General features: G+C 43.4%; 45 protein-coding genes (2 of these 45 only partly in view). 18 read left to right on the top strand and 27 right to left on the bottom strand.

Features of this window, described 5'->3' with window-relative positions:
• The 3 genes from aroE to CVV44_04455 form a co-directional block, all read left to right on the top strand.
• A protein-coding gene (gene aroE / locus CVV44_04465) for a shikimate dehydrogenase (GenBank protein ID PKL40866.1) crosses the window boundary here: on the top strand, positions 1-795 show its 3' portion. 81 nt of this gene lie to the left of the window's left edge; only the last 795 of its 876 coding nucleotides appear in the window; its start codon lies beyond the left edge, outside the window; it ends in the stop codon at positions 793-795.
• A complete protein-coding gene (locus tag CVV44_04460) occupies positions 792-2,093 on the top strand; it encodes a bifunctional folylpolyglutamate synthase/dihydrofolate synthase (GenBank protein PKL40865.1) in 1,302 nt (433 codons plus the stop codon). The genes aroE and CVV44_04460 overlap by 4 nt, the downstream gene beginning before the upstream one ends.
• A gap of 66 nt (positions 2,094-2,159) precedes the next feature.
• Entirely contained in the window at positions 2,160-3,104 is a 945-nt protein-coding gene (locus tag CVV44_04455; GenBank protein ID PKL40864.1) for a hypothetical protein, read from the top strand.
• On the opposite strand, the gene CVV44_04450 is transcribed toward CVV44_04455, so the two are convergent.
• From CVV44_04450 to CVV44_04440, 3 genes are all read right to left on the bottom strand, one after another.
• The gene (locus CVV44_04450; protein PKL40863.1) at positions 3,096-5,438 is read right to left on the bottom strand and encodes a hypothetical protein; all 2,343 of its coding nucleotides are present in this window, start codon (positions 5,436-5,438) and stop codon (positions 3,096-3,098) included. The two genes, CVV44_04455 and CVV44_04450, sit on opposite strands and share 9 nt — an antisense overlap.
• A gap of 61 nt (positions 5,439-5,499) precedes the next feature.
• Positions 5,500-7,254, bottom strand: coding sequence for an RNA polymerase sigma factor RpoD (locus CVV44_04445; GenBank protein ID PKL40919.1), 1,755 nt, complete (start codon positions 7,252-7,254; stop codon positions 5,500-5,502).
• 99 nt (positions 7,255-7,353) lie between these two features.
• On the bottom strand, positions 7,354-9,141 hold the full coding sequence (locus CVV44_04440; GenBank protein ID PKL40862.1) for a DNA primase: 1,788 nt from the start codon (positions 9,139-9,141) through the stop codon (positions 7,354-7,356).
• Between the two features lie 346 nt (positions 9,142-9,487).
• On the opposite strand from CVV44_04440, the gene CVV44_04435 reads away from it, so the two are divergent.
• Entirely contained in the window at positions 9,488-10,507 is a 1,020-nt protein-coding gene (locus CVV44_04435; GenBank protein PKL40861.1) for a hypothetical protein, read from the top strand.
• Positions 10,508-10,689: 182 nt separating this feature from the next.
• Here the strand turns inward: CVV44_04435 and CVV44_04430 are convergent, their stop codons facing one another.
• Genes CVV44_04430 through CVV44_04420 form a run of 3 tightly spaced genes read right to left on the bottom strand, consistent with a single transcriptional unit; the run spans position 10,690 to position 15,965 of the window.
• Positions 10,690-11,115 (bottom strand): hypothetical protein, encoded by a 426-nt coding sequence (locus CVV44_04430; GenBank protein PKL40860.1) that lies wholly within the window; start codon positions 11,113-11,115, stop codon positions 10,690-10,692.
• Positions 11,116-11,156: 41 nt separating this feature from the next.
• Positions 11,157-12,713, bottom strand: a complete 1,557-nt coding sequence (locus tag CVV44_04425; GenBank protein ID PKL40859.1) for a hypothetical protein — start codon at positions 12,711-12,713, stop codon at positions 11,157-11,159.
• 30 nt (positions 12,714-12,743) lie between these two features.
• Positions 12,744-15,965, bottom strand: coding sequence for a DNA helicase UvrD (locus CVV44_04420; GenBank protein PKL40858.1), 3,222 nt, complete (start codon positions 15,963-15,965; stop codon positions 12,744-12,746).
• 155 nt (positions 15,966-16,120) lie between these two features.
• Here CVV44_04420 and CVV44_04415 point away from each other — a divergent pair, with 155 nt between their 5' ends.
• The 3 genes from CVV44_04415 to CVV44_04405 are packed head-to-tail and all read left to right on the top strand — an operon-like array spanning position 16,121 to position 19,605.
• The gene (locus CVV44_04415) at positions 16,121-17,587 is read left to right on the top strand and encodes a leucyl aminopeptidase (GenBank protein ID PKL40857.1); all 1,467 of its coding nucleotides are present in this window, start codon (positions 16,121-16,123) and stop codon (positions 17,585-17,587) included.
• A gap of 4 nt (positions 17,588-17,591) precedes the next feature.
• Entirely contained in the window at positions 17,592-18,839 is a 1,248-nt protein-coding gene (gene trpB / locus CVV44_04410) for a tryptophan synthase subunit beta (protein PKL40856.1), read from the top strand.
• Position 18,840: 1 nt separating this feature from the next.
• A complete protein-coding gene (locus CVV44_04405) occupies positions 18,841-19,605 on the top strand; it encodes a tryptophan synthase subunit alpha (protein ID PKL40855.1) in 765 nt (254 codons plus the stop codon).
• A gap of 20 nt (positions 19,606-19,625) precedes the next feature.
• Here CVV44_04405 and CVV44_04400 read toward each other — a convergent pair whose 3' ends face one another.
• From CVV44_04400 to CVV44_04385, 4 genes are all read right to left on the bottom strand, one after another.
• On the bottom strand, positions 19,626-20,546 hold the full coding sequence (locus CVV44_04400) for a hypothetical protein (GenBank protein PKL40854.1): 921 nt from the start codon (positions 20,544-20,546) through the stop codon (positions 19,626-19,628).
• 120 nt (positions 20,547-20,666) lie between these two features.
• Positions 20,667-22,163 (bottom strand): hypothetical protein, encoded by a 1,497-nt coding sequence (locus tag CVV44_04395; GenBank protein PKL40853.1) that lies wholly within the window; start codon positions 22,161-22,163, stop codon positions 20,667-20,669.
• A 755-nt stretch (positions 22,164-22,918) separates the two neighbouring features.
• Positions 22,919-23,812 (bottom strand): ATP phosphoribosyltransferase, encoded by an 894-nt coding sequence (locus CVV44_04390; protein ID PKL40852.1) that lies wholly within the window; start codon positions 23,810-23,812, stop codon positions 22,919-22,921.
• The gene (locus tag CVV44_04385) at positions 23,809-24,192 is read right to left on the bottom strand and encodes a phosphoribosyl-AMP cyclohydrolase (GenBank protein PKL40851.1); all 384 of its coding nucleotides are present in this window, start codon (positions 24,190-24,192) and stop codon (positions 23,809-23,811) included. Before CVV44_04385 ends, CVV44_04390 begins: the two co-directional genes overlap by 4 nt.
• A 403-nt stretch (positions 24,193-24,595) precedes the next feature.
• On the opposite strand from CVV44_04385, the gene CVV44_04380 reads away from it, so the two are divergent.
• A complete protein-coding gene (locus tag CVV44_04380) occupies positions 24,596-26,194 on the top strand; it encodes a hypothetical protein (GenBank protein PKL40850.1) in 1,599 nt (532 codons plus the stop codon).
• 29 nt (positions 26,195-26,223) lie between these two features.
• On the opposite strand, the gene CVV44_04375 is transcribed toward CVV44_04380, so the two are convergent.
• The 3 genes from CVV44_04375 to CVV44_04365 form a co-directional block, all read right to left on the bottom strand.
• Positions 26,224-27,291: a hypothetical protein gene (locus CVV44_04375; GenBank protein ID PKL40849.1), complete on the bottom strand. Its 1,068-nt coding sequence runs from the start codon at positions 27,289-27,291 to the stop codon at positions 26,224-26,226.
• Between the two features lie 125 nt (positions 27,292-27,416).
• Positions 27,417-27,875 (bottom strand): hypothetical protein, encoded by a 459-nt coding sequence (locus tag CVV44_04370; GenBank protein PKL40848.1) that lies wholly within the window; start codon positions 27,873-27,875, stop codon positions 27,417-27,419.
• A 71-nt stretch (positions 27,876-27,946) separates the two neighbouring features.
• Positions 27,947-28,288 (bottom strand): hypothetical protein, encoded by a 342-nt coding sequence (locus tag CVV44_04365; protein PKL40847.1) that lies wholly within the window; start codon positions 28,286-28,288, stop codon positions 27,947-27,949.
• 192 nt (positions 28,289-28,480) lie between these two features.
• Between CVV44_04365 and CVV44_04360 the strand changes: the two genes are divergently transcribed.
• The gene (locus tag CVV44_04360) at positions 28,481-31,441 is read left to right on the top strand and encodes a formate acetyltransferase (GenBank protein PKL40846.1); all 2,961 of its coding nucleotides are present in this window, start codon (positions 28,481-28,483) and stop codon (positions 31,439-31,441) included.
• 11 nt (positions 31,442-31,452) lie between these two features.
• On the opposite strand, the gene CVV44_04355 is transcribed toward CVV44_04360, so the two are convergent.
• The 3 genes from CVV44_04355 to CVV44_04345 all read right to left on the bottom strand — a co-directional run bounded on the left by CVV44_04355 (position 31,453) and on the right by CVV44_04345 (position 34,241).
• A complete protein-coding gene (locus CVV44_04355) occupies positions 31,453-32,358 on the bottom strand; it encodes a hypothetical protein (GenBank protein ID PKL40845.1) in 906 nt (301 codons plus the stop codon).
• A gap of 156 nt (positions 32,359-32,514) precedes the next feature.
• Complete coding sequence (locus tag CVV44_04350) at positions 32,515-32,736, bottom strand: hypothetical protein (GenBank protein ID PKL40844.1); 222 nt, start codon at positions 32,734-32,736, stop codon at positions 32,515-32,517.
• Positions 32,737-32,945: 209 nt separating this feature from the next.
• Positions 32,946-34,241, bottom strand: a complete 1,296-nt coding sequence (locus CVV44_04345; GenBank protein ID PKL40918.1) for a hypothetical protein — start codon at positions 34,239-34,241, stop codon at positions 32,946-32,948.
• A gap of 206 nt (positions 34,242-34,447) precedes the next feature.
• On the opposite strand from CVV44_04345, the gene CVV44_04340 reads away from it, so the two are divergent.
• The 3 genes from CVV44_04340 to CVV44_04330 all read left to right on the top strand — a co-directional run bounded on the left by CVV44_04340 (position 34,448) and on the right by CVV44_04330 (position 38,005).
• Positions 34,448-36,565: a hypothetical protein gene (locus CVV44_04340; GenBank protein PKL40843.1), complete on the top strand. Its 2,118-nt coding sequence runs from the start codon at positions 34,448-34,450 to the stop codon at positions 36,563-36,565.
• Between the two features lie 491 nt (positions 36,566-37,056).
• Positions 37,057-37,392: a hypothetical protein gene (locus tag CVV44_04335; protein PKL40842.1), complete on the top strand. Its 336-nt coding sequence runs from the start codon at positions 37,057-37,059 to the stop codon at positions 37,390-37,392.
• A 403-nt stretch (positions 37,393-37,795) separates the two neighbouring features.
• Positions 37,796-38,005, top strand: coding sequence for a hypothetical protein (locus CVV44_04330; protein PKL40841.1), 210 nt, complete (start codon positions 37,796-37,798; stop codon positions 38,003-38,005).
• A 48-nt stretch (positions 38,006-38,053) separates the two neighbouring features.
• Here CVV44_04330 and CVV44_04325 read toward each other — a convergent pair whose 3' ends face one another.
• The 3 genes from CVV44_04325 to CVV44_04315 all read right to left on the bottom strand — a co-directional run bounded on the left by CVV44_04325 (position 38,054) and on the right by CVV44_04315 (position 39,914).
• Positions 38,054-38,410: a hypothetical protein gene (locus CVV44_04325; GenBank protein PKL40840.1), complete on the bottom strand. Its 357-nt coding sequence runs from the start codon at positions 38,408-38,410 to the stop codon at positions 38,054-38,056.
• A complete protein-coding gene (locus CVV44_04320; protein ID PKL40839.1) occupies positions 38,388-38,798 on the bottom strand; it encodes an anti-sigma factor antagonist in 411 nt (136 codons plus the stop codon). Before CVV44_04320 ends, CVV44_04325 begins: the two co-directional genes overlap by 23 nt.
• A gap of 117 nt (positions 38,799-38,915) precedes the next feature.
• Positions 38,916-39,914 (bottom strand): hypothetical protein, encoded by a 999-nt coding sequence (locus CVV44_04315; GenBank protein PKL40838.1) that lies wholly within the window; start codon positions 39,912-39,914, stop codon positions 38,916-38,918.
• A 431-nt stretch (positions 39,915-40,345) separates the two neighbouring features.
• Here CVV44_04315 and CVV44_04310 point away from each other — a divergent pair, with 431 nt between their 5' ends.
• Together CVV44_04310 and CVV44_04305 are read left to right on the top strand one after the other, a co-directional pair.
• Complete coding sequence (locus CVV44_04310; protein PKL40837.1) at positions 40,346-42,433, top strand: phosphate acetyltransferase; 2,088 nt, start codon at positions 40,346-40,348, stop codon at positions 42,431-42,433.
• A gap of 8 nt (positions 42,434-42,441) precedes the next feature.
• The gene (locus tag CVV44_04305) at positions 42,442-43,662 is read left to right on the top strand and encodes an acetate kinase (GenBank protein PKL40836.1); all 1,221 of its coding nucleotides are present in this window, start codon (positions 42,442-42,444) and stop codon (positions 43,660-43,662) included.
• Positions 43,663-43,692: 30 nt separating this feature from the next.
• Here the strand turns inward: CVV44_04305 and CVV44_04300 are convergent, their stop codons facing one another.
• A complete protein-coding gene (locus tag CVV44_04300; protein ID PKL40835.1) occupies positions 43,693-44,160 on the bottom strand; it encodes a hypothetical protein in 468 nt (155 codons plus the stop codon).
• A gap of 25 nt (positions 44,161-44,185) precedes the next feature.
• Positions 44,186-44,578 carry a hypothetical protein gene (locus CVV44_04295; GenBank protein PKL40834.1) on the bottom strand — a complete coding sequence of 131 codons (393 nt, stop codon included), beginning with the start codon at positions 44,576-44,578 and terminating at the stop codon, positions 44,186-44,188.
• Positions 44,579-44,755: 177 nt separating this feature from the next.
• Here CVV44_04295 and CVV44_04290 point away from each other — a divergent pair, with 177 nt between their 5' ends.
• Positions 44,756-45,055, top strand: a complete 300-nt coding sequence (locus CVV44_04290) for a hypothetical protein (GenBank protein PKL40833.1) — start codon at positions 44,756-44,758, stop codon at positions 45,053-45,055.
• Between the two features lie 20 nt (positions 45,056-45,075).
• On the opposite strand, the gene CVV44_04285 is transcribed toward CVV44_04290, so the two are convergent.
• The 5 genes from CVV44_04285 to CVV44_04265 all read right to left on the bottom strand — a co-directional run bounded on the left by CVV44_04285 (position 45,076) and on the right by CVV44_04265 (position 51,674).
• A complete protein-coding gene (locus CVV44_04285) occupies positions 45,076-46,239 on the bottom strand; it encodes a hypothetical protein (GenBank protein PKL40832.1) in 1,164 nt (387 codons plus the stop codon).
• A 40-nt stretch (positions 46,240-46,279) separates the two neighbouring features.
• Positions 46,280-47,575: a M18 family aminopeptidase gene (locus CVV44_04280; protein ID PKL40831.1), complete on the bottom strand. Its 1,296-nt coding sequence runs from the start codon at positions 47,573-47,575 to the stop codon at positions 46,280-46,282.
• A 135-nt stretch (positions 47,576-47,710) separates the two neighbouring features.
• A complete protein-coding gene (locus tag CVV44_04275) occupies positions 47,711-49,096 on the bottom strand; it encodes an asparagine--tRNA ligase (GenBank protein ID PKL40830.1) in 1,386 nt (461 codons plus the stop codon).
• A gap of 232 nt (positions 49,097-49,328) precedes the next feature.
• Positions 49,329-50,564, bottom strand: coding sequence for a hypothetical protein (locus tag CVV44_04270; protein PKL40829.1), 1,236 nt, complete (start codon positions 50,562-50,564; stop codon positions 49,329-49,331).
• A gap of 138 nt (positions 50,565-50,702) precedes the next feature.
• Positions 50,703-51,674 (bottom strand): hypothetical protein, encoded by a 972-nt coding sequence (locus CVV44_04265; protein PKL40828.1) that lies wholly within the window; start codon positions 51,672-51,674, stop codon positions 50,703-50,705.
• Between the two features lie 425 nt (positions 51,675-52,099).
• Here CVV44_04265 and CVV44_04260 point away from each other — a divergent pair, with 425 nt between their 5' ends.
• The 3 genes from CVV44_04260 (at position 52,100) to CVV44_04250 (ending at position 56,247) form a co-directional block, all read left to right on the top strand.
• A complete protein-coding gene (locus CVV44_04260) occupies positions 52,100-52,891 on the top strand; it encodes a 1-acyl-sn-glycerol-3-phosphate acyltransferase (protein ID PKL40827.1) in 792 nt (263 codons plus the stop codon).
• Between the two features lie 41 nt (positions 52,892-52,932).
• Positions 52,933-55,674 (top strand): hypothetical protein, encoded by a 2,742-nt coding sequence (locus tag CVV44_04255; GenBank protein PKL40826.1) that lies wholly within the window; start codon positions 52,933-52,935, stop codon positions 55,672-55,674.
• A 186-nt stretch (positions 55,675-55,860) separates the two neighbouring features.
• The gene (locus tag CVV44_04250; protein ID PKL40825.1) at positions 55,861-56,247 is read left to right on the top strand and encodes an HU family DNA-binding protein; all 387 of its coding nucleotides are present in this window, start codon (positions 55,861-55,863) and stop codon (positions 56,245-56,247) included.
• Positions 56,248-56,341: 94 nt separating this feature from the next.
• Here the strand turns inward: CVV44_04250 and CVV44_04245 are convergent, their stop codons facing one another.
• Positions 56,342-57,671: the 3' portion of an alkaline ceramidase gene (locus tag CVV44_04245; protein PKL40917.1), read on the bottom strand. It continues 701 nt past the right edge of the window; the window shows 1,330 of its 2,031 coding nt (coding positions 702-2,031); its start codon lies off the right edge, out of view — the gene reads right to left on this strand; it ends in the stop codon at positions 56,342-56,344.

The following is a 57,671-nucleotide window of genomic DNA, read 5'->3' as shown; positions in this document are numbered from 1 at the left end:
CGCGCCTTTCAGGCCCAAAATATCGACGCCGTATACCTGGCATTTGAACCCACCTCGATAAAAGAGGCACTGGCAGCTATGAAAAATCTCGCTATACAGGGAGCCAGCATCACCATACCGTTTAAAATCGATGTACTTCAATATATAGATAAAATCGATGAACTCGCTTCCGATATCGGTTCTGTCAACACACTTGTAAACAGGCAGGGAATTATATGGGGATATAATACTGACGGCTATGGCGCCCTTATGGCACTGCAGAAAGTACATCCTGTTCTGGAAAAAGCCCGCATACTCATTCTCGGAAACGGAGGATCGGCCCGTGCCATCGCCTTTACGCTCCTCCTGCAGGGCGCTTCCATTACGCTAGCCGGCAGAGATATATCCAGGGTCTCCATGCTGGCCAAGGACCTCATGAAAAAATATAACGATATCTCAATCATATCCCTTGATGAAATAACCCGGGAATATATGGCTGATATAGATATTATTATAAATACTACATCGGTGGGCATGTCGCCCAACACTGACAATACGCCCCTGCGGGAAAATGTACTTCATGCCGGTCACACGGTTTTTGATATCGTTTATACTCCTGACATGACCCGGCTTCTCACCGAGGCCACTGGCAGGGGCTGCAATGTTATTAAAGGAATCGAGATGCTTCTCTACCAGGGAATAAAGCAATACGAATTATGGACCGAGATGCAGGCTCCTCTGGAAATTATGAGGGAGGCACTCAAGGATGCCCTGCAGAATAGAACGGCGAGCATATCCGATACGGCACAGCCATGACTACAGACATACTCCGGGAACTCATAAATAACGAGAAACAAACTCGATATACCGGTTATTCCCTTGAGTCCATTATTTTGCTTCTTGATAAACTCGGCAATCCTCATCGTAAAATAAAATGTATCCATATTGCCGGGACCAATGGTAAAGGCTCCACGGCATGGTTCCTCAATACTATTTTTCAAGCTGCCGGGTACAAAACCGGTCTTTATACATCGCCCCATCTACACAGCGTTAATGAACGGATGCTGGTGGACAATGAGCCAATTGATGACGAAGTACTGGGGAACTATTTGACTAAAATCCGCGAGGTAATGAATTCATTTCCAACCATTACACCTACTTATTTCGATGTTCTCACAGCAGCTGCATTCTTCTTTTTTCATGAAAGTTCGGTTGACATTGCCATCATTGAAACAGGCCTGGGTGGAATAAAGGATTCAACAAATATAATCATCCCCCTTTGTTCTATTATAACTGATATTTCGTTAGACCATACTTCCATACTGGGTGAAACCATAGATAAAATAGCAGCTGAAAAGGCAGGCATCATAAAAAAAAATATCCCGGTCATTACTTCCAACCATGATCCCGAAATCCGTGATATCCTTTTACGCGAAAGCAAATCCATGGGTTCCCGACTTCTTACTCTCGGCGAAGACTTCAGGTGCGCCAGGATTCCATCCATGCCACATCATGTCTGCTTTAATTATGATTTTAATTACAGCAACGAAGAGATTCATTTACAGAATGTAAATCTTCAGTCACCCGTACATGAACAAATGCGAAATGCCTCCCTGGCACTGACTGCAGCTATCATGCTCATGCCGGTTTTTAAGAAACTGAGTTTAGAAACGATGCGGATGGCTGTATCTGATACACAGGTTCCTGGCCGTTTCTTCATCATCCAGGAGACACCTCCCGTTATTTTTGATCCAGCCCATAATCCATCTGCTATCCGTGCATTGATAGAAACCATACGTGTAAAATATATGCTTGGCCGAATTTACGCCATCATCACCGTTATGAAGGATAAGGACTATGAAGATATTTTCAATTTACTGGAAGGCTCTTCGATTCCCATACTATATTATTATGGTCCGGGCGATGATAACCGGAGTTATGATCCAGAGATCGAAGGACATCCACGGTTCCATTCCATTTCCCGGGACGAGCACCAGCTTCTTAAAAACATTACAGGTCTGCCGGTGGACAACCGTGTACTGCTTTTTACCGGTTCGTTCCGTATATACGATACGGCCCTTTCTATAACTGAAAAATTAATATCTTCTCTGTAAAAAACCGTTGCACAGTTTTGCCAGAACCGATAATATTACAAAGTAAATCTTAAATTGTGCAGAATAATGAATACGGAAAATCAATCAAATTCTCTGCTTATCAGAATAAAGGATGCAATCAAATCTTTTGTCGACAATGATATTTCAGTCAGCCAGGCTAAAAGTGCATATCGTTCTCTCATGGAAGAATATGCAGGTTTTGAAAAAACACCCGCCTCAGAAGACAAGGGCAGCTATATAAAGGGTATTTTCTATCATCACACTGTTAATAATTTTGCCAAATTGACCGCTCTCTTTGAAAAAATCGATGGTAAGTGGTCACCGGTTATATTTACAGGGAATGATAACCTTATCCCTGTTGCCGAGACCATTCTTGAATCGGGAAGAAATCTTATTAAAAATGATACCGTTACATCCCTGCCCATAAGCGGGGACGACAGGCTTTCCTATATACTACTGGCGCGTTATCTGCATCCCGTTGAAAAAAGCAGAATTATCGCAACCATATCATCATCATCATATTTTTCCAGCAGTGCTTTCGAATATTTCTGTGACATGATCCGGTCCGTTCTCGTCAGAAGTTTAAAATTCCCCAGGAATGTCAGTCTCGATCTTTATGCAGGAATTGGCAGCGAATTAAAAAACATCATTGCCTCATTTCTTGAATCCGACATGAAAGTAACCGCCCATATTTACCGATTTGAATCTTTTACTGATACATTCGCCCATATGGGAATCAAGACCATTGCCGATGTCTCTGAAGAAATTTATCATACACTATACCACTACCACAATCTTGATTCGGTAATTTACATTCTCTCCCTGTCGAAATACATTGTCATTGTACCGCATGACAGTTCACTTGAGTCTGCAGATTCTCCTGTTAAATCAAAAATTCATTTTATCTATGATGGAATTTTGTTAAAATTCAGAACTATGGCGGTGGAGATAAAAAACTCATCGGACATATACACTATATGGCAGAATCTATCAGCGGATGCATTACTTTAACAAGAGTGCGGCGTAATTCTCAACCTCCATCCTTTTCAGGACTTTCAGCATACCATTTTCCTTTATAATCGTCTTTTCCTTCTTCAGAGAATTTACCCCGGCATTGAGAAACTTTTTCATTTTGCTGGGAGGAGAAACCTGCAATATTCTGAAATATTTATATGAAGCTGATTCCAGCTGTTTCAATTCAATTTCAAAGTTATTGTCCTGCAGGATTTTAGATACCATGACATGGGGAAATATTTTTTTATCACGCTTCCATATCTTTTGTACCTTTTCTCCTAAAGTGGTAATAGATTCGGTTTCCTTGGTAAATTCCGAAAGAAATGCAGGCTCTGAAAAATTGATCATAGCGCTGCGGCTCATATGTTTTCTAAGCGCCATCAATGACAGGATTGATTCATCCATGGAACTGGCATATGACAATTCCATGGGTATTAAAAGAATTTCAACAGTGTGCCGGAAAATGATATCTGAAATCATAGAATAAAATGAATCAGCTCCTATAGCGTTCTGAACTGATGTTTTATGGGCAATTTCGGGAAAATAAAGAAAGGGGACCCCATTTTCGGTCAACGTTGACAGGTATTGTTTTACTACTTCCCGGTACACGATATTGTTTATTTTTGATGCATCAATGATAAATCCCCCCATGAGCTTGATAGCCATTTTTTCCAGCGATGTTTTCACCTTGTCACTGTCTACCATGAATCGGGGGAATGGCAGACGGGCTTTTTTTATTGAAAAAATCAGGATAAACAGGTCAGAAATAGAACTATAAGAGCAGACATACAGAGGATTTCCCATATCAGATAAATTACGGATCTGGTCTACATCGCCAGAAATATCCAGGATTCCTCCATTGCCTGACAACCTGTTTATCACTCTCAGAAATGAGAGGATGATCATGCCAGTCCTGTTGAAGAAAACAGTGTAGAGATCAGCTACATCATCAACATAATGATTGATAAGTCTCTTCAGGGGTTTCTCATAATTTTTGTCTGTTATGGCATTTAATCTTTTATTCTCTTCAACACTCGAACCGTAAAGGCTACTCTGGTTTCTCAATTCATTGATATTATTGATAACACTTTCCAGGGGAATAGGCGTATCAGATGAGCTGCCATCGGCTGCAATAAATGACGAGAGGACCCTCCCTTCTATGATACTCCTGAAGGCCCTGCCCCCCACATTTTCCAGACCCTTTTTCTTGTCGCTGATCTGGATTTTAGTACGGCGGTATATTTCCTCAAACTTATCGGGATTTTTGATCGTCTCGATGAGCAATGAAGGATCTTTCTTGTTCAGAAGCACCTCGTACAAAGAGCGATAAACGGGTATTGAAATACCATTTGCTTCTGCCAGTTCAATGAGGGGTTCAATGGCATAGGCACCTTCCGCCAGATAGTGAAGATTTTCACTCATCTTTTCCAGGACAAACTGTGGTTTGAACCTGAGGAGGACACGATCGATGAAACGTAACGCATTCCCTTTCTCTATGATCTGCAAGCCGATATCTTTACCGAAACGACGGTTCCTGCTGTGGTCACTGAGAGCCGTGGCGACCAGGTCTCCAAGACCGGAGATATCAATGATAGTCTCGTCACGAACATTGAACAACCTCCCGATCTTCAGCATCTCTTTTAATGCCTCGGAAATGAGCGCTCCAGACAGATTATCTCCGCAATTCGGAAGGACACTTATCATTCCGGCCGCGATGGCGGCGGGATTCTTCAAGGTACCTCCCATCTCGACACCGATGATATCATCAGTTTCCCGGCACTGTATGGAATGCGACGATAAAAAATGTATGAATATCTTCCGTGATGTAACGTTTTTACCCGCCACATTGAGGCAGGTATGGTAGTGCAGTGACACCTCTTCTGCATGACTCGGTCCGTATATGGCGACTACCCGGTCCTTCAGTTCCGGGATAATTTTTCCGATTGTCTGTGATATGGTCAGTACTTCATCCTGATATTTACAAAACCCCTTTGTCAGAAAACCCACATGGCTTTTGGGATCAAGATGTTTATGAATCCGCTGAGCAATGTCCGGGATTACCTTTGACGGCGTGGAAATGAGGATGACATCGGAATCTGATACGGCTTCCCTGATGCTTCCCGTGGCGCGGATGTTGGTTGGCAGAATAACATTGGGTAGAAACTGAATATTCTCATGCCTGCTATTTATGGAAGATACGACATTTTTTTCATATGCCCACATGTATATGGTAATATCAGGATACGTTTCGGCGATCGTCAACGCAATTGATGTGCCCCAGGATCCGGCACCGATAATTGATATTTTTTTAAACTGTGACCGTATTGCCATAATGATTCAATCGTGTCATGTCAGTGGATTAACACACATGACATGACACTGAAATCCAATCTTACATATAATCCAGATAGTCTTTCAGTTTTCTTGCCCTGGTGGGATGTCGCAGTCTGCGGAGCGCCTTAGCCTCGATCTGACGAATCCGTTCCCTGGTTACTTTAAAAACATATCCAACTTCCTCAAGGGTGTGGGAATAGCCGTCATCAAGTCCAAATCTCATTCGTATTACCTTCTGCTCCCTGGCCGGCAGTGTATTGAGGACCGATGATATCTGTTCATGAAGGAGACGATATGCCGCTGTATTAACAGGAGAATCGACCTCTTTATCCTCGATAAAATCGCCCAGAAGAGAATCCTCCTCTTCGCCTACGGGTGTTTCAAGGGAAATAGGCTCCCTGGCAACATTTTTTACGGCCTTTACTTTCGCTACGGGCCATCCCAGGCGATCGGCAAGTTCCTCGGGATTGGGTTCCCGGCCAAATTCCTGCTGGAACAAACGGGTTTCTCTCATGACCTTGTTGATCTGCTCGATCATGTGTACGGGAACCCGAATCGTTCTGGCCTGATCGGAAATGGCTCGCGTGATTGCCTGCCTGATCCACCAGGTTGCGTATGTGGAAAATTTATAGCCCTTCCGGTATTCGAATTTATCAACGGCCTTGATTAGACCGATATTGCCTTCCTGTATGAGGTCGAAAAAATGCATTCCCCGGTTGGCATATTTTTTTGCGATCGAGACTACGAGACGGAGATTCGCGTTTATCAGTTCCTTTTTCGCAATTGATATTTTTCTCTGGCCGTGGGCGATCTGCTTTCCCCACTCCATAATATCATCGGCCGAGGCTCCGGCTTCCTGCTCTATCCTTCTGATCTTGCGTTCATTGTTGCGGACATCCTTGACAATTTCCAGCAATTCTTCTTCATTGGGAATATTGGATTCCTTTATTATCTTTGTAATATCTTCCCCTTTTTCCACCTTGCGGGCGAAATGCTTTAATTCCTTTATGTCCTTATTGTATTTGTCCTCAATGAGTTTGAAGAAGTAGTAGGTATCATTGATCCTGGAAACCATGGATTGTATCTTGGAGGACATCTTCGTTATTTCGCCCTCATTAATACCGAGATCTGAAACAGATTCCCTGATCCGTATACGCGAATCATCGATTTTTTTGTTCAACTCAAGGGCATCCTTCGAGTCTTCATCAACTTTCTTGAGTTTACTCGTCATCTTCAGGATTTTATTATCCTCTTCGATGATGATCTTCATCTTTTCAGTATAACGGTTTTCCAGATCTTTCATATCAATGGAGGAGAAATAGTAAAGCCGGTTGACTCGCATTACCTCGGTAAGTTTTATCTTGCCGCTCTTCACCTTGGAGTGATTCTTTATAAGCTCATTCACCAGCAGTGTTGAATTGATAACGGCCTTCTCGATGAGGATTTCACCGTCCTCAATTCTTTTTGCCAGATCCACTTCCTGATCTCCCGAAAGAAGCGATACCTTGCCGATCTCTTTTAGATAGAGACGTATAGGATCATCTACGTGGGAGGCATCATCTGACATTGCCGAGGCTTTTTTCGAGGCTGCTTTCTTTTTCGCTGGGAGAGGAATAACCGGCGCGTTCGCCGCCTTGCGCGTGCTTTCCTCAACGACTTCAATTCCGAGCTGATTCAGTAATATGAAAATATCATCAATCTTGTCTGAATTGAGAAGCTTGTCGGGAAGGATATCATTGATCTCATCATAAGTTATTTCATGGTTTATCTTGCCGATCTCAATCAGCTTTTTAACTTCTTCGATATTTTCCAGTACCAGATCATTTTTACTCATTGATATTATCCTTAATTAAGAATTTTTAATCCCCTGCTCAATCCTTGAGATTAAAATCTAAAATGTCAATAAACCACATTATTGCAGTGTTTTACCTTTATTGTAAATGTAATGGGAAAGCTTTTCTTTTTCTCTTCTCAGGATTTCTACTTCTGTCAGATATTCATTCAGTGACGGGTGGTTGCTTCTTATCAATTCCACATATTTGTCAATTTTACCATCGATCTCGTAAAGTTTCATACTGAGATATATTTCTGAATATGCAGATTTGGGGTCTTCCAGAGAAAAATCGTCATGTAATATTCGGTTCAAAAAGTCCATTTCAATTCCGTCGACAAAAAAGTCAAATAATTTATCTATAGAGAAACCCGATTCAGCGTGATGAAGTTCCATAATTTTGTTATATATCTTCCTGGATACGGCATCAGTGATTTCATCTTCGGAGAAATCTATATAGGCCTTGTCAATCAGTTCGGGATAAAAACAGAGCAGTTTAATAAGATCCCTGTATCCCCTGGTAAGGAAATTTTCAGTTTCAGAGCTTTTGCTTGTTTTATTATCGACAGATGACGCACTAGTACTGTTGCCTTCTTTGATATATTTTAAAAAATCTCTTCGTACGGCGTTTTCATCTATCTTCATCATTGAGCTGATGTTTTTCAGATAAATGCTCCTTTCAGACTCCATGTTTAGACTTGAAATAGCTGAAAAAAGTTGCATCAATGTTTTTACCGGTCCCTGTTTCTGTGCAACGGTCATAATTCTGGATATTCTGAAATCCACTGGTTTCTGGGCCTTGTCGACAATGGCCATAAATTCGCGGACCCCTTTATTCTGGATGAATTCAAAGGGATCCCCTTCAGGAAGCGTGGCTATCCGTATATCCACGGTCACATCGTCCTCTATCTGCAGCGATTTGAGTGCCGCATTTATTCCAGCCGAATCTGCATCAAAAAGAAGAATTATTTCCCCGCAATACCGTGACAGCATGCGTACCTGGCTCTCCGTCAGGGCCGTGCCCAGTGGAGCGACAACATTTTTAATTCCTTCCTGATGACAGCCCAGAACATCCAGATACCCTTCCACAATAATGGCGCGGTTCATTTCACGAATGTGATCACGGGCCGTATGCATTCCATAGAGAATATTTCGTTTCTTAAATAATTCCGATTCCTGAGAGTTGAGATATTTGGGATTGCTATTATCGATAACCCTTCCCCCGAAAGCAACCACACGATTATTGATGTCAAAAATCGGGAAAATGATCCTTTTTCTGAAACGGTCAAAGAACTGTCCTTCATTTTTCTGTGAAGCGCTTATGAGACCGCTTTGTTCTGCCAGTTTCAGGCTGGCTTTTTTTTTATTCAATCCGTTGAGAAGAAAATTCCAGGAATCGGGCGCGAATCCCAGCTTGAAAGTATCAATATACTCGGGTTTTATGCCGCGGGCCGTTATATAATCCCTGCCCTCCTTTCCTGATGCTGACATGATAAATTTACTGTAGAGATTCATGGCATAGGTGTTAATACGAATCATTTCATCAAAAATACGGTGTTCATCGTTCCTGCCTTCATCTTTAATTTCAATGCCTACGATATCGGCAACAAATTTTACGCTCTGGGGGAAATCCAGCCGTTCAATTTTTGAAATGAAAGTAAAGACATTGCCCCCGGTATGACATCCGAAACAGTAAAATATCTGTTTGTCCTCTGTCACGGTGAAGGATGGGGTTTTTTCTTTATGAAAGGGACAGAGCCCGAGATAGTTCTTACCTTTTTTTTTTAGTGAGGGAACATATCGCTGAATAATTTCTTCGATGTGACATCTCTCACGGATCAACTCAATGGTCTCTTTTGGAATATGCAAGTTACGTTTGTTCCTGAATAATTATCATTGTATAGGTGAATGATTATCCTAAAATGTGGGAAGTGCAGAAAAATCAGACTCTCTGTATTATTAATACTAAAAAATGATATCAACGTCAACCGAATAAATAGTTATTTTTTAATAATTAAATATACATAGGAATTGTACTTCCATGCCCGGAACATTTTTAAAAATTTTCTGAACATATAAAAATCTTGACACTGTCAGCCATGATTGTGGTATTAAATCTGTCTGCAACTGCCGATATTGTATAAAATAGCATAATTCACGGCATGGATTTACGCATAACTGCTCACCAGATAAAAAATATATATTCGGGGATACTATGAAAAAAGCATATCTAGCCTTACTTGTCGTTGCTGCATTTTTCGTCATTGAAAGCCAGTTTGGAATCATCAGCAAAGCATCGGAAAATAATATCTTCGCCAGCGATAAGCAAAAAGATCAGGCAGAACCGGTCAAATCCGCTGTATACACATATCCTGATTTCTATCGGGGAATTTATCTCAATATTGTCTCGGCTAAAAGCCTTGAAAAGCTCAAGGGCTTTGTGTCAGAATCAAAAAAGTCCAATATCAATACCTTCGTCATGGATTGTCAGAGTTCCAGATATAAGAAATGCATTGTCCCGCCGGAAAATGTTCAGTATTGCCAGGATAATAACATACATTGTATCGCCAGGATCGTCGTATTCCCCGAGGGATTGAAAACCTATCCTATTCCTGATAGCGTTATACAGGAAAAACTGGAAATCGCCGAAAGCGCATGCCAAAACGGATTCAAAGAAATCCAGTTTGACTATATCCGGTTTAATGATTCAAGCCGCCTTAGGCACCTTAAATTAAACGACCGTTATGCCTTTATTGAGGGTTTCCTGCTCAGAGCAAAAAACCATCTCAAAAAATACAACGTTAAAATTGCCGCCGATGTATTCGGAAGAATTCCCCTCAATAGCAGTGACTTGATAGGACAGCGCATGGAAGGTCTGGATAAGGTTGTAGATGTTATCTGCCCCATGGCCTATCCCTCTCATTACACCTGGAGCAAGAAGCTGCAGAATGATCCTTATCATACGGTATATATTACCTCTAAGAAAGCAGCTGAACGGACAAAAAGCGCCCAGATAGTCACTTACATCCAGGCATTTAAAATGAAACTGGGACCCAATGCCTATGATGATTATGTCCGGTATCAAATCAAAGCTGTGCATGATGCCGGTATAAAGGGGTTCATCTTCTGGAACGCAAGGCAGGACTATGTTGTCCCCATGGAAGTAGCCCGGAAGTATTATGCCGAAGAGGCACAGGTCTCGAGCAGCAAAAGCAAGGCAGATGATGCCATCTAAGTCATTTATGGGCACCTCTAAAAATAAGGTTTTTCATTAACTACAAAATGAAAAAACCTTATTTTCCCGATGTTTGTGCCCACAAGGGAACATCCAAATAATGATTTATAGAGGTTCCCTTATTAAAATCGCAGCCGACTTTGCATAAGACGGCTGCGATCATCGTATAAACCCTTCATTTTTCAATTACCAAAATCAACAATAAAACGCGCCTTTCCCTCGCTATCCGTTTCCATGACAATTGTGATAATCCTGTTGGCCGAAGCGCTAAAATAGATATAGTTGGGTTTCGGCTGTTCTATATTGTTAAGTTTTATATACTGACCCTTTTTTTCATCAAGAATCCATTTTTCCACCATGAGAAGATGACGATTGCTGCTCAGTGTTGTTTCAAAGGATTTTTCCTGCGATTCCAGGCCTGTCGTGGTCCTTCCCGACTCCACCTTGTCTATAAATACCTTATAATACGTGCGTCTGTCCATGGCTGGATCAGTAATACTCCTGTCAAGGGCGATGAATTTTACATTGTAAGCCCCGGGCTGGATAATATCGCCCCCCTGGCCATCAATACCGGGTGGTGTCTTACAGGCGGTCAGCAACACAATCATAGAGAAAAACAACAGTATACTATATCCATAAAACCTTTTCATTATTTATGCCCTCGCAGATTTATTTCATAGGGATTTTCATAATTTGCCTGCTCAGGTTCAATGATGAGATATCCCTTTCTGTCTATCATTTCAGTAAGTGTTTGTACTGAATCACCGACAACCTTCACGGACTTTAAAATATATCCCAGGGGATCGGTAACTGAAACCTTAATGACACCATCTTTAACGCCCCTGATCTCAAACTCCACTCTTCTCCTGGAATCATACTGAACCAGGAGATAATCCCTGTCATCTTTCCTGCTTATGTAGCCCCGGAGAGAATCATCGATGATAAGAGTAGCTGATTCTTTACTGTCATTGGGCTCGTTTTCCATATTCCTGATATTCTCCAGGGGTTCCACAAGCAGAGTGTATTCATTTGATGCGGTAGGAACAGGAGACTTGGAATAGACCTCGCAATAAAATTCATTCCTGATGCTCAGATTGGGATATATTTCTTTCCCGCCCGCCGGTGCGTTATTTATCTCGATCAAACGTTTCCCCTTCTGCGTGTATATAGCCAGTACAACATCACTTGTCTCGTCGGGCTGAACTTCAATGCGGTAAACGCCTGCAACAGCGCTGCCCTCGTACCGGAAAAAATCCCGATCGTCAGGCGTATTAAACCTTGCGTAGATGGAATTATTACCGATTGTATTGGCATTCTCCCGGCTATTGTTCGGTTCCAGTTCATGAGTTGAGTCGTATTCACGCGAGGACACATTCAGATAATAGGGCTTCTCATCCTGAACCTGATATCCCCTGGAGGTGATCATGATATAATATGTTCCCGAAACGGTAATACCCATACCCTTTATTTCTTCCGCCATTCCCGTGGCATTATAATCTGTCACAGCGATAGGTTCAGTATTTTCTCCGAAAAAGCTGATGATGGAGTTAACTCCAGGAACTTCGGATAGCACCACGTCGAGTAAAAGCGGTTTCTCCCCGTCAAGTTCCACCTGTATCGAATACCAGTCCTCTTCCCGGAATGGCGGATTGCCTTGTTCATTGAGCCTGTTGTAAGCGGGGCTGAAATATCCCGTTATCTCGCTGTTCATGGTCAGCGGGGTAGCCTGCATTCGATTATCATTTGGCTCGATCTCTTCGCTGAGGGAATCGCGGTAGTCTACGGTGAGAGTATAGGAAGAATCCGTAGCGCCCCTTTTACGGTCACGGTCTCCATGCTGTACTGAGATATAATACATCCCGGGCTCAGCGCAGAAATTGGCCATTCTTTCCGGGGAAGATTTTCTGTTGTCATCAACCAGCTTCATAAGTACCGGCTGATCACCGCCTTTCCAGACTGAAAAAGCATTGTTCACTCCCTTTATTCCCGAAAGGCGGATATCCAATGTCGACAGGTTATCGACTGAAAAAGAGTATAAATCAATGTCTTCGGCAGTATCAAGAAATCCCTGGACCGGTTTTTGCAGCACCAGGGGATTTGCCGTTGAGAAGGAGTTATTGCCTTCTTTTTCCGTCATTATATCCTTGCTGCACCCTTCGAAAAGAAGGGATGCCGTAATCATTATAAATGCCCCGAATAATTTCATGTAACGCACTTTCTCTCCTGAAAAGACCGATCAGAACAGCTCCAGTTGCTGCTCATCTTCTTTTTTAAAAAATATTCTTTCATTAAAATTCAACAAGTCAAGTTCAATTTTTTTTAAAAATCTGGTGGCCGGCTGTTTCAGAACACGACCTTTTATATGCCGGACATGGGCGTGGGACAGAAAAAGATTTCTTTTTGTCCTTGTGGCTCCCACATAAAACAGTCGTTCTTCTTCAAGAAGTTCTTCTTGTTCCCTGCCGCCGAAGATCGTAAAAGGAATTATTCCTTCCTCGCAGCCGGGAATAAAAACATGATTGAACTCCAGGCCCTTGGCGGCATGTATTGTCATGATAAAAACGGCATCGGCTGTTATATCCAGGTCATCAACCCCGTTCCTGATCGCCAGGGCCTGAAACAAATCCGTATAGTTTTCATACCTGCTGCAGAAGCGATTGAATTTTTTAATCTCTTCTGCAGACGCATCTCTTCGTCGTAAAGCCGTTTCCGTGACGGTAAGCATGTCCTTCTCGTTATCAATCAGCAAGCTGATTTCTTTTACAATTTCATCGGGAAAATCACTTCCTGTATTTTTATAATAGGCATGATGAAGCAGCCGTATCGTTCCGTAATAGGGTTCATTAAAGTAAAAGGGGTCCGGGCCTATTTGCTGACAGGGGATGCCATGGTTGCCGAAGGCTTCGACAATCGGTTCGAATAACAACGACGAACGACACAGAACGGCAAAGTCGGAAAAACCGCTATCGCCATCAATGGAATACCCGTCACTGACGCCGCTGTCCATGGAGAAGCTTCTGACACCGCCAATCATGGCTTCGATTGTTGAAGCGATCCATTCTGCCTCGCTCTTTTCCGTCGGAACCGATTGTATCTGGATTTTAATTCCACCGCGTTCACCGGTCATGACCTGTGTTGATCCGATTGCCTGGGAAGCTGCCGCAAGCACTGCATCGGGACAACGGAAACTCCTGGAAAGACGCAGAGTCCGAGACGAGGGAAAATCCTCACTGAAGGAACGGATGAACCGGATATCGGAGCCGCGGAATCCATAGATTGCCTGGTCCGGATCGCCGATCACAAATATATTGGGATTTTCTCCATGGGTCAGGAGGCGAACCATTTGGTATTGCCGCCGGTTTATGTCCTGGTATTCGTCTATGAGAAGCCACTGGTACCTGTTTCTGTATTTTGCGCAGACGTCTTCATCTTCCGACAGGAGCAGGACCGGCAGATGAATAAGATCATCGAGATCAAAGGAGTTCCTCTTAATCAACTCCTTTTCATATTCATCGAGGATGTCGGCCGAATTGATATCATCGGTAATACCCTGTTTGTATCTGCTTATGCCGCTTATTATTTTGCCGGTCTCTCTTTTATTCCCGCAGATTGTATTGATTATCTGCTCTGTCCTCTTTCCGTCAATTACGTCAAAACCGGCGTCCCGATTAAAACGTGAACAGTGCTTCCTTAAAATTGACAGACCCAGAGAATGGAATGTCATAATTTCAGGATAGGGGGGATCCAGTGATTTCCTCAGCCTGTCCCGAATTTCCCGGGCGGCATTGTTGGTGAATGTAACAGCAAGGACATTCTCAGGATGAGCCTCGCCGCTTTTAATAAGGCGGGATATCCTCTCCGTGAGTATCCTTGTTTTTCCTGAACCGGGACCGGCAATAACCATGCAGGGACCGCTGCCGTGCCGTATCCCCATACGCTGCTCTTCGGTAAACGAGTCTGCCGGTTGACTTTCGAGTTTTTTTCCATCGGTCACCGGTATGTATTCAGAAATGTTTCTCATGGGAGCAAGGGCTTTGAAGGCCGATATATCAAATTTTACAGACCACTGATCGGGATATGCCTCTGCTTTACCGACATGTTCAGGAAGGCTGGCCGGGAAAAGACCACGTCCCTCGAACATTTCATTTTCTCCTTTCCGGAACACGCGGATTCTGCCGAATTCACCGTCGAATCCTTCTTCGATGATAACTTCACCACGACGTATCCTGGCAATTCCTTCCGCCATGATTTCAGAGCTGTTTTCCCGTATCTCTTCAATATCGGCAAAAAGCAGACAGTAAAATTCCGAACCTGTGGACCGTATCAGGTTGAAATACTCCCTCTGTACCGCCTGAGCGCCGCTGTTTTTAATGTTAAGTATTTCGGCAATGAGATCGGAAAGCTGTGTAATGCTGTAATACATTCTTTTCTCCGACGCCGTGGATATATCGGTCCGGTCAGCAAGTTCCGCCATTCGGTAGAGGACTCCCTTCGTTACCTCCCGGCCGCAGACCGGACATATCCCCCTGTGTTTTATGGTCTCCAGGGGGTCCCAGCATATCCCGCATTTCCGATGTCCGTCATAGTGATACTTTCCCTCCTGGGGATAGAACTCGATCGTTCCCTCAAATCCGCTGTCTCCCCTGAGAGCATCATACACGCCGCGATAACTCTGTTCGCAGTCGAATAAATTCGCTTCACGACCCAGCTTGTCCGGAGAATGGGCATCGGAATTTGATACGAGTTTGAACCTGTCGAGAAACGAACATGTCCAGTTCATGGCAGGGTCCGACGAGAGTCCGGTTTCTACGGCAAAAATATTGCCGGTGAGATCCTCATAGCATTCCTCAAGCCGGTCGAATCCCGACTTCGACCCCAGAACGGAAAACCACGGGGTCCAGATATGGGCGGGTATAAGGAAAGAGGTCTGTGAGGCGTTCAGCACCATATCCAGAAGTATTTTTGAATCGAGACCCAGGATGGGCCGTCCGTCCGATGTTATGTTTCCCAGTTTGTCCAGCCTGGCCTGAACTGCCAGTGCCGAATTAAAGTCGGAAAATACGCATACGTTATGTACTTTCCGTACACGACCGTCCTTTTTATAAATACTGCTGATTTCACCGGTAAGCATAAAATATATGTCGCCGGGCAGAATGGACGATGCCAGTGCTTTTGACTCATGAAGCCGATACTGGTCTTTGAGCCGGTAAAAACCGTTTCCAGCCGGTTCAAGTTTATCTCTCAATTCTTTAAGCCAGCCGGGGTGAATGCAATCACCGGTCCCCAGCACATTTATACCCTTGATGCGTGCCCACAATTCCAGGTACTCGGGAATGAGCCTCCTGCTGGTTGCAATGGAAAAATGGGAATGAATGTGAAAATCCGTGATAAATTTCACTGTGCACCTTTTATACGGGAATACAATGCTTTTTCCTGATAAACAATTCCCGGGAATCATTCATATCCCATGCATTCAATTACGTCAAAAATTTTTTTATTCAATTGAAATATTTACAGATTCTTTCGTGCTATTATTCTTGACATCATCACTTTCATGTTTAGTGGTGAACACATCCTGTTTTGCGGGATATCATTATTTACCTGGAGTCCTTCATGAAATTGACGGTTGAAAAATCAGCCCGGATCTATAAAACGACCGATACTTACGCTCTTTTTGTCACGGAAGAACAGAATGGTTCAGTCGCCTCATTACTGCCCGCAGGCATACAAAAAGCTGCAAACACCATTGATCTCAGCGTATTTAAAGGGAAACAGGGGGATATGCTTTTTGTTCCCCTGAGCGGAGCACCGTCTCTCATTATCTGCGGCCTGGGGAAAGAGCAGGATATCACCGGTGAATCCCTGCGGATTTCTTCAGGTAATGTTACATCCCTGTGCAGAAACCAGAAAATCAGCACTATTCATATCATCATACCGGTCATTAAAAAACTTACTGATGAGACAACACTGAGATCCCTTGCTGAAGGTGTCACCCTCAGCAACTATTCATTTTCCAAATTCAAAACCAAAAATGACGAGAAACCCCTTCTTGCACATGCCTCCTTCTGCAGCGACAATAAAGAAGCTGCATCAATCCTGAAGGAAGTAGAAATTATATCAGGCAACACGCTCCTGTGCCGCGACCTTGTAAATGATACAACATATAACAGTGATCCCCAGGGTATAGCAAAACTTGCGGAAGGCATGGTCTCTCTGAAGGATGTTTCCTGCACAATCTACGGGAAAGCGGAACTGAAAAAGATGAAGATGGGTCTTCTTCTGGCCGTAAACCAGGGAAGCAAAAAAGAACCTCGCCTCATTGTCCTTACATACAGGGGCGCACCCGCGGAAAAAAAATCAATCGCCCTGATAGGTAAAGGCATCACCTTTGACTCCGGTGGCATGAACCTCAAGCCTTCCGGCTCCATCGAGACCATGAGAATGGATATGGCCGGTGCCGCAGCTGTTCTCTTTGCCTTTAAATCAGCCGTTGAATTGAAAATAAGAAAAAATATCCATGCCGTAATACCGCTCACGGAGAACATGCTCAGCAGCGATGCATACCGGCCCGGAGATGTTTTCACCGCCTATAATGGACAGACCGTGGAAATCGGCAATACCGACGCCGAAGGGCGCCTCATACTTGCCGATGCACTGAGCTTCACGGAAAAAACCCTGAAGCCCGAGTACATCATAGATCTTGCCACACTAACCGGCGCATGTGTCGTTACTTTCGGAGAAATAACGGCCGCCCTGCTGTCCAACGATGAAGAACTGACGGAAAAAATACGAAAGGCCGGCGAGGATACGGGTGAAAAAATCTGGCCGCTGCCGCTTTACAACGAGTACGAAGAAAATCTTAAATCCGATACGGCCGATATCTGCAATATACCCGGTGAAAAAAACGCCGGGACGATACACGGGGCCACCTTCCTGAAAAATTTCATTCAGGACACCAAATGGGCGCACCTGGATATAGCCGGGACGGCATGGTATTCCAAGCCGAGGGGGTATCGTCCCAAAAACGCCACGGGTTACGGTGTAAGAATTCTCGTAAATCTGCTCCGGAACTGGAAATAATCCAATGAAAAGAAAGCTCATAGTAAATCCTTTCAAGACCGGCGGCCATTTCGGTGTCTATGGCGGAAGATATGTTCCTGAAATGCTCATCCCTCCCCTTGAAGAACTGGAAAAAGCCTACCTGGAAGCACGAAGCGATAAAAGTTTCATGGAAGAATATCATCACGTGCTTAAAACTTTTTCCGGCAGACCCACTCCACTTTATTATGCAGAAAATCTCACTAAAAAGCTGAAGGGTGGTAAAATCTATCTGAAACTTGAAGGCCTGGGACAAACGGGTTCGCATAAAATAAACAATGCCATCGGCCAGGCTCTGCTGGCGAAACGGATGGGAAAAAAAAGACTCATTGCCGAGACAGGAGCCGGCCAGCACGGATTCGCCACGGCTACCGTTGCAGCGAAGTTCGGCTTTGAGTGCGAAATATTCATGGGGCTGAAGGATATAAAGCGCCAGCGCCCCAATGTTTTCTGGATGCAGCAGTTGGGGGCCACGGTGACGCCGGTAACCACGGGCAGCATGACGCTGAAAGATGCGGTCAACGAATCGATCCGGAACTGGATCGAAACCATGGAAACAACACACCTCCTTGTAGGATCGGCCCTGAGCGCCCATCCCTACCCGGTCATTGTGCGTGAGTTTCAGTCCGTCATCGGCAAAGAAGTGAAAAAGCAGATCATGGAATATGAAGGGAGGAATCCCGACTACCTCATTGCCTGCGTCGGCGGCGGAAGTAATGCTATCGGACTTTTTTTCCCCTTCCTGGAAGATGAAGCAGTTGCAATGATAGGCGTGGAAGCGGGAGGTCTGGGCATCAATTCCGGAAAGCATGCCGTCCGCTTCAAGGGCGGCAAAGAGGGCATTATCGAAGGATACCGCTCTGTTTTTCTCCAGAACCACGACGGCCAGACCCTTCCCACATATTCCGTAGCGGCGGGCCTCGACTATCCCGGAATAGGGCCCGAACACGCCTATCTTCACAGCCTGGGACGGGTTGAATACCAGTCCGTCACGGACAAAGAGGTACTGGAAGCCCTGAAGACCCTTGTTTCCACCGAAGGAATCATCCCGGCCCTGGAATCTTCCCACGCCGTTGCCCGGGGAATCGCCGTTGCGAAAAATTCCCGCAAAGACGCAATAATCGTCATCAATATTTCGGGACGCGGTGATAAAGATATCTTCATCATTGCCGAAGCCCTCAAAGACAGGGAATGGATCGAATTCCTGAAATCAAAAGTGGAAGAAGGATACTGAAATGAAAGAACGACCAGGTATCATGACCCACATCGTGGCCGGTTATCCTTCTTTTGATGATAATCGAAAACTCATCGGCGCCATGGCCCGGGCAGGAGTTGCGTATATCGAAATACAGATTCCCTTTTCCGATCCCGTTGCCGACGGCCCCACCATCCTCCACGCCAACCAGTCGTCACTGAACAACGGGACAACGGTAAAAGATTGTCTTGATTTTGCGCGGGATATGGCCGGCCAGTATCAGAACGTTACATTTCTCTTCATGTCATACTACAATATTCTGTTTAATTACGGTGTTGAGAATTTTATCGGTCAGGCTGCCCGATGCGGCATGTACGGCCTTATCGTTCCCGACATCCCCCTTGAGGAAGATGGCGGACTGTATTACCGTTCCTGCCTGGAGAAGGGAATAAAACCGGTCTATGTCATCTCTCCCACAACGTCACGTGAAAGGCTTGCTCTGATCGGACACTATGCCGGCGGTTTCATTTACTGTACATCACGAATAGGTATAACGGGTAACGCGAAGGATATTAATAAGAAGCTGGGCGCATACGTGAAGACGGTTAAAAAAATAACGGGAATGCCCGTAGCTGTAGGTTTCGGCATTGATTCCGCTCAGAAGGCCCTTGAGATCGGCCGATTTGCCGACATAATAGTAATCGGCAGCAAAGTACTCAGGATAATGGAGCAGGAACCCCAGGCGTATGAAAAAGCAGTATATACCTTTCTTCATGATATCAGCACGGCTCTGTCCCAATCCTGATAGCAGATCGATATACCCAATCACGATGAAGATGAATACAGAATTTTCCCGGAATTGCTGAAATCATAATCTCCAAGGGGCTTTACCCTGCCGCGAAAATCGTCGGAGTTCAGTGTATCAATAAAGGCCTGTACTCCCTGGTTGAAAAAAGTTTCCTGTGAAACCACCATGTCGTAGCTTTCCTTCACCAGTGGAACAAAACTGAGCCCGAACATCTTAGCTGCAGCGATAGTGGCAACACCCGCATTGGCCTTCCCTGAAAAAATGGTAAGCCCCACCTCGGTATGCGTATATACCTCGTTATCGTACCCGTTTATCTTATGCTGATCAATGGATCTTTTATTGAGATTATAGTCGAGGAAATGCCTTGTTCCCGATCCCTTCTGCCTGTTAATAAACTTAACCTGCCGATCGGTAAGGTCTTCAAAAGACTGTACTTTCCCTGCTAAGTCCGGCGCGAGAAGAAAACCCTGTTCTCGGTAAAAGAGGTGCACCACGGCGATTTTTTTCTCGGGGAAATATGATTTAATATATGGAATATTATATGTCCCCGATTCCTGGTCATAGAGATGGCACCAGACAATATCGACATTATTCTTTGCCAGCAGATCAAGCCCATTCAAGCTCCCTGTATTGCAGTGAAATATAAGAAATTCTTCGTGTTTTCCCTTCATCGAACTGAGCAGTATATCCAGAATGGGGTCATTACTTCCTGCCGAGAGAAGCATGTCCCGGCGTCCTTCCGTCTCAGTAATGCCTCCCTCTACACCGAACCTGGATTGATCATTTATCCAGTTATCAATGAGATGTTTTGGAAATAGCCACTTTCCCGTAACCCGCGTACAGGGGATTCTCTTTGCTTTGATCAGGGCATACACCTGTTTTTCATGTATTCCCAGGTATTCAGCTATTTCCTTTGTATTCATCAATTGATCTGACATGGCAACCTCGTATAAATGAGTTGGTAACAATTGCGTATGACATTTTTAATTTTTATAAAACAGTAACTGTCCCTGTAAATTCAATCCCATCATTACCGGCATTCCTTGTAATGAGGTGGATCAATCGACGGCAGATGATTTATTCTCATTTTCGCTAATTCCTGTTTTTAAGAAAGAACCGGTGATTGCCAGAACAACAAATACCGCAACAACCGGTCCCCAGACGTGCAGCGTGGCTAGCAGAAATATTCTCTTCATATATATCTGAACGAAAGGACTCGCAAATAAATCGGGGAGAATATTATTGATGTTGAAGGCCATGCCTGCCATAATTACACCAAGACCAATCATTAAAACACCTGGATAAATGAAAATTCTTTTCAAACTACGAATCTTTCTTTCTCTCTCTGCGGATGAAAAAATAATGAAAAGAATCATACACAGTGCTAATACAGGTAGTCCCACAGCGGCATATTTCCCCCACGTCAATACTTTCATTAATACTTCCATCTTTTCAGCGCTTGTTCCCGAAAGTTCGATCTTTTCCATGGCAATGATTCCGTTGTCAATCGTTAAGCGGGCTTTTTTTAAATAGGAGCGACTGAATCTCTCGGCCAGTCCTGAGTCGGAAAATCTGAAAAGATTTGCAAGCAGTGTTCTATTTTTCAGGTTTTCGAGTTCATCTATTTTATCAACGAAAACTTCACTCAGCAGATGCCTTTTCTGCGGGATCCCGTTTTTCTCGTCCTCAACCCACAGGCTTATCTCAAAACCCGGAATCCGTACTTTCAATGTATCCTGCAAGCCCTGACCGGAAAGATTGAGCCCATCGCGATACACGTTGCCATTCTCGACCTGTTTTTCATAATGGGTCATGAAATAGAGAAACTTTTCAATTTCCCTTTTAACCGGCACCGATATAAACCTTTGGTTTAATTCCTCGGTGAGCGGCGGGCTGATGATCTCTATATCGGAATATATCTTCCCCATGAAGCTGTTTTTATGAGACTTGATGATGTCCTGCGCCTCCTCTTCCTTATCCTCCATGGTATCCATGGCATCATCAAAGGCGTCTTCCGCATCGGAAAATTCATCCCGGGCACGTTCAATTTCATCTTCATTCTGATCGCGATACTTTTCAATTGCATCAATCTTTATATCCAATTGCTGCAGTTCATCATCCTTATATTGCTTAAATTCATTTTCGTTATTGAATATCCCGGGAGCCTTTTTCCAGGAAAGGCGGGCCAGTTCCTTCCTCTGTTTTTTCAGTGTGTCATATTCCGTGACTTTTTGTATTGCATTCACATGGGCCTGTTTACTATCGTAATCAGCTTTTATTCTTTTAAACTCGACCTTATATTCTTCCAGATGAACTTTCTGTTCAATCTCTTCTTTTATCTGCTCCTCCATCTGCCAGTTTTTTGCATGGATAAATGTTTCCACGAGCCTGGCATTTTTCAGAAGGCTTACATACGGCAAACTACTCGTGAGCACGGCATACATGATCGTAAAAAGGATAAACAGAGGCACCAGGATGAGGGCGAATAAAGAAATAACTGAGAAGAATAAATTTCTGTTTTTTATTTGCGGAGTCTCTTCAGGTTTTGAGTTCATTAATATCTATTTCCCTTATTGATATTTTAACAATTATTACTGTTCTACAAATTGAATTTTCAGGCAATCACTTTTTACCTTATTGAGACTGGTATCAACAAGGTTTTTTATTAGGGGAACTAAAAAAATACGGTTATTTCGGTCGTTACACTCACCCGGCATCATTCTTATGATGACTTATTATGATTCTTTTATAATTTTTTTGTTTTTAAAAAAAAATGCTCGCTTTTTCGGATCAAAATTGTCTAAATTATATATAGATTCATTGATTTGTTTACTTAACATTTTCTTGAATATTGCAAACTGGGAAAATGTTTATATTATAATAGGGAGGTACAGATGTCACTAATCAGTTATCGAGTAAAGGAAAATGCTAAAAAATGTAACGATTGTGCGATCATGAAAATGAGAAACAACATCGACTCCAGAGGAGTCCTTAACGAACAGGCTCAGATCGTTGCAGAAGGTGTTGTCAGAATCAGCTGTAATGTTTGTCCCTTTGCAATGGATTTTGAAAAAATCTATGGCAAAAAGCCCTATCAAATGTATCCGGGCATATCATAACAGCACGATTATATACCTGGAATAAAATTGCCAACTGATATTTTGTCTTCATGAGAAAAACTGTATCAGATAGAAATTATCCGATACAGTTTTTTATTTTTCATAATGTTTAACATCCCTTTGCTAACATCATCGGTAGAGTTATCATTGCACAAAATAAAGTTTGTCTTTACCTGCTTTCAGTGTGATGACTACATTATATCATTTTTATTGACCACTTTATTCAGCGGATATTCGATGATTCCATCAGCACCCGCTTCAATGAGCAGCGGTATTATTTCTCTTACAACATCTTCGTTAATTACTGATTCGACGGAAAGCCACTGAGATTTATAGAGCTGTGAAACCGTGGGAGCTGTCAGGCTGGGAATAATGCCCACGACCTTTTCTATCTTATCCTCGGGAACATTCATTTTAATTCCCACCAGCTTCCCGGCATTAAGGGCTCCCCTGAGAAGAAGGGCTATCTGCTTGATTTTGTTGCTCTTCCACTCATCCTGCATACTCGCTTTATTAGCTATAAGCTTAGTATTCGTTTCCAGCAGGGTGTGTATTATTTTCAATCCATGAGCCTTGATAGTTGACCCGGTTTCCGTTACTTCCACAATGGCATCAACAAGTCCTTCCACGACTTTTGCCTCCGTGGCCCCCCAGGAAAATTCTACATTAACCGGGATATTTCTCTCCTGAAAATATTTTGAGGTGAAATTGACCAGCTCGGTGGAGATAGTTTTACCGGCACAATCCTCAAGCTTTGATATGGATGAATCATCAGGAACAGCCAGGACCCATTTAGCCTTTCTTGTCGATACCTTGGAATATATGAGATCCGATATTGTCTCTACATCAGCCTCATTCTCGAGAATCCAGTCAAGTCCGGTAAGCCCCACATCCAGGACTCCGCTGTCGACATATCGGGCCATCTCCTGGGCCCTGATCAACGAGCACGATATATCAATGTCATCGATGGACGGGAAATAATTCCTCGAAGAAACTGAGATATTCCATCCCGCCTTATTAAAAAGCTCCATTGTGGATTTTTCCAGGCTCCCCTTGGGAATACCCAATTTTATCTGCTTTTTCATTTTTTTTCTCCATATACATCGGCAGGATCAAAGACCCGCACGCCGTCCACTTTCAATACATTGCCTTCGACGACGCGGAAAAAACAGCTTTTGTATCCTTCATGACATGCCGCATCACCAACCTGGTTTACCTTAATAACCAGCGTATCATCATCACAATCGACCCGGATTTCCTTTACTTCCTGCATATTGCCCGAGGATTCTCCCTTCTTCCACAATTTATTCCTTGAGCGACTCCAATAATGAACGATCCCGGTTTTCAATGTAAGCTCCCAGGCCTCTCTGTTCATGTAGGCCAGCATGAGTACCTCATTAGTCCTGTAATCCTGGGCTATTACCGGAACCATTCCTCCCTGTTTATCAAAATCCAGCTGTATCATATGATTACCCCGCATCTCCTCAAATAGTATGTATCAGGTCCGGCCATTCTATTCCGAAATTTGAATAGAATAACAAAAAAATGCAGAGACCCGATTTTTTTCAAGTAATAATTTTTTCGTATCTATAATATAATCAGCATTATTTTGTGCCTGATCAAATTAAACTTGTTATGTGCAGCCAGGGGGTTTATTCACAACAATAAACCTTGTTCATTGATATAAATTCAATTCTTTTATGTATATTAAATTTTTATGTGTATATTTTTAATATATTATTTTGATATTATTTAATTGTTATCATACATACTTTCGATAATGAATTAGGGATCGGTATATCATAAGTTAATTTTCCCTTTTCTAAATTTGCACGATCAACTTCTCCATCAGGTATCAGGAGTATAATATGAATCAAATTCCAGAGAACATTGAATCCCGGAAACACAAAGGTGATAGTATGTGGGTAAAAATCAGGCATTATTTTACCGCAAATCTTCGAGACACATCCATGATTGTCAGACGGAAAGCCATTCTCCTGACGTACATGAACATTGCTGTAATACTCCTCGTAATCCCCGTACCGCCCGTTGTATACCAGATTCGTGGAGATATTTTGAGACCGCTCAGCCTGGCTATTCCTCCCCTGTTGGGATCTTCACTGAGCCTGTTATTCCTTCGGGTCGGTCGATACTATCTTGCGGCAAATATAACAAGCCTCGCAACGGCCATCACCGTTATTGTTGGAATAGTCTTTCAGATGGTACAGACCCCCCTCATGGGATTTTCTTCAATGATATATCTGGCTCCGGCCATTATTATTTTTTCAGCCCTTTTCTGCGCCAGCATGTGGACCAGCATCCTTTCTGGCGCCTTCATAATCACGGATATTTTCCTCTTCATTGCCATAAAAAATATGGGCCTCATAGACAATCATGTAGCCCAGACCGGCATGGTTGACAGCCTCCTCACCATCATGCTCACTTTCGCCCTTGCCCTGCTCATAACAAAATTGAGCAAAGATGCAATTAATGATGTGAAGGACGAATCGGAGAAAAATTTAAACCAGTACGTGAAAATAAAAGACCTCCTGCAGTCAGTAAGCGAGATATCCCTTGATCTCCACAAATCTTCTGAACAGATGTCAAGGGCAACTGAAACATTTTCCGAGAACACCCAGAGTCAGGCAGCATCAGCTGAGGAGATAACATCTGCCGTTGAAGAAGTGCATGCCACCATGGATCTTCAGGCTTCCAACGTGGATGAACAGTTCACCAGTCAGGGAATACTCATGGATAAAATGAAGCAGCTCTCCGACTCGATAAATGACATGCATTCCATGATTGAAACAGCCATGCTTTTATCCGATGAAACATCCAAAAAATCCCTCACAGGCGAAAAATCACTGGATCTTATGCATCAGACCATCAATGCCATGAATGACCGGGCAAAACAGATGACCACTGTTGTCGATGTTATCAATGGGATTTCCGACCAGATATCTCTTCTTTCGCTTAACGCGGCGATTGAAGCTGCACGCGCCGGGGACGCGGGGCGAGGTTTTGCCGTAGTGGCCGATGAAATCTCAAAGCTTGCCATTAAAACCGGAGACAGTCTCAAGGAAATTTCCTTGCTGATCAATGCAACGGAACAGGAGATTTTTCAGGGACTTACCAACGTTCAGGACACAGTCCGCATCATGAGAGAAACGATTCAGAATATAAATACAATCAGCGACAGTATGAGCCGTATCAATGGCCTCATGACCATCCAGTTCGAACTCAATGCAATAGTCGGAGAACATTCAGTGAATGTAAAAAACAAGTCAGAGGAGATAAACATTTCTACGCGGGAACAACAGACTGCCATTTCTGAAGTTTCAAAATCCATCGGCACCATAAATGAAGCCACACAGTCAATCGCCTCGGCGGCTATGCAGCTTTCTGATACATCAAAGGATGTCACTACCATGGCGGAAAAATTAAAAAGCAAGATCAGTATATTCTGACCTTTACATGACGTGTAATTTGTTTGTTGTTAAAGCCGGCCCAGTTTTTCCAGGCGATACCTCAACGTGTTAAAGGACTTGTCCGCCTGCTTTTTAACGTTGGAATTTTTATCCTTCATTGCCCGCTCAAGGAATGGAAGTGATGACGCATCGACCAGTTTTTCCAGTGACAGCACCGCTTCCATGCGTACGTCCCAGTACTTATCATCAAGCATTTTCCCCACATCCTCAATGCAGGAACGGTCCCGCAAACTGCCTATGGATGTAATTGCCTCTATTCTCACTGACTTGAATTCATCACTGAGAGCCCTTTTCAGAAGAGGAAGGCCGAAGGTCATCTTATTTTTACCGATACTGCGGATAGTTTCCTGTCGCTGCGCACTGCTCTGGCTCATCTTTTTTGCCAATATCATGAAGGGTGCATCACCAAGGGCCTCTTTAGCCCGGTCCGATTCCACCATTTTCAGTGCTTCGAGAGCTGCGTTTCTTACATCGTTGTTGTTGTCCATCAGTGTCCCGATGATATGATCGACAGTATCATCAGTGCCAATCATTCCCAGAGCCTTGACGGCTTCTTTCCGTATTTTAAAATGGGTGTCGCTGAGTTTTTCTACGATATATGGAATCGCATGAGTAAGTTTCATCTTCCCTATGGTCCGCATAGACTCAAACTGCACCATCATCTTCTTGTCATTGAGGGCCTGTACAAGTATCCTGGAAATAATTTCCGATGAGTTGGCAAGGTTCTCCTTTTTATCAGCAAGGATGCGGAGGAGTTCTATTTTTTCATTGGGAGTGCCATTAACGATTATGGTACGCAGACCGCTGATAATATTTTCATCACCAATCTGAGCAAATTTCAGCAGGGCGAGTGTTCTTACGCGCGAATCGGGGTCGTTAATCAGCTGTTTTAGCTCCTCCACCACCTCGGCGTTTTGTGAAAATGGTGAAAGAGCTGCAAATGCCCTGGAACGTATTTCCGGCCTAGTATGTTTCAGGCATTTTATAAGTTCCTTGATATCCTTGTTTCTTTTCAGTCTCTCTATATCTGGAGTAAAAAGGCCGAGCATTGTTATTCCTCCCGGAGTTGCCTGCATGCTATAGAACAATCATCATAATAACATGAAAGATTATTACGATCAACTATTAATAAATATACCATGAATTATTCATGAACATTATTTTAAAGAGCTTTAAAAAATCCACAAATAAATTAAAATTTTTATAAATGTTTATACATGATAAAATTGATTATTCTGGCTATAAAATAGGCTCCCGCAATAAGGAAAAAAGGAATAGAACCAAAAAAAAGCACTATTTCCGCCGGCTTAACTACAGTACCGTGAAGCACTTTTTTCCCAAAAAAATTCAGATGATAATGTTCCGGCAATTTGGATCGTTTGTAAATATTTCTGAATATGGAGATTTTCATGAGAAGCAGCATTGTCATGATAACTCCCGACAATGCCCATACAAGGATAGTCATATCCAGATCGCGTATGAGCTCCGGTTTCGTGAGTGCTATGACAATAAGAATGCCGGCAATGATAAAATTGGAGAAGATTGTTATGATGAATCCTTTGTAGTATACGTTTTCTCTTTTGATAATATACTTGAGAATAAAATTAATATGCACCAGGAAGGAAATGAGAAGCAATGAAACGAGGAGTACAATCAGCATTAATGGTTACTTGCGTCCTTATCCTGTAATTTGATGAACAAAATGCACAATAAATGCTACTCTACCGAGGATTATCTTTCAAGATTAATAATCACGTCTCCATTCGCACGCATAAAGACATCGAGTATCGGTGTTTTTTCACTAAGATGATTATTTATAATTTTAAGAAAGGTCTCCAGCCAGTTTTTCGAAGAAACAGCTATATCTTCCAAAAGTTCCCGATGCTGGATTAAAAAGGCTTCATAAATCCGGCGGCAGATTAGTTCAGCCCCTTCAGTTTGTTTCCAGAAATCCCGGAATAGATGCGTCTGGTTGTTATAACGAACGAATAATTGCATATCCTCCAGGTAGAATTCCAGGGTGATCGTTTTTACTTGGTCTTCACTGAATGGATGAACTGAATTACTTTCCATATTCCTGTATAAATAACAAGTCTCTACCCTGATATACACTAATGTTTTTAGCCTAGTATATTGAAACGAAATAGCAAGAAAAAAAAACTTTAAATCTCAGTTATAATTCAGTAAAAACCTTGACTTTTAAATTAACAGTGTTAAATTAACAATGTTTATGGCTCGTATTATTCAAGAAACGGAGAACATCAAATGAACATGATAATATTTCTATTACTGTATACTATGGCCTTCGTTTTTAATAAAAACAAGCGATTTAATACCTATCTTCAACACTGTGAAGGATGGTATAATTTCACTATCGGTTTTAAAACTGAAACGGGCAGCGTGGACAGGGCAATATCGTTCAAAGGAGGCCGGGTTTTTGTTCATAAAACCACTCCTGAAGCTGCCGAGGTTATTCTCCGGTTCAGCACTAATAAAACATTATGGGAAATGCTTCTTATAACTCCCAATGAAATGCTCAGCCTGATATTGAATAATAAAATGATTCTCGACGGCAATATTGCATACCTGCAACTTTTCAATTATTACGTTTCTCTTCTGCTGGGGAAAGTCCATGGCAAAATGCTCACTGTTAAAAATAAAAAATATATCAAAGATAAAAAACAACTAAAAGGCCATGCCAATACTGATTACAGTTCAAGAATGAAAGAAAGGAGCCGGAATCCCCTGAAGGCCGGTTCAATAGACCGTAACGTAAAATACCTGAACGATCCCTACCTGGGTGAATACACCCTTGCTGATTTCCCCCGACTTGAAAGAATGCTGGAAAAACATTTCACCGCTAAACCCGTCGTTTGCATTGAACGCCCCAGGCTCCTGACAGAATGGTTCAGGGAACATGGATTTGAAACCGATAAGGAAGAACATTGCTGGATCCCGGTGCTTCGGCAGGCCATGGCCTTCAAGCACCTCATGGATAAAAAAAAACCCGTCATAGCGGAAGGATCAATCCTGGCCGGGACCACCACGTCGAAAGAACCGGCAGGCGTCCTTCTTTATCCCGACGCCCATGCCGGCATGTTATGGGGCGAGCTGAACTCCCTTGAACACCGCACTCTCAATCCCTACAGCATATCACCTGAAGATGCCCTCACGCTTCACCGGGATATTTTTCCCTTCTGGATACATCGTAACTTCAAGGAATATGTTCGAAGTAATAACGATTATCCCCTGTGTATGAAAATCGAAGAACGGTGGGTGTATTATTTCGTGTGGAAATCCGTGGGAATATCCCACACCATCCCGGACTATCCATCCATTCTTGGCAGAGGCACAACAGGAATCATCAAGGAAATCGATGAACGCCTGGGTTCTCTGGACAGAAAAACGGACATGGACAAAATAAACAGTCTAACAGCCATGAAAATCACGCTTGAAGGCCTCAATATATATGCTTCTAATCTGGCCGGTGAAGCGCGCCGCAGAGCTGCCCTGGAAGATGACACGTCACGACGTGATGAACTGGTGGAGATAGCCGATATCTGTGACAGGGTGCCGCGCAATCCTGCCGCTACGCTTCATGAGGCCTTCCAGGTGATCTGGATTGTCTGGATTGCCCTGCATATGGAGAACACTAACACGGGGCTTTCCATGGGACGCCTCGATCAATGGCTCAATCCTTATTTCATCAATGATATGCAGGAAATTTCATCAGGGGAAAAAAGACAATCGTATATAAAAAAAGCCATTGAACTGACGGGATGTCTTCTTATGCGCGGCACCGATCATCTTCCCACGGTGCCCGATATCGGCAACTATCTCTTCGGCGGCAGTTCTTCCGATCAGGCCGTCACGCTGGGAGGAATAACTCCCGGTGGAGACGATGGTGTCAATGATATGACATATATTTTCCTGAAAGCCACGGAGATGCTTTCCATCCGGGATCCCAATATAAATGCCCGGTTTCATCCCGGCACAAACAGTGATACCTATCTGAAACGTCTCTGTGAAGTTAATTATACCACTGCCGCCACGCCGTCCATGCATAATGACAGCGCCGTTTTTCTGTCACTTGCGGACAAGGGTTACGAAGAGCGGCATATTCATGACTGGTCGGCCACGGGCTGCGTTGAACCCACACTTTCGGGCCGACACATGGGACACACGGGATCCATACTCATGAACATGGTATCGGCACTGGAAATGGCCCTCAATAACGGCAGACATCCCCACATGAATCAGCAGTTTGGACCTGAAACGGGGGACATTGAAAAGGACCAATTTCCTGATTTCGAAGATTTTTTTCGAGCCTTTACGGAGCAACAACGGTTTCTCATAGACCAGTCAGTCATGTTGAATAATCTCCTGGCGCAGGCCCATGCAGTACTCAGGCCCACCCCTTTTCTCAGCTCACTCATTGACGGTGCAATCGAAAACGGTATCGATGTTACCCGGGGAGGTGCACGGTATAATTCTTCAGGTACATCCAATATCGGACTTGCCGATGTGACTGATTCCATGATGGTAATAAAAAAACTCATATATGATGAAAAGGCTGTTTCTTTCCGGGAACTGAAGAAAGCCATAGATTCGGATTTTTCCCGCAATCCAGCCCTCATGAGTATTGTACGGCGAAAAGTTCCCCTCTTCGGGTCAGGAGACCGGGAAGCCATGGAGATGGCGCAGCGGATAGCATCCTTCATACATGAAGCCTGGAGTACACACACCAATTTCCGCGGCGGGCCCTATACGGCCGGATTCTGGTCCATGTCTCAGCATGTGGCATACGGAACACTTTCAGGAACTCTGCCATCGGGACGTCTCGACGGCAGGGCTTTTACACCGGGTCTTACCCCGCAGCCCGGAGCGTCGAAAAATTTTCTGGATAATATACATGACGTGGCGCAGCTGATTCCGGGAAGCATGGATAATAATATCGCCTTCAACGTAAAGCTGTCTCCCGACGTTCGTGACACGCGTGAAGAAATCGTCAATGCCATGCACTCCTATGTCCGGACATATTTTGACCTGGGAGGCATGCAGATGCAGTTCAACGTAATTAATTCCGACACGCTGAGAGACGCCATGGCCAATCCTGAAAAATATCAGAATCTCCTGGTTCGCATTTCAGGATATAACGCATATTTTGTAACGCTTAACCGGGAAATGCAGATGGAATTGATAGAGAGGACCGAATTCGGTCTGTAACGGCGGTATTCCTATATACTGGAGGCAGTCACTGTTGTTCTGAAGCGGTTGCCTTCCTCCCGGGTCACCTCTCCCAGCCCCATGAGACGTTCCAGATGTTTCATTATCATACTTTTTTCCCAGTACACGACAAATGGATTGGGATGATCGGGGTATATGAATCGCTTTCCGGCAAGCTCATGAATGGTTGACGGGGTATCCTTCAAATAATCAAGTATCCGCCCTTCCCGCTTCAGGATTCTATCGCGGTACTCCACCAGGATCGCGTCGATATTCTCCCGAAGTATATCCGTGTAATGGCCTGTCACCACCATTTCGGGTTTCATCTCACGCACGGCATTGATCGAATGGATGAAGTCGTCGACACTGGAATCGCTGCCGCCGTACCAGGGCCCCACCTTGGAAAGACATATGTCGGCAAGGAAAAGGATATTCTCTTCGGGAAAGTGAAAGGAGCAATGACCTGCCGTATGGCCCGGCGTGTGAATTACACGAATGCGGGTATGGCCGCACTCTATGACCTGGCCCGGCTGCATAATCTCATCGATATGCCAGGGCTGGTACAACCGGTTGGGGCGTCCGTTTATTTCCCTGGCATGGAGAATGCAGTCCTGATCCATGAGTTCCTTCCAGGCGTCGGTGGCGCTGAGTTTTTCAGGCACCTGCATGAATTCAATCTCCAGGGGATGTGCCATTTTTACGGCTGCGGGGAAGAAGTCATTGCCGCCCATGTGGTCTATATGATGGTGGGAGTTGAGGAGGATATTTATCCGTTCCGGCCTCGTTTCCTTTAGTGCACGGCCTGCACCGCTGTCAATCATGAGATTGACCGTATCTTCAACCAGGACACAGTTTCCCGATGAAAAACCATCTTCAGTAAAAACCGCTGAAATGCGGTCAGTTATCTTTTTTATCATAGCAATAAAAATCCGAAAATAAATGTTGCTGACGCTCCGTACCGAACCCGCTGAAAATGCAGCGCCAAAAGCAACATTTGCTTCAGGCCTGAAAAATGCAATACATTTTAACGGTTATCATAAAAACAGGAAATAGTAAGCACGTCAGTCAACATATCAACGGTATTTCTCAATCTGCTTCATGAAATATTCCGACGGGGACATCCCATATACTTTTTCAAAATCTTTCCTGCCAGGTGCCACATTTACCAGGGATTTAACCAATGCCTGAAGTTCTCCGAAAAGGATTCCATCTTTATCAGCCGCGCTCAGAGCCTTTTCAACATATTCACGACATTCTTCGGCGTTCTTCTTTATTTTATCGGTTATAAATGCCATACAAGCCTCCTTCTGGATATTGTTCCATATATAATATGTACCAATCATTTTTAATATATGACTTTACATATACAAGTTTATTGAAAAGTATCATACATATACATAAAGTCAAGATTTATTATATCTGTTTCTGAAAAACCGCCTGTTGTCAGAACACCCATGAAATAGAGAAAAAGAATATGATGTATGTCTTATTAGCGGAGCCTCTGTTACAGCTTCTCGGCAAAGCGGAGGATATCGGAACGGGTGATAATACCAGCCACCAGCTCTCCATCCAGGACAGGGAGATGTCCAATATTATTTTCATAAAGCATGTGCTCAATTTCACGCAACGTAGTGGTCCTGGAGCATGATATGATCTTTTTTTTCATGTACGCCTTCACCGGTGCATTGATCTGTCCCGTCTTCCTGCCTTTCATAATATCGCGCAATGTAAGCATTCCAACAATTCTGCTATCTTCATCAATGACGGGAGCTCCGCCGTGATCAGCGTTCTCAAGGAAAATTGACGCTTCTTTGAGAGTCCAGCCTGCCGAGATGCAGTATACGTTTTTTGTCATGACCTCGTCGGCGGTAAGGGCCGGTATTAGGCTGGTTTTCAGATGCCGCAATAAAGTCTCAAGCACATCCCTGCCCTGGCTGTGTTTGAGCAAGGCTGAAGCGGCCTGTGCATGCCCCCCCCCGCCAAAATGACCGAGAATAGCATCCAGATCAATATCCGACTTCTGACTGCGGGCGATAATAAGAACACTGCCGTCCTTTTTAAAGGCGAATATGGCAAAGACTGCATCGGGATTCTCTATTTCAAAGAGTTTTTCCACCACGGCAGCAAGTCCGCCCGCCTGTTTTTCCATGGCCATATAGCTGAATATTATAAAATTCCCGTTTATCTCCTGATAAACCATCTGGTTCACTATGCCGTGAAAAAGTTCCAGTTGATGGTCTTCCTTGAGAGCTTTCATAAAAGTACTCAGAATTTTAGTCGATGCTCCGCTTTCCACAAGAAAGGAGGCGGCCTTAAAATCGATAGCCTGAATATTGGAATGGGTAAAATTTCCGGTATCGGCATAAATTCCGGCCAGGGCTACTGTTGCGTCGTCAGGAGATATCTTTATACTGCGATTCATGATTTCCATGGCCAGAAGAGATGTATTTGAACCGCTATCACCCTCGTGAACAAGAGCCTCGGGGAAATCACTGTTGTGCCCCCGGTGATGATCATATATTTCAATTTCTCCCTTAAAATCAGGATAGCAGTCAAGCACCTCTTTAACCCTGTCCATATCTCGTGTATCGACAATGACTATGCGCTCAGGGGTTTCATTCTTGATATCCTCCATGGTAAGGAAATTAAGCTGATTTTCATAAAGATTATATATACCTTTCGCCATGGGGTGAATGAATCGGCTTTTTATCGGGAGGTGGCCGGGAAAGAGATATCTTGCCAATACGATGGAACCGATACAATCCAGATCCATATTAGTATGTCCGATGATAATTTTTATTCCCATAATATATACCGCAACAAAGTATAACCTGAAAAAGTCTGCTATGTCAACCCCCAGAAAGATCATGCACCGTAATCCGCCTCGACAAATTACCGGACGGTTTGTCCACGCATTTTATTTCATAGTATTGAATTTTCTTTTATTGCATTTACTACACAAGAGTGCGATAATAGAAGTGAGACGCACCAACATACTAAATTGCCATGCTGAACAGAAACGATACAGAAAACAAAATAAAAATCCTGCTCATCGAGGATGACGAGTCAACGCAGGTTCTTATCCAGCGTATACTGGCTAAAAATAAATCCTTCATGGTTACTACCGCTTCATCAAGGGAATCCCTTTTTTCCCGTCTCACCGATGAACACTTTGACTGTATACTCCTTGATTATATGCTTCCCGATGTGGATGGTATAGCTATATTGAAGGAGCTGTCCGTAAAGGGTATCCTGATTCCGGTAATTATCATCACCAGCCAGGGGGATGAAACCATTGCAGCCAGGTCCATCAAGGAAGGAGCCTATGACTACCTTACAAAAAATATCCTCTCCGATGTCAATGCCCATGATATCCTCGGTTATTCGATAATAACGGCCATACAGGCCTATAAGCTTTCCCTGGAAAAAAGACGTTCAGACATCGCACTGGAACTCAGCGAAAAGCGTTATCGCGGTCTGATAGAAAATTCTCCCATCATGATTCTGCGCCTGTTCAACGATGAAAGCAATATTATATCTTTCGTAAATAACGGTCTTTGCCTTTATTTCGGGATCGAGCGGCAGCAAATCCTGGGAGAAAGCCTGTTCAAATTCATAGACAAAAATAAAATCGACGAGCTGTCGGGCCACATCAAAATGCTGAACACAGACAATCCCCTCGTAACCTTCGAATACGCTTCACTCATTGCCGGGAAGACACGCTGGCAGATGTGGACTATCCAGGCCATCGCGAACCTGCAGAATGAAATAATCGAATATCAGTGCATAGGAGAGGATATAACTGACCTGAAAACAGTTCAAATTGAACTGCGCAGCACCTTGAAAAAAATCCAGGATATGAAATCCACGCAGGATGGCGATTATTTTCTCACCAGCCTTCTCCTTGAACCCTTCAACTATAACCATTCCATGCTGGAAAACGCCGGTATCGATTTTTTCATTAAACAGAAAAAGGAATTCCGGTTCCGCAAATGGCAGCGAGAAATTGGCGGGGATATCTGCTTCGCCCATATCATTAACCTCAAGGGGAAAAAATACGGAGTTTTTGCCAACGCCGACGCTATGGGAAAATCAATTCAGGGTGCCGGAGGAGCGCTCGTTCTTGGCGCTGTATTTCAATCAATAATTAACAGAACTCGTTTTTCCTCCATTGAACAGAATCTGCCGCCTGAGCACTGGATAAAAAGCACCTATAGCGAACTGCAGCATGTATTTGAAAGCTTTGACGGCTCCATGCTTGTTTCCATCATCTTCGGATTGATCGATGATGAAACCGGGTTGGTATATTTTATCAATGCTGAACATCCACGAACGGTTATTTATCGCGATGGCAGGGCCTCTTTTATCGAGAACAGGCATCAGCTCTGGAAGCTGGGAGTTGTTGAACCCGGCATGATACTGCAAGTCCACACATGGCAGATGAAACCCGGGGACATCATTATCATGGGCTCTGACGGACGTGATGATATTCTGTTAAATGCTGCTTCCGCCGCACCGATGCTGAATGAAGACTCCAACCTGTTTCTTAATTTGGTCGAGGAAGGAGACGGGGAACTTAAAAGAATTTTTGATGCCATCCTTTCCCGGGGAAGACTGACAGACGATCTGTCTCTTCTCAAAATCAGTTCTTTCCATCCAGCCATTAACTATAAAACAAACGAAATCAGCGACATTATAACTGCTGTACGTGACATGGAAAAAACACACAGCATAGATGATATCATCTCAGTCCTGCTTGATGCCGTTAAAATATATCCGGGGAATCCAGTACTGCTTCGGAATCTTATACGATATATGATCAATAATAAATTATACGAAGCCGCTGCTGAATACTGCGACGCATATATCGATATCCGCCCCCATGACACATCACTTATGTTTGCCGCTTCTTTTTGTTTCAGAGCAAAGGGGAACCTGGAAAAGGCCCGTGAACTGGCTGAAAGAGTCTGCCTGCGGCTGCCCCAGAACATAAGATATTTGCTGCATCTTGCAAAAATTTATATCGAAAATGGAAATTACATCGAAGCCGATAAATCACTGGACGGTATACTTTCAATTGACCCGGATAACCAAACTGCCCTTGATATGAAAAACTCTCTATAAAAAATATTCGAATTTCATATTTGCCGCTAAAAGTTATTTATTGCCGAGAACTTGTAATGCCGATTATTTAATAACAGATCATTAAGGAGATTCCCATGAAAAAACGTATATCAAATCAACATAAAATTAAATCCTACTGCAGGATGGTTCATGAAGCAACCAGCCTGGGTGTTTCCCTTGATGATATTCTGAGAGAAACAAGCAAATATCATGGAGATCTCTTCAGAGAGCAGGTACAAAAAAAACTGACCGATTACCTATAAAAATAGCTTTGCTTTTCAGTTCTTAGATTTGCCTCCCCTGGTTCCCACTGGAAAAAATGATTTTTTTTATAAATTAAATGATTTTTTTTGTTTAATCAGTTGTCATGTATTGGTAATTTTATTATATTACCCTGATTAATTCAAATCTTAATGAGGTGTCATTAGGGTATACACTGAATTAATATACAAAATCATATTTTTCCCCAAAAATATATAGACGGGGGCATCATGGATATCAATGTTTTTAATTTCAAACAGAGAGTGTCGCAAAAACGGGCATGCGAATTTATCTCACAATGGCTGGAACAGAATAACGCCAGTTGCAACGATATTTGCTTTGATTGTCATCTGGCTTCACCAAAACGTGACTATTTCAAATATCACATCCGAGCCATCAACACGACAGCGGTAAAAACATATATTTTTGAACTTTTATGTCGCGGTTCTTTACTGGAAATCACCTATCTTCACGACAGTGATGATCCTGCTCATCTTATGCCGGGTGATGCCAATTACCAGCTTTCCGAGGTGTTCCCCCTGCAGCGTGAATTGGCGCATGCCTGATTGGCTTTTAAATTATGCCAGTAGCTATTTAATCTCACACACTTCATCACGACTGCCCTCACGGGCAGTCTTTTTCTAAATAAATCAGATTCTTTTTCTCCCCCACAAATAGACGTCCGGAGTATGTGCAGCTTGTCCCTTGAGGATTCCCCTATTTACCAGAGAGCCATCCATATAGCCCCCTTTGCCATTTCCTTGCTCATGGAAGAGGCTGCCGCTTCATCACCTCCCGATGTTAGCCCAACGGATATGAAAGAAATAAAGTTTTTTTCCAAATAATTGAGTTAGGTAATATGAAAATACCGCAAATATTACCGGCTGGACGGTTTATTCTTGACAAATAGAATATATTTGTTATATTGGAATAAAAAATATATTCATCAACCTTCAGACTGGTAGAAACATGGAAAAGAGAAGATTAGGAGAACTGCTTGTAGAAGACTACAGGCTCACCAGAGAACAGGTGACTATTGCACTTGACTTTCAGAAAACCAATACGGAATACAGGGGTAAAAAAATAGGACAGATTCTTATTGCGCTGGGCTGGCTGGAAAATTATACTATTGAAAAATATCTTGTTATTCAGTCAGGTCATTTTGAGATAATAGAATGATATCACAGTTAAGCAAGACCCCCCAAATATTTAACGATTAAATCCCTTTTATATCACCGCCAGTGCTTCCTCTTCTGTTGAGTAAATTTCAAAGGTATTTATCAAATCAACTACTTTTAATACATTTTCAACCTGTTCATTTATATTGCAGAGCATGAGGTTCTTATTCATTTTCTTTAATTCATTTTTTATCGTCATGAACATATGGAGGGTGGAGCTAACGATAAAATCAACATTTGCAAGGTTCAGCAATATGTGGCTGCTTTTATCATCTTTTAATATGTCCTTTATCCCCATCTCGATAAAATGCGAGGAATTCAGATCCAGTCTCCCTGAAAGATAGATAATTATTACACCCTTGGTTTTTTTTATCTTAATAGTATCATCCATGATATCCTCCAGCATCGCTTGCAGGAAACGCAGTGATGGCTTCCTCTTCACTGTTAAAAATTTTTATCATATCCATAATATCGACAAATTCCAGAATTTTTTTCACTGCCTGATTTATGCAGCAAAGCATGAGCATTGCCCCATGTTCCTCCAGCCGGATGTGCAGAGAAATGAGCATCCGGACACCGGAACTGTGAAGATAATCCACATCTTCAAAATTTAAAAGAAGGTGTTTTCCTTTTTCTTCATTGATAAGTTTAAAAAGACTTCTTTCCAAATCGTTGGATTTAACAAGATCCATCCTACCTTTCAGGTAAACGATCATAAGCTTTTCTAAATTTTTAATTTCAACATCCATTATATTTTTCTTTTTTATAATACCTGATACAATTATAATAATCAAACAAAATAATTTTCTTTCTTCATATTAAAATACATCAGTTATTTCCGCCCGGTCGTGCTTGGAAAATTCAGACTTTATTTCAGTTTAAATGTATATGATGAATAAAGGTAAAAAAAATCAATCAAATTTTAAATGAATATTTGGTCGAACCAAAAATATCCATTCCTGACCCACTTCCTGTTTCAATGTACCGGTGTAACTGTCACCGAATATTTTCAGAAAACCGGCACTGAAGGAAAGAGTTACAGAACCATCACCGATGGGGAAGTTTTTACCCAAAAGTACAAGCAGCTTTGATATTTTTCCTTTGTAAAACCTTTCCAGATCAAAATCCATACGCAATTGCTGTTCCGTGTTCCGGACAAAGAATCCGAGGAAAGGATTCATATTTCCCTTCCGATAATCTATCCTATTGCGCTTTATAGAAATATAAAGTTGATCACGAATTTCCTCATTGAAATGCTTTTTTACACCTATACCGTAGCTGTAACTAAGAGAATGTATTTCCCGTAAATCTGTGCCCTTCAGTTTCAATTCCGTTTCGAGCCAGTAGTCGTCAACCATGATGTTGTCGACAATGTGCTGATTCCCAAAGCTAAGCAGCAAACCTGAAAAACCTTTTCCTACGATATCGTTGTCTTCCCCCTTGACAAAGTTTGCCACATTTCCAATAAGCAGGGATGTTGCCCATGGCTCGGGAAATCCCTCTGTAACCGCTTTGATAAAATTTACACCTTTGATAAGCTCGCTGTCATCATAAAAATCCCGCGAATGTTTTTTAAGCATGACACCGGTAATGGGCAGGGGGTATACGCTTGCTTCAATAAGTACGAACCGGGGAAGATAAAAATTTTTTATCATATGCCAGTACAGCTCTGATTCGTAATTGATTTGTTCTTTCGGTATGGGAGTATCGGTAAGCCCCACTGTATAATAAGCACAGCTATAGTATGGATCCAGTTCGATGGAGGCCTCCTGCCGTCCGGCCTTATCGAGTTGGAAAGTCCACATGTATAGCTGGGCACTTGACTGTTTAATAGAACCAATGAGCAGGATCACGATCAGAATCACGTACCTGGTCAGTGATAATCCAATTTTATCAGATATGTTTGTCATTGCAACAGATCCTGAAAAAGTGAAAGGAAAAATTCCAGAAAATCAACAATGGAAAGGTCCTCAAAAAGATTAATCCCCATGACTGTTTTGATGCTATACAGTAAGAGAAATGAGAGGATGACCATGATCATGACTACAAAAACCTTCCTCATTACTCTCAAAAAATACAATAAACCCAGCTGAATCAATTTGGAGATTTTTTCCATGATGTATGTATCCCAATAATTACAGAACAATATACAGAGAACTAAAACTTTCCCCCATTTATCCCAATATCTGCAATGAGTAAAGTACATTAATTCGGCATGAGGGAAAATCCCATACATTATTTATCCAATATACTATGTTAAAAATATACATAGCACTATTGAAGGACTGACATAGATGCAGTATATTATGCATGGTAGTCCATTATACCGAGCGAGGCAGTCATGGCAAAAAACCTCTATCTTACAACAACGGAAGGGGAAAGCGGGAAAAAGGCAATAACTCTTGGGTTGATGGAATTGCTGTTGAGAAAAATTGATAAAGTTGCCTATTTTCGCCCAATCGTCCATATATCAGGTTCACAAAAACCTCATGAACACTTCGCCCTCATAAAAAATTATTTCAGCCTTGATATTGCCGATGAACAGATGTTTGCTTTTACCTTTGATGAAGCTGAAAAGCTCGTCACCGCCGGCAGATATGATGAATTCCTAGAGGGGATAGTACGCAAGTACAAACAGCTGGAAGAACGATATGACTTTGTACTCTGCGATGGCACTGATTTCAAAGAAGAGACTTCCTCCTTCGAGATGGATTTAAATGCACGCATCGCTTCAGTCCTGGCCAGCCCAATTATTCTGATAACCCCGGCCCACAGAAAAGAAATTTACAATATTCTTCAATCTATTAAAATAGCTAAGGAAACCTTCAGTGCCAGGCGATGCAGAATAATCGGAACCATTGTTACGCGCGTTCATGAAGACCGCTGTGATCAGTACAGTCAAATTCTCAGGGAACAGACCGATCTGAGTGAACAGTTTATCGCGGTTATGCCTGAAAGCTCCATAATCAATACACCCACAATCGCCGAAATAGTCAGACATCTAAAAGCCACTGTTCTTTTCGGGGAAGAACAGCTAAACCGCCCCGTTAACAGATTCTCCATTGGCGGCATGCACCTGGAAAATTACCTCTGGGGCCTTTCAGACGGGACTATAATTATTACAACCGGTGATCGTGTTGACATCATTCTGGGAGCAATGATGGTAAATCAATCGGTAAACTTCCCGGAATTGGCGGGCATAATCCTCACCGTTGAATTCGTCATTGACAACATGGTGCTTCAGCTCATTCAGGGGCTTCCTTTCAAAATTCCCATCCTCGTAGTGACGGAGACCATAACCAGGACAGCCTCTCTCATGGAGAATCTTAAACCTGATATTCTTCCGGAAAACAGCCATAAAATCCAGACCGCCCTCAGTCTTTTCGATACTCACATTGATTCAGAAGAGCTCTCCAGACGAATCATCGAAGCAACGACGAAAATCATAACTCCCAAGATGTTCGAGTATGGACTCATCCAGAAAGCCAAGGAAAAAAGGATGCACATTGTTCTGCCCGAAGGAAATGAAGATCGGGTACTTATGGCGGCTGAATCACTCATAGCACGTGATATTGTAACACTGACTCTGCTAGGCGATGAAAATAAAATATCATCCCGCATAAGAGAACTGGGTCTGGACATGAAAAACGTGAGAATTATTGACCCCCAGACATCGGAACTTACGGAACATTACGCACTCACCTATCATAATCTGCGGAAAAACAAGGGACTCACCATGGATGCAGCAGTGACGGCCATGAATGATGTAAGTTACTTCGGCACGATGATGGTCCATTTGGGAGACGCCGATGGTATGGTCTCCGGTGCAGTTCATTCTACGGCATCCACCATACGTCCAGCCCTTCAGATAATAAAAACAAAAACAGGTGTTCCCGTTGTTTCTTCCGTCTTTCTCATGTGCCTCGAAGACAGGGTTCTTGTATATGGAGACTGTGCCGTAAACCCCAATCCCAGTGCAGAGGAACTTGCCCATATAGCCGTTTCTTCAGCGGAAACCGGTATGATCTTCGGTATTGAACCCAGGGTCGCCCTCCTGTCATACTCAACAGGCACCAGCGGTACCGGTGAAGATGTCGACAGGGTTCGCGAGGCTACGGTGCTGGCTAAAAAAATACGCCCTGATCTGAAAATGGAAGGCCCCATACAGTATGACGCGGCTGTATCCAGAACAGTTGCCGCGACTAAAATGCCCGATTCAGAAGTAGCCGGACAGGCCACCGTTTTTATATTTCCCGATCTTAATACGGGTAACAATACATATAAAGCAGTCCAGCGCGAAACCGGGGCTATTGCAATCGGTCCTATACTGCAGGGTCTCAACAAACCGGTAAATGATCTGAGCAGGGGCTGTACAGTACCGGATATTATCAACACCGTGATCATTACGGCTATCCAGGCCGGTAAATAGGAGAGGCTATGAAAGTACTCGTCATAAACACCGGAAGCTCTTCAATAAAGTATAGACTCTTCGACATGAAAGGTATTCAAGTCCTTGCCGAAGGCCTGGTAGAGAGGATCGGACAGGAAGGCAGCAGCATACATCATAAAGTTTATAAAAACGGCTCAACCGATAGTTTCACGCAAACAGAACCGGTACCGGATCACAGGACCGGTCTGAACAGAATTGCAGCTTTGCTTACCGACTCAAAATACGGTTCTGTAAAAACCAGCGATGAAATTGAGGCGGTGGGACACCGGGTCGTCCATGGCGGCGAAGATTTTCATAACCCTGCATTAATAACTGATGATATTATCGCCGCTATTAAAAAAAATATTCCCCTTGCCCCTCTCCATAATCCGGCCAATCTCACCGGCATCGAAGTTGCCAGGATGGTATTTTCCGGTGCAAAGCATATTGCCGTTTTTGATACGGCCTTTCACCAGACTATGAAGCCATATTCATACATGTACGCAATACCATTTGAAATGTATGAAAATTTCAGAATACGTAAATACGGTTTTCACGGCACATCACACGGTTTTGTTTCACAGGAAGCAGCCGATCATCTCGGCAAGGACCGAAAAACGCTCAACATGATCACCATCCATCTCGGCAACGGCAGCAGTATGGCTGCCATAAAACAGGGAATATGTGTTGATACAACCATGGGCCTTACCCCTCTGGCCGGTCTAATGATGGGGACCCGATGCGGAGATCTTGACCCTGCCGTTCCGTTTTTTCTCGCCGAGAATAACAGCTGCACCATAGAAAGAATTGACACCATGCTGAATAAAAAAAGCGGCCTTTACGGCATCTGTGGAAAAAATGACATGCGGGAAATTCTGCAAAACATGGAACAGGGGTGCGAGAAATCGAGGCTCGCTGTGGAAATGCTTACGTATCAGATCAAAAAATACATCGGGGCCTATTATGCTGCCCTGGGACGACTTGATGTTATGATATTTACGGCAGGAATTGGCGAAAATGTACCCTTGATCCGGAAACTGGCCTGCGAAAACCTGGAAGAACTGGGGATACATATTGATAATGACAGAAACAATGATACCGGTAAAGGCATACGCATAATCAGCTCCGCTGATTCACGTGTTACTGTTCTGGTCGTTCCAACCAATGAAGAGCTGAAAATTGCCCGTGATGTAAAAACGGTACTCGAGGAAATCTCCGGTCAGAAATAAGAGAGGCCATTTATATATCCGGACGGGCCGCTATCGCGTGGGCCACTTTGTTGCTTTCCCGTCGGGATAGAGGGTAAAAAGACGTTTCTTCTGAATTTTTGAGTATCGTATAGCCATCCACGTTTCAGATTCCCTTTTTTCCAATGTTTCCCGGGGAACGGCGATTATCATGTCGCATGTATCAACGATGCTTCTGTTTCTTTCGAAAATCGTACGCTCCTTTTGCCGCAGCAGTTTTATCTCTTTCTTCTCCAGATCTCTTGGATCTTCGATATCAAAGGCATTTTCGTCGGGATTACTTGAGGGATAATAAAATAATCGGCTTACCAGACCGTTCTCCACAACGATGGCAAAGGCTTCCGCGTCAGAACCCGCCGCGCTCCCCATATGGAAGTCAATGTTCTGATACGTATGTTTTAATTTTTTCATAATACGAATAAGAGTATCTTTTTGCTGCTTTGACATCTCTTTTTGATTTCCCACAAATCCAACTTTCATTATTACTTCCCTGGATATCCATTTTTTAAGAATTCAGTTTTTGGATGTGCAACAAAGCTTCTTCCCTGCTTTTAAATATATGGTTATCCAGCTTGACCAGTTCCTTAATCTTCAGCAGAGAGCTTCTTTCGGTTACGATAAATATATCGCCCCCTCTTTTTCTTTTTTTCATCCTTCCCATAGCCACCATGAGAGCACCAATGGCTGTGGCATCAACATATTTCAGTGATTTAACTTCAATTATAACATGTGAAAATGAGGTACCCTTGAAATTATGGTCAGTTTCATTGAGCACATCATGTACATTGTACATATCAAGTCTTTCAAGTTCGATGGATATTATTAATATATCATCAATAATCTCATATGAGTAAAAATTATAATTTGAGCCTTGACTCACTATATGCTCCCTGACCATTATAACGTCAAAAGTAATTTAAAAATAAGATACGGCAAAGTTAAACTGTCAAGCCAATATTGATGATAATTTTCAAAAAAAGCCCACATGAATGGGCTTTTTAATTTGACTTTTTCTGCACCCTTTCTTACAATTTACTTATAGATAAATAGAAAATTCCCCTGGAGGAATAAATTGATGGGATTGACAACAATTGAATATATCATCCTCTATTCGGTAATAGCTCTGGCAACCATTATATTCTACAAAATATTCAGCAATATTTCCAAATTTATTAGGTTTGTACTGGTACGAACTGACAATACTTCTACACGCTATGACCATGGTTTGATTTTCAATAAAAGCCATATAGAACGCCGCACTGAAGACCGGCGGAAAACAGGTGACAGAAGATTAAAACAGCGACTTCTATACTGCCGGAATGTATTTGCCTGTGAAGTCAACGACAGGCGCGTCGCTGATAGAAGAAAAGCCTGAAATGGTCCCCTGTTGCCGTATTAACGAAAACGCCCGGCATCGGGATTGAGTTGATTATATTCCTCCTCCACGTAATGAAGCACATCGTTTCGGAATTTCTGAAGTTCGTCATGCTGTAGCGTACGAAGATAATAATACTCGAGAACCAGGCTCCCTTTAAAAATAAACTCAACCAGCTGTCCATAAGAAAGATCGGGAGAACCGAATCCCTGGAGGCCACGGTTTTCAAAATTCCTTACCAGGTTTATGAAATTTTCCCTGATCTTTTTAAATCCTTCGAAGACATCGGCTGAGATCTTCTGGTCTATCAATTTCTGAGAAAGGGAATTCACAACAAAATTATACCTGAATAGTTTCCCGTCTCGCTCATTATAATAATATTTTATAAATTCATAATCTTTTTTCTGCTTCTTCTTATACAGGTAGGCGGCAGATATGGTTCTCTTTAATTCAGCGAGAGTCCTGGCCTCATCTTTTATTTCCTCTTCGAAGAACTCCTTCAATGCCGTCTCATCGATGTTCCATCCCCGTTTATTCGCACTCACGGGGAAAAACCTGGACAGGAATTCTCTGGTCTTTTTAAAACCGGAAATATTCCTGGTCATGACCCTGTATTCATCAAAGAAAGTGATGAGATCATCGCAAAATCGTAGAAAATCTTCATCGAAAACAACATTGAGTTTGTAATAGTACTTACGGAATGTCATCATGAGATAATAAAGATCGCTGACAGCCCTCTTGGCCAGGCTCAGCAGCAGATGTTTGAAATTTTTAATATTTCCGCCGATCTCCGTGATGATGCTGTTCACGGAATCCTGCGCTTCATGTATTTCATCATCGGTGAGAATTTTATGGGTGAGGCATGATATCATGGTGTTTTCAATAGTAATCAGGTAATATATATTCAGACTTTCAAATTTCAGTTCCCAGGCCTTTTTAGATTTGATATCGGACAGCCGCTTTTTTTCATCCTCGGAAATTTCCGGGTCAGATATAAGACGTGTTTTATCATACTCATCCCAGTCATCGGGAATTTTCTGTATTTTTTTCAGGACCTGTTCATCCTGTTTTCTCAGGACGTGCCGATAGTATCGGACTATCGATTCATTGTAACTGGTCTCAATGCTGTCGACGTTTTTCCCGTTGTCCTCATTGAGATCATGCCTGTGTTTTGATTTGGTCACATCCCTATCCTTGTCTTCCGCATGTATATCCAGTATATCTCTAAATAGTTATACTGCTACTGTTAAATCCGCAAATCAGTGAAAAAAGTAAAAATGGATCTGTTGAACCCGCTACTTCACGAATGGAATGCATGGCAAAGGTTGGTACACCCATATCAACAGTTTTCAAACCGACCTCAGCCGATGTTAGCGGACCAATGGTGCTTCCGCATGCCAGATCGCTCCTCATCACAAATGTCTGGAGCGGTATAGCCAGTCCCGATGCAATGCTCCGTATCACGGCAACCGTTTCACTGTCCGACGCATACCGCTGGCCGGCATTCATTTTAATTACCGGCCCCTTGTTGAGCACAGGACCATGATTTATATCATATTTATCGGCATAATTGGGATGAATTCCATGTGCATTATCCATGGATATAAACATGGACCTGCTCAGCATCCGGTAATAGTTTTCCGGGTCCCTGGAAAGCCGCTGCAGAACGGACCGCAGGAAGGTCCCCTGAGCCCCGGTAAAAGAAACGCTTCCCACCTCTTCATGATCATTGCAGACCATCATGCACGGGTTGGACCTATCGCTGTATATCAAGGCCTGAATTCCCGTATAACAGCTCAGGAGATTGTCCAATCTTCCTCCTGCTATATATTCATTGTTCATGCCCAGCAATGAAGAACTCTGCGTGTCATACAGATAAAGTTCAAAATCATTGACGGATATCCCCTCGGCACAAAGTCCCTGATTTTTAAGTTCCGACGATAGAATTTCTGAAAATGAGAATTCCCCTGCAGGCATGTTCATTATGATGGGAGGAAGGTCTTTCTGGGCATTTATTGAGCGGTTCTTATTGGCTTCCCGGTCGAAATGTATGGCCAGACTCGAAATAAAGGCAACGGGTCTTTTAAAATCCACCAGGCATGAACGGATTGTATTTTTTTCGTCAAGGAAGCTCACTCGTCCCGCAATAGATAGATCGCGGTCAAACCAGGGATTCAGAAGGGCTCCGCCATAGACCTCTACGCCCAGTTGTACATAACCGTTGTTTTTCAAAAGGGGATCAGGTTTTATTTTAAGGCATGGACTGTCGGTGTGGGCACCCGTCATACGGAAGCCTGTAGGATGTTTATCTTTTTTTCCCGTGGTAAAGGTAATAATCGATGAACCATTCCGGATGACGTAATACCCTTTTCCCTCATCCAGAGACCAGGCATCGGATTCATTGAGTCCGCTGAAGCCCGCGGCTTTGAGCATGCTTTCCATGGCGGAAACAGCATGAAAGGCCGTGGGCGATTCGTTGATAAAATCTATGAGTCCCCGGTTAAAGGTTTCCTGGTCCATTCGCAGCTCCTGCCTGAAGGCATATTATCTTAGGGGTTACTGCTATAATGGATTTGAGATTTTGTCAATTATTATCGCAAAAACAACGGGATATTCGCTGAACCTGAATCAGCTGTTCCGTTGTTCCCGTTAAACTTAGAAATCAAGGGAATTAACTGCCCTGGGATAGGGAATTACATCGCGGATATTCTGCATCCCCGTAACAAACTGTATTAGTCGTTCAAATCCCAGTCCAAATCCCGCGTGGGGAACCGACCCGAACCTGCGCAGGTCCAGGTACCACCAATAATCATCGGGATTCAGATCGTTTTCACGGATCCTCTGTACGAGTTTATCGTAGCTGTCCTCACGTTCGCTGCCGCCGATTATTTCACCGAGACGCGGCACCAGAACATCCATGGCCCGCACTGTTTTCCCGTCATCGTTCTGTTTCATGTAAAAGGCCTTTATCTCACGGGGATAATCGGTGAGAATGACCGGTTTATTATAAATTTTTTCCGTTAAGAATTTTTCATGCTCGCTCTGCAGATCGATGCCCCATTTTACCGGGAACTCAAAGGATTGGCCGGCTTTGAGCAGTTGTTCAACGGCCTCGGTGTAGGCTACCCTCTCAAAATTACTGTCTATTATATTCTGCAAATTCTCAATAATCCCCTTGCTTATCCTACTGTCAAAAAAATCCATGTCATCGGCGCAGGTATCGAGAACATACTTAAAGATGTATTTCAAAAATTCTTCGGCCGTATCCATGTTTCCCGTGATATTGCAGAATGCCATTTCCGGTTCTACCATCCAGAATTCGGCAAGATGCCTTGAAGTATTGGAGTTTTCAGCGCGGAATGTGGGACCAAATGTATAAATATTTTTCAGTGCAAGGGCGTATGTTTCTCCTTCAAGCTGACCGCTGACGGTAAGGGATGCCTTCTTGCCGAAAAAATCTCTTGAATAATCGACCTGACCATTGACCAGTGGAACGGTCTCCAACGGGATAGTGGTTACCTGGAACATCTCCCCGGCCCCTTCACAGTCGCTGCCTGTGATAATTGGTGTATGAATATACAGGAACCCGCGCTCCTGGAAAAAGCTGTGTATGGCATAGCTCATGGCGCTGCGCACCCGTGCTACGGCGCCGAAAGAGTTGGTCCTGGCTCTCAGGTGGGCTATCTCCCGGAGAAATTCAAAGCTGTGACGCTTTTTCTGCAGGACAAAATCCTGCGGTGTTTCGCCTATTACAGTTATATTTTCAGCCTTAACCTCCACTGTCTGGCCGGTGCCTTCCGAAGAGACAAGTCTACCCTGCACGGACAGACTGCAACCCGTATTGATTCTCGCTAGAATCTCTTCGTAACCGGGATAGGCGGCCTCTACCACTACCTGCAGATTTTTAATGGTTGAACCGTCATTTAACTCGAGGAAAGACACTCCCTTCGATTCACGTTTCGTCCGGACCCAGCCGTCAACAGTAAGAGTCTGATTGCTCCCCGTCATGGTCAATATGGTTTTTACACTGGCAGTATTCATAAGTCGTCTCCCCTCTTCAGTTTGGAATAGAGCTATTCGGATTCGTATTTTTGTCAACTATTGTTCAGAATTAATGTTTTCACAAACCCGGTTTCCATAGGTATTGATTTGTCATCAGGAATAAGGAGTACTTCCGGGGAACATGCATACGGTATGATAAATAATTACGGATATCAGAAACAGGAGGGTCCAAAAAGGAATAAGTATTTTAAGACCCCCCGCTGAATTGATATCAATAGAGATATACCGGATGAGAATCGGGATTCTTCCCAAAAAAGGTTATATCGTCGATTTTCTTAATTTTATCGCCGCGCAAAATAGCATAAAGGCTTCGCTCAACGCCGATTCCGCCGCCGAAGGTGTCAGGGAACAGGGACCGTCCGCTATCATCCTTCATGGAGGCAAAATACAGGAAGGGGCCATATCCTCCCAGCTCATTGATATTTACAATGCCGCCGTCCCTGATTTCAGGCCGCACGGGAAGGACCTTGTTATCGATGATGCGTTCAATTATAGGTTCAAAGAGCCACTCGCGGATAGCGCCGGAAAGAATTTCTCTGGCCTGCGTCTGCTTCCCTGTTTTTGAATCGATGCTTTTCGCCAGTATGTCATAATTGAAAATATTCTCCGAACCGACATCGGACATGACTGCCCTGGTTCCGTCGGCATTGAGATACGGATAGATAAGATCGTAGTTCTCGCGGAGCAGTCCCGTGATCCAGAAAAACTGAGCTTTTGTATCTTCACCGCATTTTTCTTCATGGTGCCTGGCGCCGTGTTTCTTCACCGCATCATCCTTGTGAAAGGATGGAAAAGGAATTTTCGGCACTTCAATCACCACTCCCAGGGCCTTCAGGTTTTCACTGTTTTTCCTGTTTATTTCCTCGCAGGCGAATACGATCATTCTCTCGAAAAGACTTTTCGCAACATCCATGTCCTGGCGAAGAATATCGAGCACCATGGACTTCTTTGTGTAGTAGTCTTCAAGGGTGATATTCCTGTTTCTCCGCATTTCAATGTCAATCTGGGAAAAATCGGCCAGATATTTCCCGCGCTGCACATTGTTGGGATCTTCCAGTTCAAGCCGGATATTGGGCGAATCAACGAATATACCTTTCAGTTTTGGATTGGAACAGGCGAGGAATTTGCTATAGATCATGCTGTGCGTGGTCAGATACGTATGCCCTTTATACTGTATAGAAGGAGTGTGCTCTATGTCATGGGCCAGCGGGTCGGTGATAATGCTGAGCATGACTTTTTCCAGATTGAAGAGCCCTTCATTGACCAGGAACTGGTTTATGGCATGGACGAATGTCGTCCTCACCGCGGCTGCATGAAAAAGCTCATCGGAAAGCCATTTCCGGGTGTAATTCTCACGGATAAAGTCTTCCAGAGAAGAACCGCTCTCGGCAAGGGCCGATTGGAACCGGTACATATTTTCACCGATTATTTTACTATTACTTTCCATAGTACATCCTGTAGTTATCATTTGATTGGAGCATAACGCATAACGATCATGCCGTCCCGATTATTTTATTTAAAAAAGGGTGATTCAATCGTCAACCATATTTTCCAAGGCACCGTGAATTCCCTATACGGCCCGGGATCACTTCGTCCCGGAAGAAGAAGCGCCAACGAATCCATTAAAAAGGACCTCTATTATGACAGGAACTTCCTCCTGAAGGGAGTAATTCATCCCCCTTCTAAACCATTTCTGTACAACGCCGTCGATAAAACCGAGTATGCCATAAAAAACCGTGTAGAAGTTAGTGGTCTTGAGCCGGTTCTCCTTGTTCATGGCCAGTATTTTTTCTTTGAACATTGGCAGATGAGTTATGAGGTAATCATAAAACATGGTATTTTCACCGACGATAAGCCCGATGCTTTCATTCTGTATCAACCGATAGACTACGTGATTTTTATCTATGAAATCGATCCAGACCTCTATCATTTCCTTTATATACTGAAGTACGTCGCGTTCACGGGAGAAAATCTGTATAATGCGCTTCATTATTTCCTCGTACTTCTCATTGAGAAGCTGCCTGAGGAGCTCCTCCTTACTCTTAAAGTGCCGGTATATGGAACCCTTGCCCATTCCTGCCTGGGAGGCAATCTCGTCCATAGTAGCCTTATGAAAGCCCTTTTCTGCAAATATTTTTACTGCTGCCCTGAAAATAAGATCTCGCTTGTCATCGGGGGATATTTTCTTGTCGGTCCGGGTACTCTTCTTTTCCTCATAGCTGATAATCATCTGTCGTAGATATTTTGTCGGCATGGAAATTGAGCTTATGCCATGAGACTCTGAAACCTCCAGGGCAGCATTGAAGATATCCATGGATTTATGCGACATGCCCTTTTCCTGCAGATACTCAAAAATACTGGACAGGTATTCCGTAAGCCACGCTGCCTTTGAACCCGGCAGATTATCTACATCATTTTGTCCATATTCTATTTTCCCATATGTCTCCGCAAGGGTCTGCTGAAAGCTGTGACGGTTAAAGGTAGCATCGGGGGAAAAAAACTGCCCGATTTCACTATAAAAAGCGATACGTTTTTGCCTTTCTATTTCTTTGTCCATATTCTACCTCTCTGCTCTGCGGTTTTGCATATCATACGATTATCATCAGGTAATGCCGGTCACATGGCTTAATTGTTTAATGATTGTTGATATTGCGCCATATTTTCTTATTCTATTTTATTTCTTTGATACAATTTCAAGAAAACCATATCTCATAATGAAACTTTGAAAAATAATTATGGGGATGGTCAACATTTTTAATTTTCTGTTCTTTATGCTCAATAACTAAATTCGATTGATATAAAAATTCTTTATAAGAACAAGAATATGTCTGAAGCCAATTTATGCTAAAAAGACAATATTATTCTTGACAAAGTAAGACTATGATATATCTTCTATAATAATCGGACTGACTGGTCAGTCCTTTTAAATTACTTTGATAGTTTTTTTAAAAAATTTTTTTTTATTAAAACAAAGAGGATCTGATGAAATTTGGTAATTTGGAAAAAGCAAAAGAAAATTTATATATTCCCGGAAAAGAACTGCGTGAAATAAAGGCATTATTTGCCGTTTACCAGATATATAAATGGCTCATTTTTTTACCGTTACTGGGACTCAGCACCATAATCCTCACTATAGCGGCCGTCCCTATTATCTGGCTCTTTGGAGAGAGAGCCGGCCAGATCAGCGGTATCCTCTGGGCCCGCTTCAACAGTTTTATTACCCCCATGAGAATGACCCTTAAAGGTGAGGAAAATATTGATCCCAATCAGTCCTATGTGGTTGTGGCGAACCACCAGAGCCAGTTTGATATTTTCGCCATATACGGCTGGCTTCCCCTTGACTTCCGCTGGGTCATGAAAGTAGAACTTCGCAAGGCGCCGGTCCTGGGCTATTACTGCTATAAAGCCGGTCACATCTTTATCAACCGTTCCGATCACGCATCGGCGCTGGCGTCCATCAACGAGGCAAAAAAAAGAATTACCGGCGGGACATCCATCATTTTTTTCCCCGAGGGGACCCGGAGTAAAACGGGCAATCTCACGGAATTTAAAAAGGGTGCATTTAAATTCGCCCTGGACATGCAATTGCCCGTGCTTCCCGTTACTATCAGCGGCACCAAGGACATTCTTCCGGCCAGCTCCATGGCTCTCTTCCCCGGCAATGCAACAATGACCATACACAAACCAATCGATACATCTGCCTACGATGAGAATACAATACAGGATCTTATAAATAAATCCCGCGAATCCATCCAGGACGGTCTCCGTTTCTGACGGACCCGTTCGGTACATTTCTTATAGGTAACGGCCGGCATATGTCAGTTCGCTACAAATATCCGCATCAGGCGGGTGAAAATAATCGAGAACAACAGGGTACAAGAATGAGAAAAAGCGACATGAATGTTTCCACATTTATACAACAGGGCATCATTAACAGGCGCTCAAATATCATCATCGAAAGAATAATCCACCTGCTCTTCCGAAAAGTGGATTTTGGCAACGAAGGTCTTTCTATTCTGAAAGAATACTCCAAGAAAGGCCGCGTCGTATTCGGCTCGTTCCAGAGCTCCATCACTTCCACACTGATCCTCAACAACATCCTGAGACGCCACGGCTTTGATACACCTGAACTGGCCCTGGGGAATTCGCCCTACCTTCTTCAAATGGTCACCGGCCTCTTCAATCGGATATATCTCTTCATCAAAGATATCTTCAGTGATGTTGACAGGACACACATTTCCGACGAAGAGTATATAAAAGATGTAGTACAATCCGGCCACAGCATCCTCATAGCACTTCTATCGCAAAAGCTCTTCATCAGCAACTATCTGAAAGAGAGGCCCGACACTCTTGAATATCTTCTCAGCATTCAGAAGAATATTGAAGAACCGATTTTTATTTTTCCCCAGATTATCTTCTGGAACCGGAACCCTGAAAAAACAAAAGCAAAAAGAACATTCATGGAAATGCGGGCAACGGGAGACAGGGGTCTCTTCTCAGGCCTCTTCGCCATGTGGAAAAGCATAACCCCTGCCTTTGTCAGGATAGCCTCTCCCATCAACCTCAAAGAAGAAATTGAACTTGCCGGTCATGATGACATAAAACATCTCACACGGGAAATTCGCAGCAGGCTTCTGGAAACATATGACTATGAAAAACGTTCGATACTGGGTCCGGTCATAAAATCAAGACAGGAGATGATGGAGCAGGTTCTCTATCATTCAAATACGCTTGATACCATTCAGCTTCTCATGAAAGATGAAGGTCTCTCTGAGAAAAAACTGCGCCGCAACGCATATAAATATTTTGATGAGATAGCTGCCGACTTTTCCATCATTACGATAAAATATTTCGAGAAGACATTGCGCTTCATATTCAGGAAAATCTTCGACGGAATAGAATATGACATCGAGGATATAAAAAAAATTAGGGAAGCATCCCGCAAGGGTCCTGTGGTAATAGCCCCGAGCCATAAAAGCCACATGGACTATCTCATTGTATCCAGCATATTCTACAGGGAAAAGATGATCCCCCCGCATATCGTGGCAGGTGCAAACCTGACTTTTTTCCCCATGGGTCTCATCTTCCGCAAATCCGGGGCCTTTTTTATGCGCCGTTCCTTCAAGGGCATGAAGCTCTACACAACCATACTTAAGCAGTATATAAAGACCCTTGTCAGCGAAGGATACAGTATTGAATTCTTCGCTGAGGGCGGAAGGACCCGCTCAGGCAAGCTGCTCACTCCCAAGATGGGAATACTCAAATACATGATAGAGGCCATCGAAGAGGGATACGCCAGCGACATGGTTTTTGTTCCCACCACAATAAATTACAACCGCATTCTTGAAGAAAATTCGTACCATAAGGAACTCAAGGGAAAGGAAAAAAAATCCGAATCAACCTCCAATTTTGTTAAAAGCCGTGGCCTCCTGAAAAGAAATTACGGAAAGGTATATCTTTCATTCAACGATCCCATTTATTATAGCGATCTTAAAAAACAATACGATACAACAGGAGAGGACGTTAGTGAAATCGCCGATCACCTCATGGTGAAAATCAGCGAGATAGCCATGGCGATGCCCGTTCCCATTGTGTCAACGGCCCTGCTCTCCTCTCCTGGCCGGGGTTTTCAGAAGGAAGCACTGCTGGGCAGGATAACTCATCTTGTTCAATATTTTTCAGAAATCAAGGCTCCTCTGGCAAAAGAATTGCAAACTCAGGACAGCATAGCGGCACAGCTGGATTCTATACTTGATAAGTTCATGAATGACGGGATCATCAGCGATATCAGGGATGACCGCAATACGCCGGATAAGAACAGTATGGAAAATATTTATCTTCTCGATGAAGAGGACAGACCAAAAATTAACTTTTACAAAAACACAATAATCAATCACCTGTACCCGTTATCGTATGCATCACTGGCAGTTCTTATGTGCAGCGAAAGGGAATCAGTTCCCGCTGGAGATATTGAAAAAATATTCCTCTCTCTCCGGTCACTCTTTTCCATGGAGTTTATTAACCGTGGTGATGAAGATGCCGGATTAGTATTCAGAAACTCATTGCAATTTCTCCAGAATGAAAAGATGATTTCCATGCAAGGTGATGAGGTGAAGATACATGATAATAAATTCGTTGAACTTCGCAACAACGCCTCCATCATCCAGGATTATCTTGAATCATATTACATTGCCTTTTCAACCCTGCTCCCGCTTTCATCAAAGACTGAAAAGAAGGAGCTCATAAACCTTATACGTAAAAAGGGCGTTCAGATGTATCACATGGAGGAGATTAAACTTCCCGAATCTCTATCCATAGCAAACTACAGCAATGCGTTGAATTATCTGATAAAAAGTAAAATGCTTATTGAAACATCGTCGGGGAAAAAAGAAAAAATACTGAAGGTTGTGGAGCCGTCAAATCTGGCAGGAATACACTCTATGATCCACGAATACCTTCTTACCCTTAACATACATCTTCTGAAAAAAAGAGCTGACATCATCCCCAACAAGCAGATAAATGAGAGAAACACGCATCTTTCAGATAAAGTCCACTGATTGGAACAACGGCACTCATTGCGGCACTCCATACCGCTCTCATGGATGAATATTCAAAAAAACCCACAAAATACAGGGTTTTTTTGAATATTCCGCGATTTTATTAAAATTATATTGACAGATTTCTTTCTTATGATGGCAAAGTAGTTATTATTTAATACCAAGTGAAATTAATTAGGAGTAATTATGGCTACAAAGAAAACCGAAAAAAAAGTCGCTGCCAAGGCAACGCAGAAAGCGAAGGTGAAATATCCTGAAAAATTTACCGCAACAGCTATTTCCAGCTACATTGCCGAAAAGCACGAGCTGCCCAAAAAGCAGGCCAAGGAAATACTCGACTCCCTTTACGATGTGATCAATGCCGGTGTCATGTCCGGTGAGCGCGTACCGGTTGGAACCATCGGCAAACTGCATGTACGAGTAAGACCGGCGACAAAGGCCCGTATCGGCAGGAACCCCGCCACCGGTGAAGAAATAAAAATCTCCGCCAAGAAAGCAACCAAGGTTCCTAAATTTTCTTTCAACAAAAATTTCAAAGAAGAAGTTTTGAAAGCAAAAATGAAAAAAGACTGACATATATAACAGTAGTGGCGTATATTCAGTAGGGGGCGGTTTATTAACCGCCCCCTACTGAATATACGCCACTACAAATGTCAAAACCATTTATTCACTGTAAAGTAAACGGCTTCGTTTCTCCTTCATAAGGGCTTATCCGACCGGTCCAACCGGATTTTTCATAACCGTAATGCCGGATGACATACATCCCCCTCGAGGCATTTTCAGTTCTCCAGCGAATGGTAATTTTCGAGTAGGCAATACCGTCCCTCTTCCATCGAAGTTCCGTTTCAGGATTCCAGTCCCTGGCTACGACAGCCAGATCATTCCCCTGTTCGTCAACTTTTACTATTTCAAGAAACGTTTTTTGGATCATGGGATTATTACGAAGATGCCCTCCCCAGAACACGGCCTCAACCGTATCGCCGATATTGTATTCGGCGGCCGGCTCGACTACGGTGTCACCGTATTCAACATCCACAGGCTTATCATCGAAGACAACGCCGGGAAGAAAATTATGCTGCTCTCCGGAAAGATCTGGCGGAGTAATAACCTTCTCAACTTTTTCACCTTTTTTCATGGCAGCGCAGAGTCTGCGGAATTCCTGCTGGAATGCCGCCAGTTCATTGGGACCGAACTGTGTGCATGCTCCTGCATAAGATTGCATTGCATACTCCTCCCTTGTTGCCATGTATGATGCATACGAATTGGCCAGACCGGCCACAACGGCATATTTCACACCGCTTCCCTTCATTTCATCGAGAACGGAGAATTTCAGCCGCCGCCCCGCCATGGTTGTTACTTCCGTGGGCTGCGCAGCAATAATAAGACTTCCCACTTTCAGAACCTGCACGGGCATGATCTGGGGAGTCATGGGGATATTTTTCAGGTTCAATGCCATGATCCCCGTGGGAATAAGAATGGGTTTCTCTTCATGACATTCCACATATGCCTCATCCAGGGTGTCGGGCCATATTATCCCCAGCACAGCCGGGAAAAATTCCGCCAGGAATGCAGTTTTTGCGTCTTCAGTCCAGTCAATGCTGTCGCGCGTTACACCGGGAGGGAAAAGAGGTGCCGGGCTCGGATTATCGCTGGGACTGCCCGATGCAAAAGAGGCTCCCATTGCCGCTGCGCAGGTAACACAGTTTTTTTCTTCAACGAAAAGTGTTCTCATATCTTTATACTCATGCCTGAAATCCACGCTTCCCTTCACATACTCCGCTGCGCCATTGTATAGTGCCACAGCCTTCTCATATTGACGCATGGTGACCTCATGCAGCCCGGTGTTTGTTTTAAAATCGATACTGTCGGGGGCCGGGCCGTAAGGAACGTTGGGCGATATATCTCCGGCATTGGCCTGGGCAAAAGCTGCGACGAAAGTCCTTTCAGCCTGGTAATCCGTTCCCTTGTCCCTTTCGAAGAGGTAGGAGGCGTAGCCC

This window comes from Spirochaetae bacterium HGW-Spirochaetae-1, from assembly GCA_002839375.1.
GTDB lineage: Bacteria > Spirochaetota > UBA4802 > UBA4802 > UBA5550 > PGXY01.
Note: the sequence above shows the minus strand (reverse complement) of the source record. Positions and strands in the feature narration are given on the sequence as shown.

What these genes read in the sequence shown, in the direction of transcription:
- CVV44_04460 (PKL40865.1), top strand. Translation starts at nt 792, where the DNA reads ATGACTACAGACATACTCCGGGAACTCATAAATAACGAGAAACAAACT.
- CVV44_04455 (PKL40864.1), top strand. Translation starts at nt 2,160, where the DNA reads ATGAATACGGAAAATCAATCAAATTCTCTGCTTATCAGAATAAAGGAT.
- CVV44_04450 (PKL40863.1), bottom strand. Translation starts at nt 5,438, where the DNA reads ATGGCAATACGGTCACAGTTTAAAAAAATATCAATTATCGGTGCCGGA.
- CVV44_04435 (PKL40861.1), top strand. Translation starts at nt 9,488, where the DNA reads ATGAAAAAAGCATATCTAGCCTTACTTGTCGTTGCTGCATTTTTCGTC.
- CVV44_04430 (PKL40860.1), bottom strand. Translation starts at nt 11,115, where the DNA reads ATGATTGTGTTGCTGACCGCCTGTAAGACACCACCCGGTATTGATGGC.
- CVV44_04425 (PKL40859.1), bottom strand. Translation starts at nt 12,713, where the DNA reads ATGAAATTATTCGGGGCATTTATAATGATTACGGCATCCCTTCTTTTC.
- CVV44_04420 (PKL40858.1), bottom strand. Translation starts at nt 15,965, where the DNA reads ATGATTCCCGGGAATTGTTTATCAGGAAAAAGCATTGTATTCCCGTAT.
- CVV44_04415 (PKL40857.1), top strand. Translation starts at nt 16,121, where the DNA reads ATGAAATTGACGGTTGAAAAATCAGCCCGGATCTATAAAACGACCGAT.
- trpB (PKL40856.1), top strand. Translation starts at nt 17,592, where the DNA reads ATGAAAAGAAAGCTCATAGTAAATCCTTTCAAGACCGGCGGCCATTTC.
- CVV44_04405 (PKL40855.1), top strand. Translation starts at nt 18,841, where the DNA reads ATGAAAGAACGACCAGGTATCATGACCCACATCGTGGCCGGTTATCCT.
- CVV44_04400 (PKL40854.1), bottom strand. Translation starts at nt 20,546, where the DNA reads ATGTCAGATCAATTGATGAATACAAAGGAAATAGCTGAATACCTGGGA.
- CVV44_04395 (PKL40853.1), bottom strand. Translation starts at nt 22,163, where the DNA reads ATGAACTCAAAACCTGAAGAGACTCCGCAAATAAAAAACAGAAATTTA.
- CVV44_04390 (PKL40852.1), bottom strand. Translation starts at nt 23,812, where the DNA reads ATGAAAAAGCAGATAAAATTGGGTATTCCCAAGGGGAGCCTGGAAAAA.
- CVV44_04385 (PKL40851.1), bottom strand. Translation starts at nt 24,192, where the DNA reads ATGATACAGCTGGATTTTGATAAACAGGGAGGAATGGTTCCGGTAATA.
- CVV44_04380 (PKL40850.1), top strand. Translation starts at nt 24,596, where the DNA reads ATGAATCAAATTCCAGAGAACATTGAATCCCGGAAACACAAAGGTGAT.
- CVV44_04375 (PKL40849.1), bottom strand. Translation starts at nt 27,291, where the DNA reads ATGCAGGCAACTCCGGGAGGAATAACAATGCTCGGCCTTTTTACTCCA.
- CVV44_04370 (PKL40848.1), bottom strand. Translation starts at nt 27,875, where the DNA reads ATGCTGATTGTACTCCTCGTTTCATTGCTTCTCATTTCCTTCCTGGTG.
- CVV44_04365 (PKL40847.1), bottom strand. Translation starts at nt 28,288, where the DNA reads ATGGAAAGTAATTCAGTTCATCCATTCAGTGAAGACCAAGTAAAAACG.
- CVV44_04360 (PKL40846.1), top strand. Translation starts at nt 28,481, where the DNA reads ATGAACATGATAATATTTCTATTACTGTATACTATGGCCTTCGTTTTT.
- CVV44_04355 (PKL40845.1), bottom strand. Translation starts at nt 32,358, where the DNA reads ATGATAAAAAAGATAACTGACCGCATTTCAGCGGTTTTTACTGAAGAT.
- CVV44_04350 (PKL40844.1), bottom strand. Translation starts at nt 32,736, where the DNA reads ATGGCATTTATAACCGATAAAATAAAGAAGAACGCCGAAGAATGTCGT.
- CVV44_04340 (PKL40843.1), top strand. Translation starts at nt 34,448, where the DNA reads ATGCTGAACAGAAACGATACAGAAAACAAAATAAAAATCCTGCTCATC.
- CVV44_04335 (PKL40842.1), top strand. Translation starts at nt 37,057, where the DNA reads ATGGATATCAATGTTTTTAATTTCAAACAGAGAGTGTCGCAAAAACGG.
- CVV44_04330 (PKL40841.1), top strand. Translation starts at nt 37,796, where the DNA reads ATGGAAAAGAGAAGATTAGGAGAACTGCTTGTAGAAGACTACAGGCTC.
- CVV44_04325 (PKL40840.1), bottom strand. Translation starts at nt 38,410, where the DNA reads ATGCTGGAGGATATCATGGATGATACTATTAAGATAAAAAAAACCAAG.
- CVV44_04315 (PKL40838.1), bottom strand. Translation starts at nt 39,914, where the DNA reads ATGACAAACATATCTGATAAAATTGGATTATCACTGACCAGGTACGTG.
- CVV44_04310 (PKL40837.1), top strand. Translation starts at nt 40,346, where the DNA reads ATGGCAAAAAACCTCTATCTTACAACAACGGAAGGGGAAAGCGGGAAA.
- CVV44_04305 (PKL40836.1), top strand. Translation starts at nt 42,442, where the DNA reads ATGAAAGTACTCGTCATAAACACCGGAAGCTCTTCAATAAAGTATAGA.
- CVV44_04300 (PKL40835.1), bottom strand. Translation starts at nt 44,160, where the DNA reads ATGAAAGTTGGATTTGTGGGAAATCAAAAAGAGATGTCAAAGCAGCAA.
- CVV44_04295 (PKL40834.1), bottom strand. Translation starts at nt 44,578, where the DNA reads ATGGTCAGGGAGCATATAGTGAGTCAAGGCTCAAATTATAATTTTTAC.
- CVV44_04290 (PKL40833.1), top strand. Translation starts at nt 44,756, where the DNA reads ATGGGATTGACAACAATTGAATATATCATCCTCTATTCGGTAATAGCT.
- CVV44_04280 (PKL40831.1), bottom strand. Translation starts at nt 47,575, where the DNA reads ATGGACCAGGAAACCTTTAACCGGGGACTCATAGATTTTATCAACGAA.
- CVV44_04275 (PKL40830.1), bottom strand. Translation starts at nt 49,096, where the DNA reads ATGAATACTGCCAGTGTAAAAACCATATTGACCATGACGGGGAGCAAT.
- CVV44_04270 (PKL40829.1), bottom strand. Translation starts at nt 50,564, where the DNA reads ATGGAAAGTAATAGTAAAATAATCGGTGAAAATATGTACCGGTTCCAA.
- CVV44_04265 (PKL40828.1), bottom strand. Translation starts at nt 51,674, where the DNA reads ATGGACAAAGAAATAGAAAGGCAAAAACGTATCGCTTTTTATAGTGAA.
- CVV44_04260 (PKL40827.1), top strand. Translation starts at nt 52,100, where the DNA reads ATGAAATTTGGTAATTTGGAAAAAGCAAAAGAAAATTTATATATTCCC.
- CVV44_04255 (PKL40826.1), top strand. Translation starts at nt 52,933, where the DNA reads ATGTCAGTTCGCTACAAATATCCGCATCAGGCGGGTGAAAATAATCGA.
- CVV44_04250 (PKL40825.1), top strand. Translation starts at nt 55,861, where the DNA reads ATGGCTACAAAGAAAACCGAAAAAAAAGTCGCTGCCAAGGCAACGCAG.